Here is a 56,813-nt window from a genome sequence, read left to right as displayed (position 1 = left end):
GTCTCGTCCTCGTCGGTGACGACCTGCTCGCTCTTCTCCTCGTTCCACTCCTCCTTCTTCATCACGATGGGCTGGACGATGTGGTCGGAGTACTTGCGCACCAGGCTCTTCAGCTTCCACGACGACAGCAGGTCTTCCTGGCCGTCGCGCAGGTGCAGCGTGATTTCGGTGCCGCGGCCGGGCTTGTCGATGTCCTCCACGGTGTAGGCGCCGGCTTCGTCGCCCGCCATCGAACACTGCCACTTCACCCCGGCCGACGCCGGCAGGCCGGCGCGGCGGGTCAGCACGGTAACGCGGTCGGCCACCAGGAAGGCGGAGTAGAAGCCGACGCCGAACTGGCCGATGAGGTTGGCGTCCTTCTTCTGGTCGCCGGTGAGCTTGCCGAAGAATTCCTTGGTGCCCGACTTGGCGATGGTGCCGAGGTGGGAGATCGCCTCGTCGCGGCTCATGCCGATGCCGTTGTCGGCGATGGTGATGGTCTTGGCGTCCTTGTCGAAGGCGATGCGGATCTTGAGATCACCTTCGCCCTCGAACAGCGCGGCGTTGTCGAGCGCTTCGAAACGCAGCTTGTCGCAGGCGTCCGACGCGTTCGAGACCAGTTCGCGCAGGAAGATCTCGCGGTTGGAATAGAGCGAGTGGATCATCAGGTGAAGCAGTTGCTTCACCTCGGCCTGGAAGTTGAGGGTCTGGGCTGCGGCTTGCGCTTCGGACATGGGATGCGGCTCCGTGTTTTTGAAATCGACGCCCACCCATGTGGGGATGCCGCCGCCGATTTCAAGCCCCCGCGCCGCCGCGGCTTACCGGTAGCGGATGTCCACCACCTCAATCTCGCGCGGCCCGGCCGGGCTCATGAAGCGCACCGTCTCGCCCAGTTTCACCTTCAGCAGCGCGCGCGCCAGCGGCGAGATCCAGCTGATCCGCCCCTCCGAGGCATTGGCCTCGTCCACGCCGACGATCTGCCAGGTCTGCTCGTCCTCGCCGTCGGCATCGGTGATCGTCACCGTGGCGCCGAAGAAGACCTGGTCCACGTTCTCCTGGCGTTCCGGGTCGACCACTTCGGCGCTCTCGATGCGCTTGATCAGGAAGCGGATGCGGCGGTCGATCTCGCGCAGCCGCTTCTTGCCGTAGATGTAGTCGCCGTTCTCCGAGCGGTCGCCGTTGCCGGCCGCCCACGCCACGGTCTCCACCAGCTTGGGGCGATCCACCCGCACCAACTGGTCGAGTTCGACGCGCAGCGCGTCGTAGCCGCGCCGCGTCATGTAGTTCTTGCTGCCCGGCGGCAGCCGCAACGACGGCGACAGCTCCTCGTCGTCGTCCTGCCCCTCGCCTTCCTTCACGAATGCCTTGTTCACCTGCGTCTCCGCACTCTCGATGCTCCAATTATGGCAAGACTGCAGCCGCCTCGCGCCGCACACTCGATAAGCCATGCCGGTGAAGTTGTCATTCGGCGGACCGGCGCATACCATTGCGGGCACCCGACTCACCCCGGCAAGGACTTGCCGCCCCGCCGAGCCCGCCCTCGATGAACGACGACGCTTTCGATGAAGTGACCAGCCTGCACGCCCGGCTCGAGGCGTTGCGCGGCGAGCATCGCGACCTTGACGATGCGATCGCGCGCCTCGGCGCCGCGCCCGCGGACGACGAACTGCTGCTGCGGCGCCTGAAGAAGCGCAAGCTCGCAATCAAAGACCGCATCACCGTCATCGAACGCCTGATCGAGCCCGACGAACTCGCCTGAGTGCCGCCGCGCGGCCTCTCCAACCCCGGGCGCCGTCAGCCCCTTCCCTTGGCAGAACCATGACCCAATCCGATCTCTTCGGCCGGGAAACGCTCGCCCTGCACGCCGGCCAGTCGCCCGACCCGGTGCACGGCTCGCGCGCCACGCCGATCCACTTCACCACCAGCTACGTCTTCAGCGATGCCGACCAGGCTGCCGCGCTGTTCAATCTCGAACGCCCCGGCCACGTCTATTCGCGCATTTCCAACCCCACCACCGCCGTGCTGGAAGAACGCGTCGCAGCGCTCGAAGGCGGGGTCGGAGCGATCGCGGTGGCCAGCGGTCAGGCCGCACTGCACCTGGCGATCACCACGCTGATGGGCGCCGGCGGCCACATCGTCGCCTCGCGCGCGCTTTACGGCGGCTCGCACAACCTGCTCGGCTACACCCTGCCGCGCTTCGGCATCCACACCACCTTCGTCGATCCGCACGATCTCGACGCCTGGCGCGCCGCCATCCGGCCGGAGACGCGGCTGTTCTTTGGCGAATCGGTCGGCAACCCCGGCCTGGACGTGTTCGACATCCCGGCCGTGTCGGCCCTCGCCCATCAGCACAGGCTGCCGCTGCTGGTGGACGCCACGCTGGTGAGCCCGCTGCTGCAGCGCCCGCTCGACCTCGGCGCGGACCTGGTGATGCACTCGGCCACCAAGTACCTCGGCGGCCACGGCGTTGCCGTCGGCGGCGTCATCGTCGATGGCGGCCGCTTCGACTGGGAGGCCTCGGGCCTCTTCCCGACGCTCACCGAACCCTACGACGGCTTTCACGGCATGGACTTCGCCGAGGAATCGCCGGTCGCGGCCTTCCTGCTGCGTGCACGCCGCGAAGGCCTGCGCGACTTCGGCGCCTGCCTGTCGCCGATGAACGCCTTCCAGATACTGCAGGGCCTGGAAACCCTGCCGCTGCGCATGCGCGCCCACGTCGCCAATGCGCGCGCGGTGGCCGAACACCTCGCCGCCCATCCGCTGGTGGAAAAGGTCGCCTATCCCGGCCTGCCCGGCCACCGCGACCATGCGCTCGCAGCCCGCCTGCTGCCCGACGGCTGTGGCGCGGTGATGTCCTTCGACCTCAAGGGCGGACGCGAAGGCGGCCGCGCCTTCATCGGCGCGCTGCGGCTCTTTTCGCATCTGGCCAATGTCGGCGACGCCAAATCGCTGGTGATCCATCCAGCCAGCACCACCCACTTCCGCATGTCCGCCGCCGATCTCGCCGCGGCCGGCATCGGCGAAGGCACGGTGCGGCTGTCGGTCGGTATCGAAAACACCGCCGACCTGATCGCCGATCTCGACCGCGGCCTCGCCGCGGTGGCGCGCCTGTTCAAGGAGTGAGCGATGGACATCGTCGTCAATGAACAGCCCACCCGCGTCTATACCGGCGGTCGCAGTTTCGACCGCGAACTGCCCACCGTGGTGCTGATCCACGGCGCCGGCCATGACCACAGCGTGTGGAACACCCAGGCCCGCACTCTCGCCCACCACGGCTTCGGGGTGCTCGCGCCCGACCTCCCGGGACACGGCGCCTCGGGCGGCGCGCCGCTGGCCGGCATCGACGCCCTCGCCGACTGGATCCTCGCCCTGCTCGACACCTGCGGCGTGGTCCATGCCAGCCTGGTCGGCCACAGCATGGGGTCGCTGATCGCGCTCGCCGCGGCGGCCCGCGCGCCGGAACGCGTGGGCAGCCTGGTGCTCGTCGGCAGCGTCGTACCGATGCCGGTTGCGCCGCCCCTGCTGCAGGCGGCCACCGCCGCACGCGACCAGGCCCACCGCATGATCAACCAGTGGTCGTTCAGCCCCACCGGCCAGCTCGGCCAGGCCGCCAGCCCCGGCACCTGGCAGACCGGGCTCAACCGCCGGCTGATGGAACGCCAGGCCCCCGGCGTGCTTGCCACCGATCTCGCCGCCTGCAACGACTGGACTGGCGGGCAGGAAGCGGCGGGCGCGGTGCGCTGCCCGACCCTGCTGATATGCGGCGAGCGTGACCAGATGACGCCGCCGCGTTCGGTAAAACCCTTACGCGATGCGCTGGTCAACGTGCCCCGTGGTGCGCGTATGATCACCCTGTCCGGCGCGGGCCACGCGATCATGGCCGAAGCGCCCGGCGCCATCAGCGACGCGCTACGGGGATTCTTCCAACACAAATAAACACCACGAAGGGCAGGTTTTTCGGTGCCGCGCCTTGGCGGCCCGCCCTCCTCCAGCCTGCCCGCCCCGTTCCGCTGCGCGACACGAACCAGGAGAGAGACATGTCGCAGCCGAACGATGCTCCGCTTGCCAAGGACGACGAGGGACTGCCCTTTCCGGATGTCCGCGACGTTCCCGCCACTTCGCCGCTGCGCTGGCTCGCGCGCGGCTTCTCCGACCTCCGGGCGTGCCCGATCCCCAGCCTGTTCTACGGCTTCTGCTTTGCCGGCATGGGGCTGCTGATCACCTTCGTGTTCGAGCACGCCTACGAATACACCTCGGCGCTTACCTCCGGCTTCCTGCTGCTCGGCCCTTTCCTTGCGATGGGCCTGTATGAAATCTCGCGCCGGCACGAGCGCGCAGAAGGCTGTGCACTCGGCCCGACGCTGACGGTGTGGCGGCGCAACGCGGGCAACATCGGCCTCTTCGCGGTCGTGCTCGGCATTGTCTTCCTGATCTGGGCACGTGCCTCGCTGGTGGTCTTCGCGCTGTTCTACACCAATGAGATGCCCAACCTGTCCGGCTTCCTGGAGCAGGTGCTGAAGATGGAGAACCTCGAGTTCCTCGCCGTGTACTTCGGCGTCGGCCTGCTGTTCGCCGGCATCGTGTTCGCGGTCAGCGTGGTGTCGATTCCGCTGATGCTGGACCGCAACCAGGACGCGATCACCGCGATGCTGGCGAGCGTGGCCGCGCTCGCGCGCAATCCGGCCGCGATGCTGGTGTGGGCGCTGGTCATCGTTTGCGTCACCGTGCTCGGCTTCCTCACCTTCCACGTCGGGTTGGTGGTGCTGATGCCGCTGATCGGGCACGCCACCTGGCACGCCTACCGCGACCTTGTCGGCCCGCTGCCGTCACAAGGCTGACGGCGCGCAGACTCAGGCGGAGAGTTCGAGCAGCACCGGCTGGTGGTCGGACGCCGCGGTCTCCGTCACGATCTGCAGCGATCGCACGCGTGGGACCAACCCTTCGCTGGCGAACATGAAATCGCAGCAGTAGGGCCGGTCGGGCCACTCGGCACCGTGCAGACCGACCGAGGGCGGATGCGGCGCCGCGCCATGCAGCACGGTCCGGCAATCACGAAAGGCCGCACCCGCCACCGCGGCATCGGCACACAGCGCCGCGTGTTCGACCGAGCCCGGCTCGCAGTTGAAATCGCCGCACAGCACAGCCGCGGCCGGCCGCGCCCGGGCCGCAAACGCAGGATTGCCCTCCTTGCCCGCCGGGGGCAACAGCGCGGCTGCGGCAACATCGTGCTGCAGGGTTCGCAGCGCCTGGACCTGCGCCGCCCGCTGGCGCGGCGAGTAGTACTCCAGGTGCGTAGTCATCACCCGCAGATCGCCGAACGGCGCCTGCACGACAGCCTCAACACAGACCCGCTGCATGCTCGGCCGCCCCGGGTCCGGCGGCGCGGGCAGCAGATGGCGGAATACCGCGCCCAGCGGCAGGCGCGAGAGCAGCAGGTTGCCAAAGCGTGCCCGCCCGCCCCCGGCGCCGGGAACGTCCACTGCCGCGCCAAACACCGCCTCGTAACCGGGGAAGGCTTCCGCCAGTTGTCGCGGCTCGTCCCCGACCTCGCCGCCCGGCAGCCCGGGAAAATGCTCCGCCACCTCCTGCAGGCAGATCACGTCCAGTTCGCCGAGCGCACGCAAGGCCTCGATCGTGCGCGCGAGGCGGACAACGCCGTCGGCCCCCCGTCCCCACTGTATGTTCCAGCTGACGATCCGCATCCTGCCCTCCCCCGTCTTGGCTTCCGATCGTAGCAATTGGCGCGCCGTCACGCCCGTTCGGCGCGATAATCGCGGCATTCCGGCCCCTCCGCCCCCTTGCCTCCGTCAGCCGATGTCCGCCAAGCACGCCCCTCACCACCACGGCACCGCTTACACGCGCGCTGCTGGCCCCGCCCGTTGCGGCCATGACCACGACCACGACCACGGCCACGGCCACGGCCACGAACATCACGCTGCCCCCGGGCACGACGATGGGCCCGCGCCGGCGGCGTCGCATGGACACGAGCACGCGCACGGCCACCATCACCACCACACCGCCAGCCGCTGGCTGCCGCTCGCTCTCGCGCTGACCCTCGGCTTTGCCGCCGTGGAGGCGCTTGCGGGCCTGTGGTCGGGCTCGCTCGCGCTGCTCGGCGATGCCGGCCACATGGTGACCGACGCAATGGCGCTCGGCCTGGCCGCGCTCGCAGCCCGGATTGCGCTGCGCCCGGCCAGCACCCGCCATTCCTTCGGCCTGCCCCGGGTCGAGGCGCTCGCTGCGCTCGCCAACAGCCTCTTCATGCTTGCGCTGGTCGCCGCACTGCTGTGGCAGGCGGCCGCCCGGCTGGCTGCGCCGCGCGACATTTCCGGTGAAACGGTCACGCTGGTCGCCCTCGCCGGGCTGGCGCTCAATCTCGCGGTGGCATGGCTGCTGACGCGGGGCGAAGGCGACCTCAACACCCGCGGTGCCCTGCTGCATGTACTGGGCGACCTGCTCGGCTCGGTCGCCGCGCTCGCCTCGGGGCTCGTCATCCAGTTCACCGGCTGGGTCACCATCGACCCGCTGCTGACGATGCTGATCTGCGGGCTCATCCTGGCCTCCACGCTGTCGCTGCTCAAGCAGGTGGTGCATACACTGCTCGAAGGCGTGCCGGATCACCTTTCCCTGCCCGAGGTCGGCCAGGCAATGGCCCAGGTCGAGGGCGTGCGCTCGGTGCACGATCTGCACATCTGGAGCCTGGATTCGCGCCAGGCCGCGCTGTCCGCGCACGTGGTGCTGGGCGACAGCAGCACCTGGCCCGCGGTGCTCGCGCGCCAGCAGCGCCTGTTGTCGGAACGCTTCGGCATCGGCCACGTGACGCTGCAACCGGAGTTGCCGGCAACGGTACCGCTGGTTTTCTCGCCGCGTAATTCCACGCCACCGTCCGATCGACCATAATCCGGTCAACTACACGGGATTCTTCACCATGCATTCCGCCCTGGAACTGGTCAGCCACGTCGAGGCGCTCACCTCCCTGCCCTCGGTGTACCACCGCATCCGCGAGCAGCTCGATTCGCCGGACGGCTCGGTGATCGAGGTCGCCCGTCTGGTGTCGGCGGACCCCGCGCTCACCGCGCGCCTGCTGCGCTTGGTCAACAGCGCGCTGTACGGCTACGGCGGCCAGGTAGACACCGTCGGCCGCGCCGTGCAGATCCTCGGCCTGCAGCAGGTGCACGACCTGGTGCTGGCGATGTCGATCAGTTCGGTGTTCGCCGGTATCCGGCCGGAGCATATGGACATGTCGCGGTTCTGGCGCGGCAGCGTGATGTGCGGCCTGGCCGCGCGCAACATCGGCCGCGGTTGCGGGCAGCCCACCGCGGACCGCTTGTTCGTGATCGGCCTGCTCGCCGACCTGGGACACCTGGTGATGTATCAGACGGTGCCCACGCTCGCGCTTGAAGCCGAACGCCGCGCCGACGCCGGGCACGAGCCGCTGCACGAGGCCGAGCGCCGTATCGTCGGCTGCGACTATGCGGAACTCGGCGCCACGCTGATGGCGCACTGGCGGCTTCCGCCCTGCTTTGCAGAGGTGATCGGGGCCCAGATCCTGCCGCGGCTGGGTGGCGAATACGCCTTCGACGCCGCCATCGTGCACGTCGCCAGCAACATCGTGCTGGCCGACCGCAAGGGCGAACCCAGCGACGCCGCCGCAGCGCGGATCGACCCCACGGTGTGGGCGCAGCTGGAGATGTCGCCCGACAGCCTGAGCCGGGTCCGCGAGGACGCCGAACTCAACCTCGCCGCCTACGTCGCCGCCTTCTTCCCCAACCTGCGGATCGCCTGAGCTCCCGAACTAGGAGGGCTGCGGCAGTTGCACCCGTAGCAGGCGCCGCCACGCCGCCAGCGAGGGCGCCGACAGCAAGGTCGCCAGCAGTTCCCACGTCAACGGCAGGGCCGCTTCGGCCAGGGGCGAAAGACTGTCGCCCAGGCCGAACTGCTCGCCCCGCACGCGCAGCAGGAAAGCCGGCGGCGCATGCCCCTCCAGCTGTTCCAGCACGGCCAGCACCGCGGCCGGCGCAAGCGCATGGCTGAACGCCGGCGTGGCCCGCGCGGGCTCGAGTTCGCTTAACTCGTAAGGCGTATGCAGACCATGGGCCGCATCGATGAACAGCACGAGCCCGGCCCCGGAGATGTCGAGCGCGTGCTCCACCTGGAGCTGGAATTCGAGCTGCGCCCGCACGCCGGGGAAGCCCGCCTTCACGACGCGGTCGAGCAGCAGCGGGCCGAGCGCGTCGTCGCCACGCGCGTCGTTGCCCACCGCGATCACGACAAGCTGCATGCTCATTTCTCCCGTTGCCGCGCCTTTGCCGGCGGCATCAATCCCGCAGCACCCGCTCGATCAGTGCGCCGTCGGCTCCCACCAGCGCAAGCTCCAGCGGCATCCTGCCCAGCGCGTGGGTCGCGCAGGACAGACAGGGGTCGAAGGCGCGGATTGCCACCTCGATGCTGTTCAGCGCCGCCTCGGTCAAGGTCTGCTTCGACACCGTCTGGCGCGCCACCGCCCGCACCGCGGCGTTCATCGCCTCGTTGTTGTGGGTCGTCGACACGATCAGGTTGCACATCGTCACCAGGTCGTCCTCGCCCACGCGGTAGTGGTGGATCAGCGTACCGCGCGGTGCCTCGATGACGCCGACGCCCTCGCTTGCCCGCGGCCCCGCGGCGGTCAGCGGCCCCGCCAACAGCGCGGGGTCCTCCAGCAGGTCGCGGATCAGCTCGGCGGCGTGCAGCATTTCGATCATGCGTGCCCAGTGGTAGGCGAGCGGCGCATGCAGCGGGCGCCCGCCACCGTAATCGAGGAACGCGCGACGTTCGGACTCGGCCAGCGGGGTGGGAATGAAATCGCAGTTCTGCACCCGCGCCAGCGGCCCGACCTTGTACCAGCCCTGCTCCGGCCCGCGCTCCGCGAGGTAGGGAAACTTCATGTAGCTCCAGGGCTTCACCGCCTCGCGCAGCACGCGGTGATAGTCGCGATCGGCCACGCCGTCGCGGACGATCTGCCCGTCGGCATCACGGAAGCGCAGCGTGCCGTCGTAGAACTCGAGCCCGCCGCCCTCCCCCACCAGGCTCATGAAGCCCGACGCCACGGTGCCGAAGCTGTCGTAGAACGCGGCGTCGGCGTCGTGCAGCCGGCGCACCAGTTCCACTGCGCCGCGGCACCACGTCAGCACCTCGTCGATGCCCGCCAACAGCAGCGCATGGTCGGCCGGCGCGAGATGGCGGTTCATGCCGCCCGGCACCGCGCCGGTGCCGTGGATGCGCTTGCCGGCCGTGGCGCGGATGACCTCCTGCCCGAACTTGCGCAGCATTACGCCTTGCCGCGCGATCTCCGGGTAAGCGGCGGCGACCGCGAGGATGTTGCGCCGCGCGGGTTCGGCGTCGAAGCCGAACAGCAGGTCGGGCGAAGCCAGATGGAAGAAGTGGAGCGCGTGCGACTGCAGGATCTGCCCGTAGTGCATCAGCCGGCGCAGGCGGTCGGCGCTGGCCGGCACCGGGGCGGCACCCACCACGTGGTCGAGCGCCTTGCACGCGGCAAGGTGATGGCTGACCGGGCAGATGCCGCACAGGCGCTGCACGATGACCGGCACTTCCCAGTACGGCCGCCCCTGCACGAAGACCTCGAAGCCACGGAACTCGACGATGTGCAGGCGCGCCTCGCACACCTCGCCGTCTGCATCGAGCAGCAGCGTGACCTTGCCATGGCCTTCCACGCGCGACACCGGGTCGATCGCGACCCGGCGCAGGCCGTCCTGCTGCACTGTCGGTTGAAGGTGTTCGCTCATCGCCGGCTCAGTCGAAATGCATCAATGCGTAGGGCAGCCGCGGGGTGCGGCCGGCCACGAGGTCGGACAGGAATTTCCAGATCGCATCGCCCGAGGGCGGGCAGCCCGGCAGGAAGTAGTCGACCCGCACCACTTCGTGGATCGGTCTCACCTTGTCCAGCAGCAGCGGCAGTTCGGGGTCGTCCGGCACGCCGGCGCCGTCCAGCCCCTCGCGGTAGCAATACACCTCCTGCAGGCAGGCGCCCACGTCGAGGTGGTTGCGCTGCGCCGGCAGCCCGCCGTTGATCGCGCACGCGCCCACCGCCACCAGCGTCTTGCAGTTGCGGCGGAACTCTCGCAGCACATGGACGTTTTCGGCATTGCACACGCCGCCTTCGATCAGGCCGATGTCGCACGGGCCGCAGTGCTTGATGTCGGTGAGCGGGGAGCGGTCGAACTCGACCTTGGCCGCCAGTTCGAAGATCCGCTCGTCGATGTCGAGCAGCGACATGTGGCAGCCGAAGCAGCCCGCCAGCGACGCGGTGGCGATGCGCAAGCGGGCCGGTTCGGGCCGCTTCTCCTGCGCGGACGGCTCGGTCATGTGTCGCGCTCCATGGCATGCACGTGGATCGGCTCAGCGTCGTAGGTCCGTTCGCCGATCGGCACCGCGAACCCGACGCGCTTCTTGAGGATCACGCCGACCGGGCAGATGTTGGCGGCAAGGTCGTCGGCAGCCAGCGTGGTGTCGGCCAGCCGGCCGGTTTCGGCATTGACGACCAGGTGCTTGCCCAACCCGCGGCCGCCGAGCGCAAACACGTTCTTGCCGTCGACCTCGCGGCTGGCCCGCACGCACAACTCGCAGAAAATGCAACGGTTGAAATCGAGCAGCACGTCGGGGTGCGAGGCATCGACCGGGCGATCCGGATAGAAATGGGGGAAGCGCGGCGTGGTCATCTCGAGATCGTAGGCCAGTGCCTGCAACTGGCAGTTGCCGCTCTTCTCGCACCCGGGACAGAAGTGGTTGCCCTCCACGAACAGCATCTGCAGCAGCGCGCGGCGCTCGGCATTGATCTCCGGCGTATCGCTTTCGACCTCCATGCCCTCGCGTGCCGGAAACGCGCACGAGGACACATGCCGCCCGCCCACCTTCACGGTGCACAGCTTGCAGGAACCGTGCGGCGGAAAGTCCGGGTGCCAGCACAGATGCGGGATGTAGTGGCCGGCGGCGCGCGCCGCCTGCAGGATGGTCTGGCCCTCGTCGAAGGGCACAGGACGGCCGTCGAACAGGAACTGGCGTTTCATGATGCGTCTCCGGTTGCGCGGGCGGCGAGGTGGGCAGCCGCATCGTTGCGGCCGCTGACGCGGCGCGCCGGCGCCAAGGCCTGATCGAGATCGAAGGCCGGCTCGAAGTCCGCCGTCTGCATCCGGCGCTCGTAGAAGGGGCGGAACTTCAACAGCGTATCGAGCACCGGGTTAGGTGCCGAGGCGCCGAGGCCGCAATGGCTTGCGTTCTTCAGCAGGCGGTCGATCCACTCGATGTCGGCGAGATCGCCCCGGCTGCCGTGCCCGCTGGCGAACTTGTCCATCGCGGCCTTCAGCAACCCCGTCCCCACGCGGCACGGCGTGCAGAAGCCGCAGCTTTCGTGGGCGAAGAAGGCGACGAAGTTGCGCGCGACCTCGAACAGATCGCGCCCGGAGTCGAACACCATGAATGCGCCCGCGGTGGGAACGTCCTCGAACGCGATACGGCGCTGGAACTCGTACGCGGCCAGCGTGATGCCCGCCGCGCCGCCCACCTGCACCGCCTGGGTATCGGAGGCGCCGCAGTCTTCGAGCACGCGCTCCACGGTGACGCCGAAGGGGTACTCGTAGATGCCGGGCGCGGCACAATCGCCGGAGATGGACAGCAGTTTGGTGCCGGTGGATTGCGCGGTGCCGGTGGCGGCAAAGGCCGCCCCGCCGCCACAGGCGATGAGACAGGTCTTGGCCAGGGTTTCCACGTTGTTCACCACGGTGGGACGGCCGAGATAGCCGTGGGTGACCGGGAATGGCGGGCGGATGCGCGGGGTGCCGCGCTTGCCCTCCAGCGACTCGAGCAGGGCCGTCTCCTCGCCACAGATATAGGCGCCCGCGCCGAGGTGGATGGCGATGTCGAAGTCGAACCCCGCCTCGCCCAGGATGTTGCGCCCGAGCAGTCCGGCGGCACGGCGCTGCGTCAGCGTGGCGTTGAGGGCATCGAGCAGGTAGCGGTACTCGCCACGCAGATAAAGCAGGCCGAGCTGGGCGCCGGTTGCCCAGGCGGCCAGCGTCATGCCTTCGAACACCGCATCGGCCATGCGCGTGAGCAGCAGCCTGTCCTTGAAGGTGCCGGGCTCGCCTTCGTCCGCATTGCACACGACGACCTTCTGCGGCCCGGCGGCATCGCGGCAGGCGGTCCATTTGACCGCGGTGGTGAAACCCGCCCCGCCGCGTCCGCGCAGAGTGGAGCGTTGCATCTCGTCCAGCCACCCGGACCGCCCCATCCTCAGCGCCGCCGCGAGCGCGTCGCCCGCGGCCAGCCGGGTGCCGAGCAAGGCGTCGGTGCGACGGACGTTGTCGTCCACCGTGAAGAACGCAGCCGGCCACTGTTCGAGCGGCACCTCGCGGCGCACCAGTTCGGCGATCTCGTTGATGCGGGCATGGGTCAGGCGCGTGACTGGCCGCCCGTTCACCAGCGCGGCCGGCCCCTGGTCGCCCATGCCGATGCACGATGTCGGCGCCACCCCGACCAGGCCATCCTCGGACACGCGGCCGGGCTCGACCCACAACTTGCCGCACAGTGCATGCATCAACTCCGCCGAGCCCTGCATGCGCTCGATGACGTTGTCGGCAAACAGGATGCGGTAACGCCCCGCCGGAGAGGTATGGAGAAAGCTGTAAAAGCCGGCGACGCCCTCCACATGGGCGCGGGGTAGGTCGAGCGCCGCGGCGACCTCGGTCAAGGCGGAGGGCGCGAGATAACCGAGCCGGTCCTGCACCGCAATCAGCACCTGCAACAGCGACGACGGCGCGGCGCCGTGGCGCTGCACGGCGGCGGCCACACCGGCGTGTACATCTGTGGGTTGCATGGCGCTGTCCCTTGCTAGCAGAGCGTCACCATTATAGGTGCGCTAATCCATGTGCATCTGCAACACGGTCGGGCCGCGAGCCGCATGCGGGCGTCCCCATAACGATGAAACCGCTTGCACAGCGCGCTGCAAGCTCGCGGATTTTCAGGGTTTTCAGGTCAAAAACCCCTTGCGCCACGCTACTACATCTAGTGGTGCATTTTTGTCTTGCGCACAAGCGAAAACCTTATATATTTGATTTTTATGATTTTTTATTTATTTGGAAAATCACCCGTTAGCGGCTATCCTTCCACGGCTTAACAACACTAAGGGAAGCCATGAGCACGACGACCCAGAGCCCGGCCAAACGCGACGCCACCACCCTCCTGCCGCAAGAAATCTCGGGCGAAGTCCTGCTCGAAAAATACGCCAAAGGCGACGAACAAAGCGTCACCGAAGTGCGCCGCCGGGTCGCCCGGGCGCTCGCCGCGAGAGAACCCGAAGAGAAGCGCGCCCACTGGGAAGCCAAGTTCCTGGAGGCGCAGGAGAAAGGCTTCGTGCCCGCGGGCCGCATCAACAGCGCTGCCGGCACCTCGCTTGCCGCGACCCTGATCAACTGCTTCGTCCAGCCCGTCGGCGACTCGGTCACCGAGGCGGTCGATGGCCGCCCCGGCATCTATACCGCGCTCGCGCAAGCGGCCGAAACCATGCGCCGCGGTGGCGGCGTCGGCTACGACTTCTCCTCCATCCGTCCGAAGGGCGCGATGGTGCGCGGCACCGCCTCCAATGCGTCGGGCCCGGTGTCCTACATGCGGGTGTTCGACCGTTCCTGCGAAACCGTGGAATCCGCCGGCGCCCGCCGCGGCGCGCAAATGGGCGTGCTGCGCTGCGACCACCCGGACATCGAGGAATTCATCCACGCCAAGGACCACGGCGACCTCACCAACTTCAACATCTCGGTGGGCGTCACCGACGACTTCATGCGCGCGGTCGAATCCGATGGCGACATCGAGCTGACGCACAAGTCCGAGCCTTCCGACGAGCTGAAGGCGGCCGGTGCCTACCAGCGCGATGACGGCCGCTGGGTGTACCGCAAGGTGCCGGCACGCGCGCTGTGGGACCAGGTGATGCGCTCGACCTACGACCACGCCGAACCGGGCATCCTGTTCCTGGACCGCATGAACCAGGACAACAACCTGTACTACTGCGAAACCATCGAGGCGACCAACCCGTGCGCCGAGCAGCCGCTGCCGCCCTATGGCTGCTGCTGCCTCGGCTCGGTCAACCTGACGCCCTTCGTCAAGAATCCGTTCACCGACAAGGCCGAGTTCGACTACGCGGCGTTCGGCAAGGTGGTCGACGTCTCGATCCGCATGCTCGACAATGTGCTCGACGCGACCCACTGGCCGCTCGAACAGCAGCAGCGCGAGGCGGACTCCAAGCGCCGCGTCGGCCTCGGCTTCACGGGTCTGGGCGATGCGCTGATCATGCTCGGCAAGCGTTACGACAGCGACGAAGCGCGCGAGGAAGCACGCAAGATTTCCGAATACATGCGCAACCGCGCCTACCTCGCCTCCACCGAGCTGGCCAAGGAACGCGGCGCCTTCCCGCTGTTCAACGCCGACATGTACCTGTCCGGCGGCAACTTCGCCTCGCGCCTGCCGGCCGAGGTAAAGGACAAGATCCGCAAGCACGGCATCCGCAACTCGCACCTGCTGTCCATCGCGCCGACCGGCACCATCTCGCTGGCCTTCGCCGACAACGCGTCCAACGGCATCGAACCGCCGTTCTCCTACACCTATACCCGCCGCAAGCGCATGGCGGACGGCACGTTCAAGGAGTACGCCGTCGAAGACTACGCATGGCGGCTCTACAAGCACCTCGGCGGCAATGTCGAGCAACTGCCGTCGTACTTCGTCACCGCGCTGGAAATCTCGGCCCAGGCCCACAAGGACATGGTGGCCGCGGTTGCGCCCTACATCGACACCTCGATCTCCAAGACGGTGAACGTCCCCGAGGACTACCCGTACGCGGATTTCGAAGACCTCTACCTGACCGCCTGGAAGGCGGGTCTGAAGGGTCTGGCCACCTACCGCCCCAACTCGGTGCTCGGTTCGGTGCTGTCGGTCGCGCCCACCAGCGAGCAGAAGCAACCGCACGACGTCGAAATTCCCGACGCCAACAAGCGCCTGTCGATCAAGAGCCTGCCGGCGCCGGTGCTCGCGTCGCTGCGCTGGCCGGGCCGCCCGGAACTGCCCGACGGCAACCTGGCGTGGACCTACATGCTCGGCACGCCAGCGGGCGACTTCGCCCTCTTCGTCGGCCAGTTCGGCACCAATGGCGGCACCTTCCCGTTTGAAGTCTGGGTGAACGGTGCCGACCAGCCGCGCGGCCTGGGTGCCGTGGCCAAGACGCTGTCGATGGACATGCGCGCCAACGACCACGGCTGGCTCAAGCTCAAGCTCGATACGCTGGCCCGCACGGTCGGTGAAAAATCCTTCGAGATGCCCTTCCCGCCGCACGGCGAGAAGAAGCTCTTCCCGGGTGTCGTCTCCGCCTTCGCCCAGGTGGTGAACTACCGCTGCGAGAAGCTCGGCGCTTTCGAGAAGGAAGGCCCCACGCCGGTGCTGGACACCCTGTTCAGCCTGGAAGAGCCCAAGACCGGCACCGACGGCACCCTGTCGTGGACGGTGGACATCTACAACCCGGCCACCGGCGAAGACTTCGTGCTCGGCCTGAAGGAAATCACCCTGCCAGCGCAGGACGACTATTCCGCGGGCACCACCCGTCCGTACTCGGTCTGGCTGTCCGGCAACTACCCGCGTGCGCTCGACGGCCTGACCCGCATCCTGTCGCTCGACATGCGCGTGATGGACCCCGCCTGGATCGGCATGAAGCTGCGCAAGCTGCTGAACTACCCGGAGCCGCTGGGCGACTTCATGGCTTTCGTGCCCGGCACGCGTCGCCAGCAGAACTACCCCAGCACCGTCGCCTACATGGCCCAACTGATCATCCACCGCTACGCGATGCTGGGCGTGCTGGACGAAAAGGGCTATCCGAAGCGCGAAATGGGCATCCTCGAAGCGCCGCGCGACGACAGCGAACCGAAGCTGATGCAGGGTGCGCAGTGCAAGGAATGCGGGAACCACACGGTGATCCGCAAGGATGGCTGCGACTTCTGCACCGCCTGCGGTGCCGTCGGCACCTGCGGCTAAGCGCGCACCGGTCGGCGGGGGCGCAGGCCCCCGTGCTGCCGTAAAAGGAAACGCCGGACCTTGGTCCGGCGTTTCTTTTTTCTCAACCCCCGGCGCTCAGCGCAGATGCGGCTCAGCCAGATACAGCGCGGCGATCGTCTTCGCGTCGGTGATACGTCCCTCCAGCACCCCCGCTCTCGCCTCCGCGGGCGAAAGGCCTAGCACCTCAAGAAACTCGCCTTCGTCGAGTGCATTGCCGACCTCGGTCAATCCGGTCGCGAAGAACACCTCGATCCGCTCATCGGAATAGCCGATGCACGGATGGATCTGCCCCAGGTGCAACCACTCTGCCGCCTGGAAGCCGGTTTCCTCGCGCAGTTCGCGCTGGGCGCAGGCAAGGATCGGCTCGCCAGGATCGATCTTGCCGGCCGGCACTTCCAGAAAACTCCGCCGCAACGGATAGCGGAACTGCCTTTCGAACACCAAGCGGCCATCCGCCATCACGGCGACGATCGCCACTGCACCCGGGTGGCGCACGTACTCCCGCATCGACTGCTTGCCGTCCGGCAAGCGGACCTGATCCCGTTTCACCTTCAGCAGCTTGCCGTCGAACACCGGCTCCGTGCTCAACTCGTGCTCGGTAAGCGGATCCTCGATTTGCGCGCTCATCAACAACCTCGTGAATGTAGGAACCGGAAACGACAACGCCGACGACGGAATGATCCGCGTCGGCGTCGTCGGGTAAGGTGTGCCGGGTCAGGGCTGGGTGGATGCCAGCAGCACGAAGGTGCAGAGCGTCATCACACCTTGCGGTGCGAGCCCGATCGCGGCAATCGCCAGGCCATTCGCGGACAGGAACACCCGCAGTTCGGCCGGCGCCTGAATCGGCGTTGCATCGGCCGGTTCATCGAAGTACATGACTTTGACCAGACGCAGGTAGTAGAACGCGCCGATCACCGACATCAGTACCGCGACCACGGCCACCCAGATGTAGCCCGCCGCCACGACCGCCTGCAGTACCGCAAGCTTGGCAAAGAAACCGATGAAGAACGGGATGCCGGCCATCGAGAACATCACGAACATCATCATCGCAGCAAACCACGGACTGCGCTTGTTCAGCCCCTTGAAGTCGTCGATGTTCTCGGCTTCGAAGCCAGCGCGCGACAACAGGATGATCATGCCGAAGGACGCGAGGCTCATGATCACGTAGGAGATGGCGTAGAACATGGCCGCGCTGTAGGCGTCGAGCGCGTAGTGCGGATCACCATCCACCACGCCGGACAGGAGTCCGAGCAGCATGAAACCCATGTGCGAGATGCCCGAGTAGGCCAGCATCCGCTTCAGATTGGTCTGCGCGATCGCGGCGAGGTTGCCCAGCACGATGGACAGCACCGCAACGAACATCAGCATCGTCTGCCACTGCTCGGCGACATCGAACAGGCCCCAGACCAGCAGGCGCACCGCCATCGCGAACGCAGCCAACTTGGGCGCGGTTGCGATGATCAGCGTGACCGCGGTGTTGGCACCGTGATAGACATCGGGGATCCACATGTGGAAGGGCACGACGCCCAGCTTGAAGCAGATGCCCGCCATCAGGAAGACAAGACCGAACAGCAGCACCGTGTCATTGGCGGCCTGGTTGTACACCGACTTGGCAATGCCCGAAATCTCCAGCGTGCCGGTCGCGCCGTAGAGCATCGACATGCCGTAAAGCAGCAGACCCGAAGCGAGCGCACCGAGCACGAAGTACTTCATTGCCGCTTCGGTGCCGCGCGCCGAATCGCGGTCGAATGCGACCAGCGCGTACAGCGACAGCGACATCAGCTCCAGACCGATGTACATCGACAGCAGGTGGTTGGAGGTCACCATGACCATCATGCCCAGCGTCATCAGCAGCGCCAGGACGTAGTACTCGGGCTTGTCGAGCTTGCGATCCGCCAGATAGCTGCGGCCGTAGAGCAGTGCCACCGCCATCGAGAAGTAGATCAGCAGCTTCAGCACATCGCCGAGCAGGTCGCCGATGAACATGTTGCTGAACGTCGTGACCGCCCGCGGATTAGCGGTGTTGTAGGTGATGATCGCGGCGCCGATCAGCGTCACCAGCGTGAGACCGTAGGCGAGACCCCGCGCCACGCTGCGCGCGAAGGTCGTCGCCAGCATGATCACGAGCGCCATCACGGCGACGAAGATCTCCGCCGTCGCGGGGTAGAAGTCGGGGACAACAAAGTTCATCTTCTGGCCAGTCCGGTTAAGTGTCTCGCTGTGGGCTTCAGAGCTTGCTCACGGCCACGTGACGGAGGAGTTCATTGACCGAGGCATGCATCACTTCGGTAAAGGGGAAGGGATACAGACCCATCGCCAACACGCAGGCAGCAAGGATGCCGAGGAAGGCGAACTCCCGGGCATTGATGTCTTCGAGTTCGGCGACGTGCTTGTTGCCGATCGCCCCGAATACCACCCGCTTGTACATCCACAAGGTGTAGGCGGCGCCCAGGATCAGCGTGGTGGCGGCAAGGAACGCGATCCAGAAGTTGTACTGGACGGCACCCAACACCACCATGAACTCACCGACGAAGCCGCTGGTCGCCGGCAGACCGGCGTTCGCCATCGCGAACAGCATGAAGAACGCCGCGAACTTCGGCATCGAATGCACAACACCACCGTAGTCGGCGATCTGGCGCGAGTGCATGCGGTCGTACAGCACGCCGATGCACAGGAACATCGCGCCGGACACGAAGCCGTGGGAGATCATCTGAACCAGCGCGCCCTCGACGGCGAGCGGGTTGAACATGAAGAAGCCCAGCGTCACGAAACCCATGTGCGAGATCGACGAGTAGGCCACCAGCTTCTTCATGTCGGCCTGTACCAGCGCGACGAAACCGATATAGACCACCGCGATCAGCGACAGCGTGATCACCACCGGAGCAAGCTGCTGCGCAGCGTCCGGCAGGATAGGCAGCGAGAAGCGCAGGAAACCGTAGGCCCCCAGCTTCAGGCCGATCGCTGCCAGCACCACCGAACCACCCGTAGGGGCTTCCACGTGCGCGTCGGGCAGCCAGGTATGCACCGGCCACATCGGCACCTTCACCCCGAACGCGATCAGGAAGGCGAAGAAGATGAGCGTCTGCGGCTCGATTGCGAGGGGCAACTGGTGCCAGTCGAGGATGCTGAACGACCCGCCGGCTTCCATGTACAGGTAAAGCAGCGCGATCAGCATCAGCAGCGAGCCGAGCAGCGTGTAGAGGAAGAACTTGATTGCGGCATAGACGCGGTTCGGGCCGCCCCAGATACCGATCACGAGGTAGAGCGGGATCAGCGAGGCTTCAAAGAACACGTAGAACAGGATGCCGTCCAGTGCGGAGAAGATCCCGTTCATCAACCCGGACATGATCAGGAAGGCGGCCATGTATTGCGCGACCTTCTCCTCGATCACCTGCCAGCCCGCGATCACCACCATGATGGTGATGAAGGCATTCAGCAGCACGAACAGCACCGAGATGCCGTCGACGCCGAGGTGGTAGTTGATGTTGAAGCGCGGCACCCAGGGGGCGATTTCGACGAACTGCATCGCAGCCGAACTGACGTCGAAGCCGGTATAGAGCGGAAGGGTTACGACGAAGCCCGCGATCGACGCCAGCAGGGCCAGCACCCGTGCCATCGGAGCATTGCGGTCGGAGCCGGTGGCGAGCACCAGCAGGCCGCCGATTATCGGCACCCAGATCGCGAGACTAAGGTAGGGAATGTCCGTCATCGTTGCTTTCCGTTCTATGCGCCGTCCCTGGCGCGTTCGATCTTGTTGTCTAAAGCCTGGTGGGCGACGTGCTGTTTAGGCGCGGTTGAACCAGAAGGTCAGCAGCACGAACACGCCGATGATCATCGTGAAGGCGTACTGGTACAGATGCCCCGTCTGGAACAGGCGGGAAATCTGCGCCACCCAACCGACCAGCTTGGCGGTGCCGTTGATCGCAACACCGTCGATCAGCGCCTGATCGCCGCCCTTCCACAGCCCCTTGCCGAGCAGGCGAGCCCCGCCGGCAAAGAAGATCTCGTTGAAGCGGTCGAAGTAATACTTGTTCTCGAGCAGGGTATGCAGCGGGCTGAAGGTGCGCTGGATCGCTGCCGGAATGCCGGGCTTGACCATGTAGAAGAACCAGGCCACCGCGACACCGCCCATTGCCAGCCAGAACGGCGCGGTCTGCAGGCCGTGCACCGCCATCGCAACCGAACCGTGGAAATGCTCGGCGAGTTCCTTGATGCCGACGTGGTTCTCACCGACGAAGATCACACCCTTGAACCAGTCGCCGAACAGCATCGGCTGGATCGTGAAGAAACCGATCAGCACCGACGGGATGGCCAGCAGCACCAGCGGCAGCGTCACGACCCAGGGCGACTCGTGCGGCTTCTGGCCCGGCGCGAGGCCGTGATGATGATCGGCCGACGGCTCTTCATCGTCGTGATCGCCGTGGTGGTCGTGATGCGCATGGTCGTTGTGACCAAAACGCTCCTTGCCGTGGAACACCAGGAAATACATGCGGAAGGAGTAGAACGCGGTGACGAACACGCCCGCCATCACGCAGAACAGCGCGTAACCCGACCCCGGGATGGTCGAGGCATGCACTGCCTCGATGATCGAGTCCTTGGAATAGAAGCCGGAGAAGAACGGGAAACCGATCAGCGCCAGCGAGCCGAGCAGCGAGGTAAACCAGGTGATCGGCATGTACTTCCACAGGCCGCCCATGTTGCGCATGTCCTGGTCGTGATGCATGCCGATGATCACCGAGCCGGCACCGAGGAACAGCAGCGCCTTGAAGAACGCGTGGGTCATCAGGTGGAACACCGCGGCCGAGTAGGCGGAGACACCCAGCGCAACGGTCATGTAGCCGAGCTGCGACAGCGTCGAGTAGGCCACGACGCGCTTGATGTCGTTCTGCACGATGCCGAGGAAGCCCATGAACAGCGCGGTGGTGGCGCCGATCACCAGCACGAAGGAGAGCGCGACGTCGGAGAGTTCGAACAGCGGCGACATGCGCGCCACCATGAAGATGCCCGCGGTCACCATGGTCGCCGCGTGGATCAGCGCCGAGATCGGGGTCGGGCCTTCCATGGAATCGGGCAGCCAGACGTGTAGCGGCACCTGGGCCGACTTGCCCATTGCGCCAATGAAGAGGCAGATGCAGATCGCGGTCAGCAGCGGCCAGCCGGTCACCGCCATGTCCATCGCCGACAGTTCCTGCGCCTTGGCGAACACTTCCTGGTAGTTGAGGCTGCCGGTGTAGGCCACGATGAGACCGATACCGAGCAGGAAACCGAAGTCGCCGACGCGGTTGACCAGGAACGCCTTGAGGTTGGCATAGATCGCGGTCGGCCGGTCATACCAGAAGCCGATCAGCAGGTAGGAGACGAGGCCCACAGCTTCCCAGCCGAAGAACAGCTGGAGGAAGTTGTTGGACATCACCAGCATCAGCATCGAGAAGGTAAACAGCGAGATGTAGCTGAAGAAGCGCTGGTATCCCGGGTCGTCATGCATGTAGCCGATCGTGTAGATGTGCACCATCAGCGACACAAAGGTCACCACCAGCATCATCATCACGGTGAGCGCGTCGATCTGGAAGCCGACCTCGAAATTGACCCCGCCGGCGTTCATCCAGGTGTAGATCGTGCCGTTGAAGGTGTTTCCTGCCTGCACGTCCTGGAAGACCAGGACCGAGGCCGCAAACGCCACGGCGACGCCCAGGATGGTGGCGACGTGCGCACCCGTGCGACCGATGAGCTTGCCGAAGAGGCCCGCCAGAATGGCGCCGGCCAGCGGGGCCAGCGGCACGAGGAGATAGAGCTTCTGCATGTCCGACATCGTGACGCTTCCTTAACCCTTGAGGCTGTCCAGATCATCCACATGGATGGTCCGCAGATTGCGGAACATCACCACCAGGATGGCGAGGCCGATCGCAGATTCGGCGGCCGCCACGGTCAGGATGAAGAAAACGAAAACCTGTCCGGCGATATCGCCGAGATAGTGCGAGAACGCGATGAAGTTCAGATTCACCGCAAGCAGCATCAGCTCGATGGCCATCAGCAATACGATCAGGTTCTTCCGGTTGAGGAAGATCCCGACCACGCTGATCGCGAACAGGACCGCGCCCAGGATGAGATAGTGGGAAAGCGAAAGCATCTGTGACTCCCTGATCGCACCGGTCCAACGTCCGGTGCGTTTCTTGTTCGCGCGTGTTATTCCGTCTCGGCCGGCATCTTCACCAGTTCGACCCGACCTTCGCGCTTCACCGCAACCTGGTCCGACGGCTGGACATACTTATTGCCTTTACGCTTGCGCAGCGTCAGCGAAACCGCTGCCACCATCGCGACCACCAGCACCAGCGAAGCCAGTTCGAACGGGTAGACGTAATCGGTGTAGAGCACCCGGCCGAGTTCAGCGGTGTTGCTGTAGTCAGCCGCAGCGGCCGGGGGTGCCGGCATCGAGTCGAGGTCGAAGTAGCGGCCACCCAGGACCATCGCCATCTCGACCACCATCAGGATGCCGATCAATGCGCCGACCGGGAGGTAATTCCAGAAGCCCTGGCGGATGCGGTCGAGGTTGATGTCGAGCATCATGACCACGAACAGGAACAGCACCATGACCGCGCCGACATACACCATCACCAGCGTGATCGCGAGAAACTCCGCCTGCAGCAGCAGCCAGATGCCGCCCGCCGTGAAGAAGGACAACACCAGGAACAACGCCGCATGTACCGGGTTGCGCGCGGTGATGACGCGCAATCCGGCAAACACCAGGATCGCGGCCAGAAAGTAGAAGACAGCCGTCTTGAATTCCATGTTCAGTATCCACGGCGCCAGCGGGCGCCCTCCCCTTTAGCGGAATTTCGCCTCTTGTTCGCGGTCGGCGGCGATCTGCTGCTCGTGGCGGTCGCCGACTGCGAGCAGCATCTGCTTCGTGTAGTACAGATCGCCGCGCTGCTCACCGTGATACTCGAACACGCGGGTTTCAACGACCGCATCCACCGGGCAGGCTTCCTCGCAGAAGCCACAGAAGATGCACTTGGTCAGGTCGATATCGTAGCGGCTGGTCCGGCGCGAACCGTCTTCACGCTGCTCCGACTCGATCGTGATTGCCATCGCCGGACAGATCGCTTCGCACAGCTTGCAGGCGATGCAGCGCTCCTCGCCGTTGGGATAGCGGCGCAGCGCATGCAGTCCGCGAAAGCGCGCACTCTGCGGCGTCTTCTCTTCCGGGAACTGAACGGTGATCTTGCGCGCGAAGAAATGGCGACCCGTCAGGGCCATGCCCTTCACGAGTTCCTTCAGGAACAGACTACCGATGTAATCCTTGGCACCCATGTTCAGCCTCTTACTTCCAGATCGACAGCGGCGACATCAACCACACCGCGACCACGACCACCCAGACCAGGGTGACCGGAATGAACACCTTCCAGCCCAACCGCATGATGTGGTCGTAGCGGAAACGCGGGAACGTCGCACGCGCCCACAGGAAGATGAAAAGAATGCTCGCGGTCTTCAGCGCCAGCCAGTGGAATCCATCCGGCAGGAACCCGACCGGAGACAGCCAGCCGCCGAGGAACAGCACCGAGGTCAGGATCGAAACCAGGATCATGTTCGCGTACTCGGCGAGGAAGAACAGCGCGAACGCCATCCCCGAGTATTCGACCATGTGGCCCGCGACGATCTCGGCCTCGCCTTCCACCACGTCGAACGGTGCGCGATTGGTCTCGGCGATGCCGGAAATCAGATACACCACAAACATCGGCAGCAGCGGCAACCAGTTCCACGACAGGAAGGACAGACCCATGTCGTGGAAGCGACCGCTGCCTTGCGAGTTCACGATCTCGGACAGGTTCAGGCTCGACGAAATCAGCAGCACGCAGATCAGCGCGAAACCCATCGACACCTCGTACGACACCATCTGCGCGGCAGCGCGCATCGCACCGATGAACGGGTACTTGGAGTTGGACGCCCAGCCGGCGACGATCACGCCATAGACCTCCATCGAGGTCACGGCCAGCAGGAACAGCAGGCCGGCGTTGACGTTGGCGAGCACCAGACCGTCATCGAAGGGCACCACCGCCCACGCCACGAGCGACGGCGCCAGCGCGAGAATAGGACCGACGATGAAGAGTCCCTTGCTTGCGCTGCTCGGGAAGATGATTTCCTTGAGCAGCAACTTCACGCCGTCTGCGATCGGTTGCAACAGCCCGAAGGGGCCGACGCGATTGGGGCCGATACGGACCTGCATGTAGCCGATGACTTTGCGCTCGGCGAGCGTCAGGTAGGCAACGCAGCCCATCAGCGGCGCAACGATCGCGACGATCTTCAGCAGCGTCCAGACCACCGGCCACGACGGACCGAACAAATCGGCGACGGGTTGGAGGAAACCTTCCATCAGACGCGCTCCAGGGTGATCGTGCCACTCAGCGGCCCCAGGGCCGCCGTCGTCACATGGGCCGCTGCAACGCGGACGCAGCCCGCGGCAACGGCGTTATCAACGACCGCGGTGAGTTCCACCGCTGCTCCATCCTGCTTGACCCGCACAAGCGCCCCGTCGGCGATGCCCGCTGCGGCAAAGGTTTCCGCATTGGCGCGCGCTTGCGGTGCCGCCGCGTCCTTCGCACGTTGCAGGGGCGCCGAGCGGCGAACCAGCGGATCGGCGAAGTAGATGGGCACGTCGGCAACGCGCTCCAGCCCGCCGGCCGCGTCCCCGGAGGACACGATCGGCCCGGTCAGCAGATTCGACAAGCGCTCGGATACGTCTCCGGCCAGCGCCTCGCTCCGGACGGCTTCGGCGTCCTCGAAAGCGAAACCGTCGAGTTCGAGCAGGTTGCCGAGCACGCGCAGCACCTTCCAGCCCGGACGCGTTTCGCCGAGCGGCTTTGCCACCGCATTGAAGCTCTGCACACGGCCTTCGCAATTGACGAAGGCGCCGGACGTTTCCGAGAACGGCGACACCGGCAGCATCACGTCCGCGACGTCGCGCAGGCTGCCACTGTCGAAGGCCGACAGCGCGACAACCAGTTCCGCACCCTTCATCGCCGCGACGGTGGCCGCGCCGTGGGCAAAATCGAAATCGGGTTCCGCACCGAACACAAGGTATGCCTTGCGCGGGGATTCGATCATCTGCCGTGCATTCAAACCGTCTCCGGTCGGGACGGCGCCGGCCAGATAGCCGCCCACGCTGTTGGCAGCTTCGCCGATGAAACCGACGCGGCCTTCGGTCAAGCGCGCAATCTCCAGCGCCGCCGCATGGAGTTCCGCGCCACGCGCATCCTGCGCCGCGAGATTGCCCAGCCAGATCGCGACCTTGCGACCGCTGGCCAGACTCTCCGCGATGGCGCGCGCCTCGGCCGAAATCTCGACCGCGCCGGTCGACTCGCCCTTGGCAGCGGCGAGCGCAGCAGCGATCCCCTGGAGCACGCCGACCATGCCGGAAGGCGCAACCAGCGCGCGATGACGTACCGGGATCAGCCACTCCTCGGCATTCGGGCCGACGGCGGAAACATGGAGACCGCGCTTGGCTGCCTGACGCACGCGCTGCGCGAGCAGCGGTGCATCCTTGCGCAGGAAGCTGCCGACGACGAGCAGGCGGTTGAGGTCGGAGACCTCCGCGACCCGCATCCCCAACCAGGGCGCCCCGGCGCGAACCGCATCAGCGCGGAAATCCCAATGACGGAGTCGGAAATCCACGTTGTTGGAACCGAGGCCTCGCATCACCTTTTGCCCCAGGTACAGCTCTTCCAGGGTTGCGTGCGGGGACAGCAACGCCCCCACCGCGGCAGGACCGTGGCCCTTGACCACCGACCGCACGCCGTTGGCGGCAAATTCAAGTGCGGTCTGCCAGTCCACCGTCTTCCATTCGCCACCCTGCTTCACCATGGGCGCGAGCAGACGCTGGTCGCTGTTCAGCGCGTCGTACGAGAATCGATCCTTGTCCGACAGCCAGCACTCGTTGAGTTCTTCGTTCTCCAGCGGCAACACGCGCTTGACCACGTCGTGCTTGGTCTGGACGATGAGGTTGGAACCCAGCGAATCGTGCGGGCTTACCGACTTGCGGCGCGAGAGTTCCCAGGTGCGCGCCGCGAAGCGGAATGGCTTGGAGGTCAGCGCGCCAACCGGGCACAGATCGATGATGTTGCCGGACAGTTCGGTGTCGATCGTCTTCTCGACGAAGGGCATGATCTCGGCGTGCTCGCCCCGGAAGGCCTGCCCGAGTTCCATCTCGCCGGCGATTTCGGTGGTGAAGCGCACGCAGCGGGTGCAGTTGATGCACCGGGTCATGTCGGTGGACACCAGCGAGCCGAGGTTCTTGTTGAACACGACGCGCTTTTCTTCCTGGTAGCGCGACTCGCTGCCACCGTAGCCCACTGCAAGATCCTGCAACTGACACTCGCCGCCCTGATCGCAGATCGGGCAATCCAGCGGGTGGTTGATCAGCAGGAACTCCATCACGCCCTTCTGGGCCTTCACCGCCTGCTCGGAATGGGTCCACACCTTCATGCCGTTGGTGACCGGCGTTGCACAGGCCGGCAGCGGCTTGGGTGCCTTCTCGACCTGGACGAGGCACATCCGGCAGTTAGCCGCGATGGAGAGCTTCTTGTGGTAGCAGAAGTGCGGGATATAGACGCCGGCGCGGGCGGCGGCGTCCATTACCGTGCTGCCGTCAGCGACCTGCAGCTGCTTACCGTCGATTTCGATCTCTAGCATGAGGGGCTCACGTAGATTTGGCTACCCGCGTACTGGACTTCGGGCGAAACCAGGCATTTCTTGTTTTCGATGTGGTATTCGAACTCAGCACCGAAATGCTTGATGAAACTCTGTACCGGCATCGACGCGGCGTCGCCCAGGGCACAGATCGTGCGGCCCATGATGTTGCCGGTCACCGAATTGAGCAGATCGAGGTCGTCCGGACGGCCAAGGCCGTTCTCGATGCGATGAACGACGCGGTACAACCAACCGGTACCCTCGCGGCACGGCGTGCATTGGCCGCAGGACTCTTCGAAATAGAAGTAGGACAGGCGCTCGAGGGCCTTGACCATGCACACGGTTTCGTCCATCACGATGACCGCGCCGGAACCGAGCATCGAGCCGGCCTTGGAGATGGAGTCATAGTCCATCGTGCAGTCCATCATGATGTCGCCCGGCAGCACCGGCGCCGACGAACCGCCGGGAATCACCGCCTTCAGCTTGCGGCCGCCACGCATGCCGCCCGCCATTTCGAGCAGCTCGGAGAACGGCGTGCCGAGGTTGATCTCGTAGACGCCAGGACGATTGACGTGGCCCGAGATCGAAAACAGCTTGGTACCGCCGTTATTGGGCTTGCCCAGATTCAGGAAGCCTTCACCGCCCAGGTTGATGATGAAGGGAACCGAGGCGAACGTTTCGGTGTTGTTGATCGTCGTCGGCTTGCCGTAGAGGCCATAGCTCGCAGGGAACGGCGGCTTGAAGCGCGGCTGCCCTTTCTTGCCTTCGATCGACTCCAGCAGCGCGGTTTCTTCGCCACAGATGTAGGCACCGTAGCCGTGGTGCGCAAACAGTTCGAACGAGAACTCGCTACCGAGGATGTTCTGGCCGACCAGCCCGGCCTGACGCGCTTCGTCGAGCGCTTCCTCGAACCGCTGGTACAGTTCGAAGACTTCGCCGTGGATGTAGTTGTAACCGCGCGTGGCCCCCATCGCATAGGCGGCGATGACCATGCCTTCGATCACCGTGTGGGGGTTGTAGCGCAGGATGTCGCGGTCTTTGAAAGTCCCCGGCTCGCCCTCGTCCGAATTACAGGCGAGATACTTGTCGCCCGGGAAGGAGCGCGGCATGAAGCTCCACTTCAGCCCCGTCGGGAAGCCTGCACCGCCGCGGCCGCGCAGGGCGGAAGCCTTGAGTTCCGCGATGATCGTTTCCGGCGGAATCTTCTCCGCGATGATCTTCTTCAGCGCCGAATAGCCGCCACGGCCGATGTAGTCCTGGAGCCGCCAGGTGCGGTCGCCGTCCAGCCCGGCGAGGATCAGTCCGTGCGCGCTCATTTGCTTCCCAGGTCGGCCAGGAGTTGGTCGATTTTCTCAGTCGTCATCCAGCTGCACATCGTGTGGTTGTTGTGCAGCAGAACCGGGGCGTCACCACAGGCGCCCATGCACTCGCCTTCCTTCAGCGTGAACTTGCCATCGGGCGTGGTCTCGTTGAAATCGATACCGAGCTTCTGCTTGATGTATTCGGCCGCATGAACGCCGCCCGACAGCGCACAAGGGAGGTTGGTGCACACGGTAATCTTGTGGCGCCCCACTGGCTGCAGGTCGTACATGTTGTAGAAGCTCGCTACCTCATAGACGGCGATCGCCGGCATCTGGAGGTAGTCCGCGACGAAGGCGATCGTTTCCTTCGAAAGCCAGCCTTTCTCGACTTGAGCGATACGCAGCGCGGACATGGCCGCCGACTGCTTCTGGTCGGGAGGATATTTCGCGATCTCGCGATCGATCTGTTGCAGCGATTCCTGGCTCAGCATGTCGTGCTCGTCTTCCGGATAGCCTGCCGTCTGTTCGTCCTGGGTCGGGCCATGCCCGTATGTTGGTGCGGGTCGTCGCCCTAGCGGTCGATCTCTCCGAACACCACGTCCATGGTCCCGATGATCGCCACCACGTCGGCAATCATGTGGCCACGGGAAATCTCATCCATGGCGGCGAGGTGGGCGAAGCCCGGCGCCCGCAGCTTGAGGCGATAAGGCTTGTTCGCACCATCGGACACCGCATACACGCCAAACTCGCCCTTCGGGTGCTCCACGGCAGCATAGGCTTCGCCCTTGGGTACGTGCATGCCTTCGGTGAAGAGCTTGAAGTGGTGGATCAGCTCTTCCATGTTGGACTTCATCTGCTCGCGCGACGGCGGCGCAACCTTGTGGTTGTCGGTGATGACCGGCCCCGGGTTCTTGCGCAGCCAGTCAATGCACTGGCGGATGATGCGGTTGGACTGACGCATTTCCTCCATCCGGCAGAGGTAACGGTCATAACAGTCACCGTTCTTGCCCACCGGAATGTCGAAGTCGACCTTGTCGTAGACTTCGTACGGCTGCTTCTTGCGCAGATCCCAGGCGATACCGGAACCGCGGATCATCGGACCGGAAAAGCCCCACGCGAGCGCCTGCTCCGGCGTGACAACGCCGATACCGACCGTGCGCTGCTTCCAGATACGGTTGTCGGTCAGCAGGGTTTCGTATTCGTCGCAATACCTGGGAAAGCGCTGCGTGAAGTCGTCGAGGAAGTCCAGCAGCGAACCTTGCCGCGCCGCATTCAGATCCTTGACGACATTGGCGTTCTTGAACTTGTTGGGCTGGTACTGCGGCATCCGGTCCGGAAGGTCGCGATACACCCCGCCCGGACGGTAATAGGCCGCGTGCATGCGCGCACCCGACACCGCCTCGTACGCATCCATGAGATCTTCCCGCTCACGGAACGTGTACAACACCATCGTCATCGCACCGATATCCAGCGCGTGGGTGCCGATGTTCAGCAGATGATTCAAAATGCGGGTGATTTCATCGAACATCACCCGGATGTACTGGGCGCGCAACGGCACCTCGACGCCAAGCAGGCGCTCGATGGCCATGCAGTAGGCGTGCTCGTTGCACATCATCGAGACGTAGTCGAGACGGTCCATGTAAGGCACCGACTGAACCCAGGTTCGCGTCTCGGCAAGCTTCTCGGTACCGCGATGCAACAGGCCGATATGCGGATCGGCGCGCTCGACGACTTCGCCGTCCAGTTCCAGAACCAGGCGCAGCACACCGTGCGCCGACGGATGCTGCGGACCGAAGTTGATCGTGTAGTTGCGAATTTCAGCCATGACCGACATCCCCGTAATTCTCTTCACGCACGATGCGCGGGGTATTCTCGCGAGGCTCGATCGTTACCGGCTGATACACCACGCGCCCCTGCTCCGGGTCATAGCGCATTTCTACGTAGCCCGAGATGGGGAAATCCTTGCGGAACGGATGACCGACGAAACCGTAGTCGGTCAGGATACGACGAAGATCCGGATGGCCTGCGTAGAGAATTCCGTAAAGATCGAACGCCTCGCGTTCAAACCAGTTCGCGCTAGGCCACACTTCGACGAGCGAACCCAGGACCGGAAAGTCATCGTCATCCGCAAACACGCGAAGCCGCAGGCGCCAGTTATTCTTGACGGACAGCAGGTGCGCAACAGAGGCAAATCGCTTGCCTTGCCAGGCACCATTGCCAAAGGCGGAATAGTCGATACCGGAGATATCCATCAGCTGCTCGAAACCGAGCGCAGCCTCGTCTCGCAGCCTGCGGGCAACATCAAGAAAATTTCCGGCGGCGACTTCTATCGTCACCTCACCGCGATCCACCACCAGCGACTCAACAACATCACCGAGGACATCGCGAAGCGTTTGACTCAGGCGTTCAAGCTTGGCACTCATGTCTGGGCATCCGTCAATCAGCGGGCAATCGTGTTGGTCCGCTTGATCTTGTTCTGCAGCTGAATAATGCCGTACAACAATGCCTCGGCCGTCGGCGGACAGCCAGGCACATAGACATCAACGGGAACAATCCGGTCGCAGCCGCGCACGACCGAGTAGGAATAGTGGTAATAGCCGCCACCATTCGCACAGGACCCCATGGAGATAACCCAGCGCGGCTCGGCCATCTGGTCGTACACCTTGCGCAGCGCCGGAGCCATCTTGTTGCACAGCGTGCCGGCGACGATCATCAAATCGGATTGCCGCGGGCTGGGGCGGAACACCACACCGAAACGGTCCAGATCGTAGCGGGAACAACCCGCGTGAATCATTTCAACCGCACAACAGGCCAACCCGAAGGTCATCGGCCACAACGAGCCGGTTCGCGTCCAATTGATGACCGCATCGAGCGAAGTAGTGACAAACCCTTCGCGAAAGACGCCCTCAATGCTCATTGCATTACTCCCAGTCGAGTGCGCCGTTTTTCCACTCGACGATGTAACCGATGACCAGAATAGCCAGGAAGACCATCACCGAACCGAAAACAAACCACGCAAGCTCGCCGGCGGCAATGAAGTCCTGAAAGACCGTCGCCCACGGAAAGAGAAAAGCGATTTCGAGGTCGAACAGGATGAAGAGAATTGCGATGAGATAGTAGCGGACGTCGAATTTCATTCGGGCATCTTCAAATGCCTCGAATCCGCACTCATAGGGAGACAGCTTTTGACTATCGGGGCGGTGGGGAGCAATTACTCGACCCAGAACCACGGGAACTACACCAATTCCGAGCCCAACGAGAATGAACATCAGGACGGGAAAGTAGTTTTCCAGCATGACTCATCGACCCCCAATCGAGAAGGGCGACTTGTTCGTCGCCATTATTGTTTTGGCTGCTATTGCATGGAAACGCCCGCAATAGCGGGCGTCATCCGAATCTGGTGCCGACGGTGAGACTCGAACTCACACGGCTTTCGCCACTACCCCCTCAAGATAGCGTGTCTACCAATTTCACCACGTCGGCTTGGATTTCGTTACAGCCAAAGAATTATACGATGCTTTCCGCAGTGCGCAAAGCGATTTTCCGCATTATTTCGGAATCTCCTGGGCCTTGGAAGCATCGCCAGGCGTGGCCGGCGCAACCGTTCCAGTCCCCTCCGCCGGCGCGCTCGGCACCGCCCGCTCCATCACACTGGAGGGGGCGCTGGTCTTGTTGCTGGCGAGATAGCTAAGGCTGAGACTGGTGACGAAAAAGACCGTGGCGAGCACCGCGGTGGTCCTGCTGAGGAAATTGGCCGAACCCGAGGAACCGAACAGACTTCCGGACGCGCCGCTCCCAAAAGCGGCCCCCATGTCGGCACCTTTGCCGTGCTGCACCAGCACGAGACCGATGACACCGAGCCCTACGACGACGTGCACCGTCAGGACCACCGAAAACAGAATGTCGCTCATCACAACCCTTGAAAGTAGCGTTTTGGTTTGAAAAACCGCCCGTCAGGCGGCGCGGCAGATGGCAACGAAGTCGCTACCGACCAGCGAAGCCCCGCCGATCAGGCCGCCATCGACGTCGTCCGTGGAGAACAGCACCGCCGCATTCTCGGGCTTGACACTGCCGCCATAAAGGATGCGTACAGCCGAAGCGTCGCAGCGGGCCGAAAACCATGCGCGGATGAAACCGTGCGTCTGCGCGACCTGCTCCGGCGTAGCCGAGCGCCCGGTGCCAATGGCCCACACCGGCTCGTAAGCGACCACCAACGTTGGCAGCGCCTCGTCCCCTACGCAATCGGCAACGGCTTGCAGTTGACGGCGGATGACCGCTTCGACTTCCCCAAGCTCGCGCTCCGCCAGCGTTTCACCCACGCAGACGATGGGCGTGAGCCCGGCGGCAAGCGCAGAGGCCGCCTTGCGGCCGACGACCTGGTCGGAATCTCCAAACAACGCGCGGCGTTCGGAGTGACCGACGATGACATACCGGCAGCCGAACTCGACGAGCATCGCGGCGGAAACTTCGCCGGTATAGGCGCCCTGCTCATACTCGCTGACGTCCTGGGCACCCAGTTCGATCAACGAACCGGCAACAAGCGCCTGCGCCTGGGCCAGATACGGATACGGCACACAAACGACGCAGTGCATCTCGGCGCGCCGCAACTCGTCGATCAGCGCTGCGTTCTTCGCCAGGCTGCCGTTGAGCTTCCAGTTGCCTGCTATCAGTTTCGTGGTCACGCGTTGGCTGCCCGGTAAATCGCGAGATTATAGGCTTGCGTTGGGGAGCAGGCAAACGGCGACAGCCCGGCCAAGGCCGTACCGACCCTGCCGGGCTGCCGCGGGAACATCGCTCAGCCGAAGCGGCCCGTGATGTAGTCCTCGGTTTCCTTCTTCTTGGGCTTCAGGAAGACTTCGTCGGTCACGCCGAACTCGACCATCTCGCCCAGATACATGTAGGCGGTGTAGTCGGAGATCCGCGCGGCCTGCTGCATGTTGTGAGTCACGATGACGATGGTGAACTCTTTCTTGAGTTCATCGACCAGTTCCTCGATCCGGGAGGTTGAAATCGGATCGAGCGCCGACGTCGGCTCATCGAGCAGGATGACTTCGGGCTTGACGGCGATTCCCCGCGCAATGCACAGGCGCTGCTGCTGACCGCCGGAGAGGCTCATGCCACTTTGTTTGAGCTTGTCCTTCACCTCGTCCCACAGCGCGGCCTTGCGGAGCGCCCATTCGACGCGCTCGTCCATCTGCGCGACGTTGAGCTTCTCATGGAGGCGCACACCGAACGCAATGTTGTCGTAGATGGACATCGGGAACGGCGTGGGCTTCTGGAAAACCATCCCGATCTTGGCACGAAGCACGCTGACGTCGACATCGCGGTCGAGCAGATTGCGTCCGTCGAAGAGCAATTGGCCCTCGGCGCGCTGCTCCGGATAGAGGTCGTACATACGGTTGATCGTCCGCAGCAACGTCGATTTACCGCAACCGGACGGACCGATGAAGGCCGTAACCTTGTGCCGGGCCATCTTGAAGTTGACGTTCCGAAGCGCGTGGAACTTGCCGTAGTAGAAGTTGAAGTCTTTGAATTCGATCTGGGCGTCGGTGATTTCCATGGTGGTCCCGAAATCTCAGCTCGGCGAGAGCCTTAGTTGATCTTTTCAGCCCGCAGGAAAACCCGCGCGACGATGTTCAGGATGAGCACACCGATGGTGATCAGGAAGACGCCTGCCCAGGCGAGCTCCTGCCAATTGGTGAAGGGACTCATCGCGAACTTGAAGATGGTGACCGGCAGATTGGCCATCGGCTCGTTCATGTTCAGGCTCCAGAACTGATTCGATAGCGCGGTGAACAACAGGGGCGCGGTTTCGCCGGCGATGCGGGCCACCGCAAGCAATACGCCGGTGACAACCCCGGCGCGCGCTGCACGCAAGGTCACCTTGGAGATCACCACGCTCTTCGGTGCGCCAAGCGCGAAAGCCGCTTCGCGCAGCGTGTTCGGAATCAGCTGCAGCATGTTCTCGGTGGTGCGGACGACTACCGGCAGCACGATCAGCGCGAGCGCAATGACACCCGACCACCCCGAGAACTTGCCGGTATTCGCGACGACCACGGCGTAGACGAACAGGCCGATGACGATCGACGGTGCCGACAGCAGCAGATCGTTGATGAAACGCGTCGCCTTGCCCAAGGGGGTGTAGCGGCCGTACTCGGCCAGATACACGCCGGCGAGGATGCCGATCGGCGTACCCAGCAGCGTCGCGAGCCCGACCATCACCACGCTACCCATGATTGCGTTGGCAAGCCCGCCCGCCTGGTCGCCGGGAGGCGGCGTCATCTCGGTAAACAGGCTGGCAGACAGGCCCGCGATGCCGAGATCGAACACCGTGACAAGAATCCAGGCGAGCCAGAACAGCCCGAAGGCCATCGCGGACATCGACAGGGTCAACGCAATCCGGTTGACGAGCTTTCTTCTGGTTAGGAGATTCATGGTGATCACTCAGCTCTTTGCACCTTCGCCCTGCGCCAACCGAAGCAGCAGAAGTTTCGACACCACCAGCACGATGAGCGTGATCGCGAAAAGGATCAGGCCGAGTTCCATCAGCGCAGCGGTGTGAAGACCGGGATCTGCTTCCGCAAACTCGTTGGCGAGCGCAGATGTGATGCTGTTGCCGGGATCGAACAGCGAAGCGGAATTGAGGAAGTTCGTGTTGCCGATGACGAAGGTGACCGCCATGGTTTCACCCAGCGCACGCCCCAGACCCAGCATCACCCCGCCGATAACGCCAGTCTTCGTGTAGGGGAGAACCACCCGCCACATCACCTCCCAGGTGGTGCAACCGACCCCGTACGCGGATTCCTTGAGCATGGCCGGCGTCACTTCGAAGACGTCCCGCATCACCGAAGCGATGTACGGAATGATCATGATGGCAAGGATGATCCCGGCCGACAGCAGACCGATGCCCAGCGGCGGCCCCATGAAGAGCTTCCCGACGATCGGCAAGGGACCGAGCACCGACTGCAGCGCGGGTTGGACGTACTTGGCGAAGATCGGCGCGAAAACCAGCAGGCCCCACATCCCGTAGACGATGCTGGGAATGGCGGCGAGCAGCTCGATGGCCGTCCCCAGCGGACGACGCAACCACAGCGGCGACAACTCGGTCAGGAACAGCGCAATCCCGAAGCTGACCGGCACAGCGATCAGCAGCGCGATCCCGGAACTCACGAGCGTGCCGTAGATCGGGATCAGCGCGCCGAAGCGCTCCATCGGCGGATTCCATTCGGAGGAGAACAGAAAGCCGATACCGAATGCTTCGAGGCTGGGCCACGAGGCATAGGTCAGCGCGACGATGATCCCCGCCAGCAGGGCGAGGGTCAGAACGGCGAAGAAGCGTGCCGACAGGGCAAATACGCCATCGCCGAACTTCGTTGCCGAAGAGGTCTTGAATTGGGTGGGCCGCATGCTCGCTCCGCTGGACACCGCCGCCGGAACACCGCCCGCCGAAATATTCAGGCCAAAGGCCTCTTCGGCCTCTGGCTTCTGGACAGGGAGAACCACGTCGCGCGCTCGCTTACTCAGCGAAGACCGGTTTGCCCGAGGCGTCCTTCATCTGACCCCACGAGGTGCGGATCAGCTTCACGGTCGGCGCCGGCAGCGGAACATAATCAAGTTCGGCCGCCATATTGCCACCATTCTTGAACGCCCATTCGAAGAACTTCAGCACTTCCGCGGCCTGCTGCGGCTTGTCCTGCTGCTGATGCATCAGGATGAAAGTTGCTGCAGTGATCGGCCAGGACGCCTTGGCGGGCTGCTCGGTCAGGATTTCGTAGAAGTTCGACTTGGTCCAGTCCGCACCCGCGGCGGCGGCGGCAAACGAGTCATCCGTGGGCGAAACGAACTCACCGGCCTTGTTCTGCAGCAGCGTGTAAGCCAGCTTGTTCTGCTTGGCGTAGGCGTACTCCACGTAGCCGATGGCACCCGGGAGACGCTGCACGAAGGCGGAAACGCCCTCGTTACCCTTGCCACCCAGCCCAACCGGCCACTGCACGGCGGAGCCTTCGCCGATCTTTTCCTTCCACTCCGGCGAAACCTTGGAGAGGTAGTTGGTGAAGACGAAAGTGGTGCCGGAGCCGTCAGCGCGGCGAACCACGCCGATCGCCTGGTCCGGCAGCGTCAGGCCGGGATTGAGCGCGGCGATCGCCTTGTCGTTCCAGTTGACGATCTTGCCTTGATAGATGTCGGCCAGCAGCTGGCCCGTGAGCTTCATCTCGCCGGCCTTGATGCCGGGCAGGTTCACCACCGGCACCACGCCGCCGATCACGGTCGGAAACTGCTGCAGACCGCCCTTCGCCAGCTCTTCGCCCTTGAGCGGCATGTCCGAAGCACCGAAGTCCACGGTCTTCGCATTGATCTGACGAATACCGCCGCCCGAGCCGATCGACTGATAGTTGACCTTGTTTCCGGTGGCCTTCTGGTAGGCATCCGCCCACTTCGCGTAGATCGGAGCGGGGAAGGACGCGCCGGCACCGGTGATTTCAGCGGCCTGCACGCCGCTCGCGGCCAACAGCACGGACGACGCGAGGACGGCCAACTTCTTCGAGAAACGGATCATGACAACCTCTTGTAGGGAAGCGAGCGGGCACGATAGCAAGGCTTTGTTACGGTCACGTTTCATGTCTTCTTAGCTTAAGAAACGTCCGCCGCCAATTCCCCCAATGGGCCGCCTACCCCGCCACAGCCAGCTCCACCGCACCCGCAATGCCCCGTGCCAGGCTTTCCACCAGTTGCTCATCCCGGCCTTCCACCATCACCCGCAACAACGGTTCCGTACCCGATGGCCTCAACAGCACGCGGCCGGTGTCGCCCAGCGTGCGCTCGGCGTCGGCAGCGGTCTGCGCGATTCGTGCGTCGGCCTTCCAGTCGAAGCCGGCGGGCAAGCGCACGTTGATCAGCCGCTGCGGGTAGAACACGAGATCCTTGCACGCCTCGGACAGTGACATCTCCCTGTGCTTGAGCGCCGCGAGCACCTGCAGTGCGGATATGATCCCGTCGCCCGTCGTGTGGCAGTCGAGACAGATGATGTGGCCCGAATTCTCCCCGCCGATCTTCCACCCGCGCTCGTGGAGCATCTCGAGCACATAGCGGTCCCCCACTTTGGCACGGGCGAACGCAACACCGCGACGTTCAAGCGCATGCTCGAAGCCGAGATTGCTCATCAGCGTTCCAACCACGCCATCCAGCCGACCTTCCGCAGCGCGCGCGCTTGCGATGACGTACAACAGCTTGTCGCCATCGTAGATTTCGCCCTGGCGGTCCACCATGATCAGGCGGTCTCCGTCCCCATCAAGCGCGATGCCGAGATCGGCGCCGTGCGACAGGACCGCCTGGCGCAGATTCTCCGGACGTGTTGCTCCCACACCGTCGTTGATGTTGAGCCCGTTCGGGTCCACCCCCACCGATATGACTTCCGCGCCCAGTTCGTGGAAGACGTTGGGGGCAATGTGATAGGCCGCACCGTGTGCGCAATCGAGCGCAATGCGCAGGCCGCGCAGATCGAGTTCGTTGGGAAAACTGCTCTTGCAGAATTCGATATAACGACCTGCGGCGTCGCCAATCCGACGCGCACGCCCGAGCCGCGCCGATTCGGCACATCCCATGGGCTCGCCGATGCGCTCTTCGATTTCGGCTTCCACGGCGTCGGGCAGCTTGGCCCCACCCGCGGAAAAGAACTTGATCCCGTTATCGTAGAACGGGTTGTGCGAGGCGGAGATCACCACGCCCGCCTGAAGACGAAGGGCACGTGTGAGATAGGCCACCGCCGGCGTCGGAATCGGGCCGGCAAGCAGGACATCCACGCCGGCAGCAGCGAATCCCGCCTGCAAAGCCGCCTCCAGCATGTAGCCTGACACGCGGGTGTCTTTGCCGATCAGGATTGCCGGCCGTTCGCCTGCCGGCAGGTGTTCGCGCGCGACCAGCGTCACACCCGCAGCATAGCCGAGGCGCATCACGAACTCGGGCGTGATGGGCAACTCGCCAACCCGTCCACGGACCCCGTCGGTCCCGAAGTACTTCCGCGCCATGCCGCCCCCAATCCGCTTTTTTAGAAGCGCGGATTATGACATTGCTTGCCACACCGCGAGTGCATCGCGGGTCGGCGCCACATCGTGCACACGAACGATCGCGGCGCCGTGCTGAACCGCCATCAGCGCCGCAGCCACACTGGCCGGACCACGCGCCTCCACCGGCTTGCCGGTGATCGCGCCCAACAGACTCTTGCGCGACAAACCCACCAACAACGGGTAGCCGAGATCACGAAGCACCCCGAGTCCGCGAACCAGGGCCAGGTTGTGCTCGGTGCTCTTGCCGAAACCGAATCCGGGATCCAGCAACACCCGCTCGCGACGGACTCCTGCCCGCAGGAGCACTTCCGTTCGCTGAACCAGAAAGGCGCCGACCTCATCGACGACATTGGCGTACTGGGGCGCCTGCTGCATCGTCCGCGGTTCGCCCTGCATGTGCATCACGCAGAGCCCCGCTGTGCCGGCCGCCACAGCCTCGACCGCGCCTTCCGCCCGGAATCCGTTGACGTCGTTGATCAGGTCCGCACCTGCAGCAAGCGCGGCGCGCATCACCGAAGGCTTCAGCGTGTCCACCGATAGCGGCACACCGCAGCCCTGCAAGGCCTCGATAAGCGGTACCAGCCGGTCGATCTCCTGCTGCTCGGGTACCGGATCACTGCCCGGACGGGTGGACTCCGCGCCGAGGTCGAGGATATCCGCCCCTTCGGCCAGGGCGCGCTCCGCCTTATTCAAGGCCCCGTCCAGATTTCCTCTCAAGCCATCACCCGAGAATGAATCATCGGTCACGTTGATGATGGCCATGATGCGTGGCTGCGTCAGATCGAGTTCAAACCGACCGCATACGAAATTCGGCATTTTTCCCTGCAAAAGAAAAGGCCGGTTTTCACCGGCCCGGAAGAAGACTGTGCTCCCGCTGTCAGGCTGCAGGAGCAGCCGCCGTCGGCGCGGCCCCGGGAGAGTCGTCACGCGAGCGGGGTAGTGGCGGGCTGGCCGGCTTCGGTGCCCGCGGCGGGCGCCCAGCCATGATGTCGCTGACCTGCTCGGCATCAATGGTTTCCCACTCCAGCAGCGCCCGCGTCATCGCTTCGACCTTGTCGCTGTTCTCCTCGATCAGCCGGCGCGCCAGCGCATACTGCTGATCGACGATACGCCGGATTTCAGCATCCACCTTCTGCATTGTGGCTTCGGACACGTTCCGGTGCGTCGTCACCTGACGACCCAGAAAAATCTCGCCCTCTTCCTCGCCGTACACCATGGGCCCCAAAGTGTCCGACATACCCCATTGCGTCACCATCCGGCGCGCAAGGTCGGTGGCCCGCTGGAAGTCGTTCGACGCTCCAGTGGTCATCTGTTTCATGAAGATCTCTTCGGCGATACGCCCGCCGAACAGGACGGTAATCGTCTGCAGCAGACGCTCGCGATCCTGGCTATAGCGGTCTTCCGTCGGCAACTGCATCGTTACGCCCAGCGCCCGGCCGCGCGGGATGATCGTTACCTTGTGCACCGGGTCGGTACGGTCGAGCAGCTTCGCGACCACGGCGTGGCCGGACTCATGGTAGGCAGTATTGCGGCGCTCCTCTTCGGGCATGACCACCGAACGCCGTTCGGCGCCCATCATGATCTTGTCCTTGGCGCGCTCGAAGTCCTCCATGTCCACCAGGCGCTTGTTACTGCGCGCGGCAAACAGGGCAGCTTCGTTAACAAGGTTGGCAAGGTCCGCACCCGCAAAACCCGGCGTGCCCCGCGCCAGCACCTGCGGATCGACGTCCGGCGCGATCGGCACCTTGCGCATATGCACCTTGAGGATCTGCTCGCGGCCGCGGATGTCCGGCAGGGAAACAACCACCTGGCGGTCAAACCGGCCCGGACGCAGCAAGGCCGGGTCGAGAACGTCCGGACGGTTGGTCGCGGCAATCACGATCACGCCGGTCTGACCTTCGAAACCATCCATCTCGACCAGCAACTGGTTCAGCGTCTGTTCGCGCTCATCGTTGCCGCCACCCATGCCGGCCCCACGTTGGCGACCCACGGCATCGATTTCGTCGATGAAGATGATGCACGGTGCGTGCTTCTTGGCCTGTTCGAACATGTCGCGAACGCGGGCGGCGCCCACGCCAACGAACATTTCGACGAAGTCGGAACCGGAAATCGAGAAGAACGGCACCTTGGCCTCACCCGCGATCGCCTTGGCGAGCAAGGTCTTGCCGGTGCCGGGGGAGCCCACCATCAACACGCCCTTGGGAATGCGGCCGCCCAGCTTCTGGAACTTGGACGGGTCGCGCAGGAATTCGACCAGTTCGGCGACTTCCTCCTTGGCCTCATCGCAGCCGGCAACGTCGGCAAACGTCACGGAGTTCGCCGATTCGTCAAGCATGCGGGCCTTGCTCTTGCCGAAGGAAAACGCCCCACCCTTACCACCGCCCTGCATCTGGCGCATGAAGAAAATCCACACGCCGATCAGCAGCAGCATCGGGAACCAGGAAACAAAGATGCTGGTGAGGAAAGACTGCTCTTCTTCCGGCTTTGCCGCACTCACCGCCACCCCGAAGCGCATCAGGTCGGACACCATCCACAAATCCTGGTTACCCGGGGTATAGATCGTGAGCGACCGCCCTTCCTGCGTGGTCGCCTTGACCACGCGGCCATCGACGACCACCTTCGAAATACGCCCGGCCTTGGCCTCTTCCATGAATTGGGAATATTCCATGGTATTGGGCGCAGCCTGGCGCGCATTGAACTGGTTGAATACGGTCATCAGCACCACGCCGATGACCATCCAGATCGCGAGATTCTTGAAGAGATTGTTCAACGTCTTACCCCGAAAGCCCCAATAGGGCGTGCGTTCGATGGACCCATTCTAGAGGGGATCGTTCCCACCCGCAAACCAATGGGAACGATTGTCAAACCCTATTAAGCACGCGGAAATCAGCGCAAACCGACGCCTAGCAGATAGACCTCCGCACTGCGGTCCCGCGACGCCTTCGGCTTGCGAACCTGAACCGAAAGGAACACTTCGTCCATGGCCTTGCGGAATCCCATGAAGCCTTCCCCCTGAAACACCTTCACCAGGAACTGACCGCCGGGCTTGAGATGTCGCCGGGCGAAATCCAGCGCGAGTTCGCACAAGTAAATGGAGCGCGCCTGATCGACCGTTGCCACACCGGACAAGTTGGGGGCCATGTCTGAAAGCACAAGGTCTACCGCCGCACCGGCGAGGCGAGATTCGAGTTCCGCCAGAACCGCGTCCTCGGTGAAATCGCCCTGGAGGAAATCCACGCCGGGGACCGGGTCCATCGGGAGAATGTCCAGCGCAAGCACTCGCCCATCGGAACCGACACGCTGGCGCGCCACCTGACACCACGACCCCGGCGCAGCGCCAAGGTCGACAACGACGCGCCCTGGTCTCAACAGCCGGTCCCGCTCGTCGATCTCCATCAACTTGTACGCGGCGCGCGCACGGTATCCCTCGGCATTCGCGCGTTGCACGTAGGTGTCGTTCAGATGCTCGTGCATCCACGCCTTGCTGGTCTTGTTCCGCTTCATTTGCCTAAGAGAGTAGAATCCCCGCCCCACGGAGAAAAAATCGATGATCCAGCTCACGCCCGCCCGGCGCCGCGAACTGCGCGCCAGCGCCCACCACCTCAATCCGGTTGTCACGGTAGCCGGCAATGGCCTTGCGCCCGCCGTCGTTGCAGAACTCGAGCGCGCACTTCAAGCGCACGAACTGATCAAGGTCCGCGTCCAGGGCACCGAACGCGACCAACGCGAAGCCTTGATGGTGGAATTGTGCGACAAGCTCGGTGCGGCCGCCGTCCAGCATATCGGAAACATCCTCGTCGTCTGGCGCGAACGCCGCGAGGAGGAGCGTTCCAGGACGGCAGGCGAGGCCACCAAGCGGGCACCCCGAGCCGCGACGGCCAAGTCTGCGGCTGCCTTCGCGGCGTCTGCCCGGCGCGCCGCCCTTTCGAAAGCCGCCGCGGAAAAACGCCGCGCCCCAAGTCGCACACCCGGCGGAAGAACGCTGGGCGGCTTGGGTCGAAATCGCTGACGGTAGACGGCGTCTTCCGACGCGCCGGCCTCACCGGAGCTGCGAGGCCGGCAGCCGGCGCCACAGCAGCACCAGCACCACGCCACCGAGGCTCTGCATCAGGTACAGCACGCCCGACACCGCATGGAGCCGGGCAAACGAATCGCGCTGCACGCCCGAAAGAACGTCCCCACCGGCTTCAAGCTTGAGCGCCGCCATCCGCGGTTGCAGAGCAAAGTGCTGCGCGGCCGCCATCAACAGCAGCAGCGATACAAGCACGGCAACCCGCCTGGCCGCGCCCCGACAGCGGTGCGCAACACCCAGAAAGATCAGCAGATAGCCGCCGATGGCCAGCCCGCCCCACCCCAACAGGTGAAACAGGCGCCCCGCCACTTCACCCGCCAGCATCCGGTCTGGCAAGGATGCAAACAATACCGGCGCGACCAGGTAGCCGATCGCCCACATCGCGCCGACCCACAGGACGATCAGGACAGTAGCAACATCGGCCGCGACCGTCCTCATCACCTGCTGCCTCAGATGTAGCGGACGTCGATGATCTCGTACTCGCGGATGCCGCCCGGCGCCTGCACCTCGGCAATATCACCCGCGTACTTGCCGATCAACGCGCGGGCAATCGGCGAGCTGACGGAGATCTTGAACTCCTTGATGTCCGCCTCGTCCTCGCCGACGATCTGGTAGGTCACGACCTGGCCCGAGTCCATGTCCTCCAGTTCGACGGTGGCACCGAAAACGCACCGACCGTCGGCATCGAGCAAGGTCGGGTCGATGATCTGCGCGTTCGCGAGCTTGCCCTCCACCTCCGCGATCCGGCCCTCGATGAAGCCCTGGCGCTCCTTCGCGGCGTCGTATTCGGCGTTCTCAGAGAGGTCGCCGTGCGAACGGGCTTCCGCGATCGCGGCGATCACGTTAGGACGATCGACGGTCTTCAGTCGATGCAGTTCCAGACGCAACTTCTCGGCGCCGGCAATGGTCAGTGGGGTCTTGTTCATGCGATCTGCTTCAGTTCGTTGTGCAGATCCTGCACCGCATACACTTCAAGCCCGGAAAGGTGGCGCATGCCCATGCAGGCGGCGCGGGCACCCTCGATGGTGGTATAGACGGTAACCTTGGCCGCGAGCGCCGAGGTGCGGATCGAGCGGGAGTCGTTGATCGCCTGGCGCTTTTCCTCAACGGTATTGATGACCAGCGCAATCTCGTTGTTCTTGATCATGTCGACCACGTGCGGGCGGCCTTCGTTGACCTTGTTCACCGCGGTCACCGGCAGACCGGCGGCCTCCAGCGCAGCGCCGGTACCCTTGGTGGCCACCAAGCTGAACCCGAGTTCGTGCAGTTCGCGCGCGACTTCCACGGCGGCCGGACGGTCGGTCGGCTTCACGCTGATGAACGCGGCGCCGGAAGTCGGCAACCGGATGCTCGCCGCGAGCTGGCTCTTGACGAAGGCTTCGGCAAAGCTGCGGCCCACGCCCATGACCTCGCCGGTGGACTTCATCTCGGGCCCGAGGATGGTATCGACCCCCGGGAACTTCACGAACGGGAACACCGCTTCCTTCACCGAGTAATACGGCGGAATGACCTCACCCGTCACCCCCTGGCTCGCAAGGCTCTGGCCCGCCATGCAGCGCGCGGCAATCTTGGCCAGCGGCAGCGAGCAGGCCTTGGAAACGAACGGCACGGTACGCGAAGCGCGCGGATTGACTTCCAGCACGTAGACCACGGCGTTGTCGCCTTCACCCTGGATGGCGAACTGGACGTTCATCAGGCCGACGACATTGAGCGCACGCGCCATCGCTTCGGTCTGACGGCGCAGTTCGTCCTGCAGCTTGGCCGACAGCGTGTAGGGCGGCAGCGAGCAGGCGGAGTCGCCCGAATGGACGCCGGCCTGTTCGATGTGCTCCATGATGCCGCCGATGATGACCTGCTCGCCGTCGGACAGCGCATCGACGTCGACTTCGGTGGCGTCGTTGAGGAAGCGGTCGAGCAGCACCGGCGACTCGTTGGAGACCTTCACCGCCTCGCGCATGTAGCGCTCGAGGTCCTTCTGTTCATGGACGATTTCCATCGCCCGGCCGCCCAGCACGTAGGACGGACGCACCACCAGCGGATAGCCGATTTCGGCCGCCAGGCGCACCGCCGCTTCCGGCGTGCGCGCGGTGCGGTTGGGCGGCTGCTTGAGGCCGAGGTCGTTGAGCAGCTTCTGGAAGCGCTCGCGGTCTTCTGCGGCGTCGATCATGTCCGGGCTGGTGCCGATGATGGGCACGCCGTTGTCCTGCAGCGCCTGGGCGCGCTTGAGCGGGGTCTGACCACCGAACTGCACGATCACGCCGACCGGCTTTTCGATGTGCACGATCTCGAGGATGTCCTCGAGCGTGATCGGCTCGAAGTAGAGGCGGTCCGAGGTGTCGTAGTCGGTGGATACGGTTTCCGGGTTGCAGTTGACCATGATGGTCTCGTACCCGTCCTCGCGCAGGGCGAGCGCCGCATGCACGCAGCAGTAGTCGAACTCGATGCCCTGGCCAATGCGGTTCGGACCGCCGCCGAGCACCATGATCTTCTTCTTGTCGGTCGGGCGCGCCTCGCACTCTTCCTCGTAGGAGGAGTACATGTAGGCGGTGGACGTGGCGAACTCGGCCGCGCAGGTATCGACACGCTTGAACACCGGGCGCACGCCGAGCGAGTGGCGCTGCAGGCGCACCGCGGTTTCGTCGGTGCCGAGCAACTTGGCGATGCGGCGGTCGGAGAACCCTTTCTTCTTCAGGTCGCGCAGTTCGGCGGCCTGCATCGCTTTCAGCGAACGGCCGGCCAGCGACTTCTCGGTGAGAACGATGTCTTCGATCTGGGCGAGGAACCAGGGGTCGATCTTGGTCAGGTTGTGCACCTGCTCTTGCGTCATGCCTTCACGGAAGGCCTGACCCACGTACCAGATGCGCTGGGCGCCCGGGTTGGCCAGTTCGTGCTCGAGGTCCTCACGGTCGGCTTCGACCTCGTCCAGTCCGTAGACACCGACTTCCAGCCCGCGCAGCGCCTTCTGGAAGGACTCCTGGAAGGTACGACCCATGGCCATGACCTCACCCACCGACTTCATCTGGGTGGTCAGGCGATCGTTCGCCGCCGGGAACTTCTCGAATGCGAAGCGCGGAATCTTGGTGACGACGTAGTCGATCGACGGCTCGAAGGACGCCGGAGTCGCGCCGCCGGTGATGTCGTTCTTCAGCTCGTCCAGCGTGTAGCCGACCGCCAGCTTGGCGGCGACCTTGGCGATCGGGAAGCCGGTGGCCTTGGAGGCCAGCGCGGAGGAGCGCGACACGCGCGGGTTCATCTCGATGACGATCATCCGACCGTCCTTCGGATTGATCGCGAACTGCACGTTGGAACCGCCGGTATCCACGCCGATCTCGCGCAGCACCGCGATCGAGGCGTTGCGCAGGATCTGGTATTCCTTGTCGGTCAGCGTCTGGGCCGGGGCAACGGTGATGGAGTCGCCGGTGTGCACGCCCATCGGATCGAGGTTCTCGATCGAGCAGACGATGATGCAGTTGTCGGCGCGGTCGCGCACGACCTCCATTTCGTACTCTTTCCAGCCGAGCAGCGACTCTTCGATCAACAGTTCGTTGGTCGGGCTCGCCTCCAGCCCACGCTTGCAGATGTCATGGAACTCTTCCATGTTGTAGGCGATGCCGCCGCCAGTGCCGCCCAGCGTGAAGCTCGGGCGGATGATCACCGGAAAGCCGATGCCGCCTTGCACCTGCAGCGCTTCTTCGAGGCTGTGGGCAATGCCGGAGCGCGCCGAACCGAGACCGATCTTGGTCATCGCGTCCTTGAACTTCAGGCGATCCTCGGCCTTGTCGATCGCCTCGCCCGAGGCACCGATCAACTCGACGCCGTACTTTTCCAGCACGCCGTGGCGTGCCAGATCGAGCGCACAGTTGAGCGCGGTCTGGCCGCCCATGGTCGGGAGCACGGCGTCCGGGCGCTCCTTCTCGATGATGCGCTCGACCACCTGCCAGGTGATCGGCTCGATATAGGTCACATCCGCCGTTTCCGGGTCGGTCATGATCGTCGCCGGGTTCGAATTGACCAGGACGACCTTGTAGCCTTCCTCGCGCAGGGCCTTGCAGGCCTGGGCGCCGGAATAATCAAACTCGCACGCCTGACCGATGACGATCGGGCCAGCGCCGATGATCAGGATGCTCTTAATGTCGGTACGTTTCGGCATTGCCTTGCCTCTGTAAATCTGGGACGGCGGGCCGCGCCCGCCGGGGGATGCAGTGTTACTTGGCCGCTTCCATCAAGCCGATGAAGCGGTCGAACAGGTAGGCGACGTCGTGCGGGCCGGGGCTCGCCTCCGGGTGCCCCTGGAAGGAGAAGGCCGGCACGTCGGTACGGGCGATACCCTGGTTGGAGCCGTCGAACAGCGACACGTGGGTGACGCGCAGATTGGACGGCAGGTTGGCGACATCGACCGCGAAACCGTGGTTCTGACTGGTGATCAGGACCTGACCGCTATCGACGTCCTTCACCGGATGGTTGGCACCGTGGTGCCCCGCCTTCATCTTGACGGTACGTCCGCCCGAGGCAAGCGCCAGCAACTGGTGGCCGAGACAGATGCCGAAGGTGGGCACGCGTGCGGCGAGGATTTCGCGGATCGCCTCGATCGCGTAATCGCAGGGCTCCGGATCGCCAGGACCGTTGGACAGGAAGACGCCGTCCGGCTTCAGCCCGAGCACGACGCTGGCCGGCGTCTGGGCGGGCACCACCGTCAGACGGCAACCGCGCTGCGCCAGCATGCGCAGGATGTTGCGCTTGACGCCGAAATCGTAGGCCACGACATGGAAACGCGGCTCGGTTTGGGCCACATAGCCTTCACCAAGCACCCACTCGCCTTCCTGCCAGGGATAAGCCTCCTTGGCACTGACGACCTTTGCGAGGTCCATGCCGGCCAGCCCGGGGAAGGCGCGCGCCTCGGCCACCGCCGCTTCGGCATTGAGCTGCGCGCCGTCGGCCGCCGTGACGATGCAACCGGCCTGCGCACCCTTCTCGCGCAGGATGCGCGTGAGCTTGCGGGTATCGAGACCGGCAATCGCTACGACGTTCTCGGCCTTGAGGTAGGCGTCGAGGCGCTGATCCATGCGGAAGTTGGACGGCAGGATGGGAAGGTCGCGAATGACCAGCCCGGCCGCGTGCACACGGTCAGCCTCGACGTCCTCGCGATTGACGCCGGTGTTGCCGATGTGCGGATAGGTAAGCGTCACGATCTGGCGGCAATAGCTCGGGTCGGTCAGGATTTCCTGGTAGCCCGACATGGAGGTATTGAAAACAACTTCGCCAACCGTGCTGCCTACCGCTCCGATACCCTTGCCGTAGAAGACGGTCCCGTCGGCAAGCGCAAGAAGGGCGGGCGGGAAAGCAGTCACGACAAACTCCTGAGTTCAGCCGAAAAAACAGGGGCACAAGCCGCCGCCCCCATATGTGAAAAAACGGGACGAGCCCGAAGGGCCAATCCCGCTATCAAATGCTTGAGATTATAACGAATTTCGGCCTCGGCGGCAATGCGCGGACAGACGGCGCGGCACCCACAGCGGGCGACAGGCGCAAAAAAGCCCCGGCGGCCGTACTGGCCTCGGGGCTTGAGGAATTCTGGTGGACCGAAGGAGGATCGAACTCCCGACCTCTGCATTGCGAACGCAGCGCTCTCCCAGCTGAGCTATCGGCCCGAAAGAGCGAGCATTATAGGCAAGAGTCCGACGATTGGGAAGTGCCCGCCGCGCATTTTTTCTCAGGTCTCGTCCTGTTCCAGACCCGCCCCCACCGCCGCACGGCCCAACCTGTCGCGCACCGCGTCCCATGCCGTCTCCAGCGGCACTGCCTCAACCAGGATGAGATCCAGCGCCGCCGCGTCGAGATCACGCAGGTTTGCGTAGAGCGCGTGCGCGTAACCTTCGACGTCTGTGGGCGCCATCCGCACGGTGACGCCGCGCGGAAACGATGCCCCCGCGCGCACAAGCACACCGGTGCGGACACCGGCGGCCAGTTGCCGGCCCGCCTCGTCGGCAAGGGCAGCGGGCTCGACCAGGCGCATCGGCGTACGCGGTGCGTAGTGTGCGGCAAGCGCACCCGCCACCCGCGGCGCCTGCGCTCCGCCCGCCCCCTCGCTTTCGGCGCGTCCCAGCGGACGCTGGCCGATCACCGCCGCAATCGCGTCGGCGGAAATCGCACCCGGTCGCAGGATCACCGGCCCGCAGGTGTCGAGTCGGGAAAGATCGAGAATGGTGGATTCGATGCCGACCTCGCACGCGCCGCCGTCGATCACCATCGCAACCGCATCACCCAACTCTTCGGCCACATGAGCCGCGGTCGTGGGGCTGATGCGCCCGAAGCGATTGGCACTGGGTGCCGCGAGCCCGGACCCGAAGGCTGCAAGCAACGCCAGCGCGGCCGGATGGGCGGGCACCCGCACGCCCACCGTATCCTGACCACCAGTGACTTCGTCGGGAACGAGCGGCTGGCGCTTGAGGATGAGCGTCAGCGGGCCAGGCCAGAAGGCGCGGCCGAGCGCAACGGCTTCAACCGGAACGTCGGCCGCCCACTGCGACAGCTGATCGAGCGCGGGCAGGTGCACGATCAGTGGATGATCTGCTGGCCGTCCCTTCGCCGCAAAAATCCTGCGCACCGCGACAGGATTGCGCGCGTCAGCCGCCAGCCCATACACGGTTTCGGTCGGCAGGCCGACAAGTTCGCCTGCGCGCAGCGCCTCCGCAGCACTCTGGATGTTGTCTTCCTGCGCCGGCACGACGCCGAGCGGACTCATTCGTCAGTCACCCCGATCGCGCCGCGAGCACGCAAGGCCTGCGCCAGCACGGCCGCCTGATCCTCGCCCACCACCGTGAAATGCCCCATCTTGCGCCCCGGGCGGGCGTGGTGCTTGCCGTACAGATGGAGCCTCAGGCCCGGCACGTCGGCGAGCACTCGCCAGTCCGGTTCACGGTAGGCACCTGTGGCGTGCCCGTCGGCGTACCACAGCTCGCCCAGCAGATTCACCATCGCCGCGGCGGAGTGCTGACGCGGCACGCCAAGCGGAAGCCCGCACAGCGCGCGCACCTGTTGGTCGTACTGGCTGACGTCGCAGGCGTCGATGGTGTGATGGCCGCTGTTGTGCGGCCGCGGCGCCATCTCATTGACGTAGAGGACGCCCTCGCAGACAAAGAACTCCACCCCCAGCGTTCCGACATAGTCGAGGTGCTCCGCGATTCGCGCCGCGACCACCTGCGCTTCGTCGCGCAGGCCGGCCGGGGCCGATTGCGCGGGCGCAATCGTCACATCCAGGATGCCGCGGCGGTGACGATTCTCGGCGGCCGGGAAACACCGCACCGCGCCCGCCTCGTCGCGCGCCAGCACGACCGAAAGCTCGAAGTCGAGCCGGAGCAGCTTTTCCAGCACGCAGGGCTCGCCCTTGAACTGATGAAAGGCCGCCAGGGCCTCATCCACGTCGGCGACCCGCGCCTGCCCCTTGCCGTCGTAGCCGAAGCGCGCCACTTTAAGCACTGCAGGAAAGAGCGCAGCGTCGGCCGCGCGCAAATCCTCATCGCTGCGGATGGCGGCATATGGGCCGTGCGGCAATCCGTTGCCGGCCAGAAAACCCTTTTCCTCGATGCGGTTCTGACACACCGCGACGGCAGCTGCCCCGGGTCGCACCGGGACGAACTTCGCCAGATAGTCCAGCGTCGCGGCGGGCACGTTCTCGAACTCGGTGGTCACCGCGGCGCACTCCGCCGCCACGCGGTCGAGCGCGGCATAGTCGTCATAGGCGGCGACGAGATGGAAATCGGCGATACGCCCGGCGGGACTGTGGGGGTCAGGGTCGAGCACCCAGACCTTGTACCCCATCTCGTGTGCCGCGGAGACGAAGAAGCGGCCGAGCTGGCCTCCCCCCAACATGCCCAGCGTGGCGGGCGGCAGGATGGGCGCGGACAGGGCGGATTCGGACATGCGAGCCTCGGAACAATCGGTCGGCGAAAAGGAGATGGACGGAAGATGGACGGCGCCGGAAGCACGGCGGGGCGATGACATCCGGCATGCCCTTCCCCGGCTGCGGCGAGGAGCAACTACGCGACCCTCAGACGGGCGGCGGCAACTCCATCGCCAGCACGGTGTCGGTCTGCACCTGGCGGAAGCGGTCAAGCCGCTCTGCCAGTTCCGGATTTCCGGTTGCGAGCAGTGCCACCGCGAAGAGGCCGGCGTTTGCCGCCCCCGCTTCACCGATGGCAAAGGTGGCAACCGGCACGCCCTTCGGCATCTGCACGATGGAGAGCAGCGAATCCTGCCCGGACAGCGCGCGCGACTGGACCGGAACGCCCAGCACCGGCAGCGTGGTCTTCGCCGCCACCATGCCGGGCAGATGTGCCGCACCGCCAGCACCCGCGATGATGGCCTTGAGGCCGCGGCCACGCGCGCCGGCTGCGTACTCGAACATCAGGTCCGGGGTACGGTGCGCCGACACGACCCGCGCCTCGTAAGGCACGCCGAAGTCGGCGAGGATCTTGGCGGCCGCCTGCATGGTGGGCCAGTCGGAGTTCGAGCCCATGATGATTCCGACGACGGGCGCGGCGGACGTCTGCTGTTCGCTCATGGCCACCTCACTTGCCCGCAGCGCGGGCGCTGCGCTCGGCCGAAATCACGGTGTTTTCGAGCAGCATGGTGATGGTCATCGGCCCCACCCCGCCCGGCACTGGCGTAATCAGCCCGGCCACCTCGCTGGCAGACGCGAAATCCACATCCCCGCAGAGCTTGCCCGCTTCCGGTCCGTCGGTGATGCGGTTGATGCCGACGTCGATCACCGTCGCACCCGGCTTGAGCATGTCGCCGGTGACGAAGCGCGGCTTGCCGATGGCGGCAACCACGATGTCGGCGCGGCCGGTATGGAAGCGCAGGTCGCGCGTCCTGGAGTGGCACACGGTGACGGTAGCACCGGCGTTGGTCAGCAGCATGGCCATCGGCTTGCCGACGATGTTGGAGCGGCCGATCACCACCGCCTCCGCGCCGGCAAGCGGAACGCCCTCCGCTTCCAGCATTTTCATGACGCCGTGGGGAGTACAGGGCAGAAAGGCTTCCTGGTTCTGCGACAGGCGGCCGACATTCTCGGCATGAAAGCCGTCGACATCCTTGGCGACGCTGATCGCCTCCAACACCGCCGCCTCGTCGAACTGCGGCGGCAGCGGCAGTTGCACGAGGATGCCATGCACCGACGGATCCGCGTTGAGCGCGGCCAGCTTCTCCATGACGACCGCGGGATCGACGTCCTGCGGATAGTCGAAGCGCAGCGAGCGGATGCCGGCCTTCTCGCACGCAGCGACCTTGTTGCGCACATAGACCGCCGATGCCGGATTTTCGCCGACGAGTAGAACCGCGAGGCACGGCTGGGTGCCGCGATCCGTGAGCGCCGCCGCACGCGCGGCAATTTCGCCACGCACGCGCGCCGCCAGGGCGTTGCCATCGATAATGCGAGCGCTCATAGGGAGTGCCTCGAAAAAAGCTCGCAATTTTATCGCACTATCAGGGCGTTGCGTGCGTTGTCTCGCCGTGCCTCAGCGGGGGCCTCAGCGGACCGAGGCCGCGGGCTCGACGGTCACCACGTGCTGGACAAGCTCGGCCAGCGAATGAGCCCCCATCTTTTCCATCACCCGCGCGCGATGGACCTCGACGGTCTTGATGCTGATGCCCAGCACATCGGCGATCTGCTTGTTGAGCTTGCCGGCGATGATGAGATCGAGCACCTCGCGCTCGCGCTGGGTCAGATGCTCCAGCCGGCGTGCGGTATCGGCCTCCTGACGGCGTTTGTCGCGGCTGGCCCGCTCCTGCTGCAGGCAGTGCTCGATGAGGGCGAGCATCTCGCGGTCGGCAAAGGGCTTTTCGATGAAGTCGGCGGCGCCCTTCTTCAGCGCCGCCACCGCCATCGGAACATCGCCATGGCCGGTGATGAAGATCACCGGGAGCGTGCAGCGCCGCCGCCCCAGCTCCTCGAACAGTTCCAGTCCGCTCATGCCCGGCATGCGCACGTCGAGCACCAGGCAGCCGGCCAGGCCCTCGTGCCAAGCGTGCAGGAAGGCTTCGGCGGAGTCGAAAGCGACAACCTTGTAGCCGCTGGATTCCAGCATCCACACCAGGGAATCGCGCAAGGCATCGTCGTCATCGACGATGAAGATTTCCTGATCAGGCGCGACGGGCAATACGCTCACTGGCGGCCTCCGTGGGCAGGGTGAAGGAAAATATGGTACCGCCTTCGGGGTTGCCGTCGACAACCAGACGACCATCGTGGAACTCGATGATCGACCGGCAGATGTTGAGCCCCATGCCCATGCCCTCCGCCTTGGTCGTGTAGAACGGAGTGAACAGCCGCTGCCGGTCTTCTTCGCCGATGCCATGGCCGCGGTCGATCACCGCCACCTCTACCGCGTGCGGACCGAAGGCGCGCGCACGCACGACCAGTTCGCGCTCCTCCGGCAAGGTGTCGGCCATCGCATCGAGGCCGTTGCGGACCAGATTGAGCACCACCTGCTCGATCATGATCCGGTCGGCATACACCGCGGGCAGATCGGGATCCACCGCAGCGACAATGCGGATACCGACCCGACGTGCATCGATGTCCGCAAAACCCAGGGCGTCGTCCAGCACCTCGCCGATCTGCACCGCGCTGCGGCGGGGTTCGCTCTTCTTCACGAACTCGCGGATGCGGCGAATGATCTTGCCGGCGCGCTCGGCCTGAAAGCTCGCCTTCTGCATCGCACCCAGAATGTCCTCCTGCTTCCAGTTGTCACCCTGCATGCGGGTGACGCAGCCGGCGCAGTAGTTGGCGATGGCCGACAGCGGCTGATTGAGTTCGTGGGCGAGCGTCGAGGCCATCTCGCCCATGGTGATCAGGCGCGCGGTGCGCTGCAGCCGTTCTTCCTGCTGGCGCGAAACCTCGGCGGTCTGCTTGCGGTCGGTGATGTCGGTGGCGATGCCCATCCGCACGACGCGGCCATCCACCCAGCGCGTGGCGTGTTCGCGGACGTGGTACCAGCGTCCTGACAAGGGGTGCTGGAGTTCGCCATCGAAGAGTTCGCGCGGAAGATCGCCCACCGTCAGCCCGCGCGGATCGACCCGGTAGTCGCCGCGCTCGGGCTGCGGCACGGCAACGCCGCGCACGGTGCGGCCGACGGTGTCGAAACCGTGGATGGTCTTGAATGCGCGGTTGGCGAAGAGGATTTCGTCGGTGCGTGCGTCGGCGACGAAGACCGCCGCGTCCAGCCCGTCCAGAACGGCTTCGAAGCGCTCGTGCGTCGCCTCCAGGGCGGCGCGCACCCGCTTCGGCTCGGTGATGTCGGTGACTGAAGCCATCCAGCCGGTCTGGCGACCTTCGAGATCGATCAGCGGAGAAAGGTAGAAGCGCGCGTCCAGGCGTTCGCCATTCTTGCGCCGGATGCGCATCTCGAAGCCGCTGGGCGGCGCCCGCCCGGCCAGCGTCAGCTCCAGGTTGCGCCGGCAGAACTCCAGGTCCTCCGACGGCCAGTACGGGAAAGGCTCGCTGGCGCCCACCAGTTCCTTCTCGCTGAAACCCACCATGCGGCAGAACGCGGAGTTCACATAGATGATGCGGCCGCTGAGGTCGATGGCGCGCAGGCCGGTGAGCACCGACTCCTCCATCGCCTTGCGGAAGGCGGATTCGGCCCGCAGCGCTTCTTCCGCGGCCTTGCGCCCGGTGATGTCGTGCGCCACCGCGTACACCAGCTTTTCCTCGCGCACCGGGTTGATGCTCCACATCAACCACTTGTAGTTACCATCGGCGCAGCGGCAGCGGTTTTCGAACTTGACCGGCTCGCCGCCCGCCAGCCGGCGCATCTGCTCCAGCGTCGAGGCGATGTCGTCACGGTGCACTATCTCCAGCAGAGGCAGGCCGGGCAAGGTCTCCGGGGCATAGCCGAGGATGTGCTCGAAGGCCGGGTTGCAGCGGCGGAACGCGCCGTCGAAACCCACCACGCACAGCATGTCGAGCGACAGATTGAACAGCCGGTCGCGCTCCTTTTCCACCTGCACGCGCCGCAGCACATGGCCGCGCAGCATCCACAGGCTCCAGAGCACGATGACCGACAAGCCCACGATCAGCACCGCGGGCAAGGCCTGGGGCACCGCGCCGTGGGCCTTGAAGGCCGTCGCCCGCAGCGTGAGGCCGTTGCCGGGCGGGTCGAGCGGAATCTGGAAAGACAGCGTCTCGTCGGTGTCGCGCACCGCGGAATTCACCGCCAGCGTGTCGCCGCGGCCGTTCTCCAGCGCAAGCCGGTACTTCTCGGCGAACCAGCCGGGCACCAGATAACGCACCATGCCTTCGATGGAATAGACGCCCACCACGGCACCACGGAAGCCGCGACCGTGACGCACCGGCACATACACCTCCAGCACCATCCCGCCGCGCGGATTGCGATAAGCCTCGCCATAGACCGCGCGCCCGAAGTCGCGCGCACGGTTGAAGGCAAGTGCCTGGGGCGGCGTCAACGCATCCCCGGCCAGCCAGTCGGTGGTATCGAACGGAGCGGACCAGCGCACGATCTCGTCCGCGCCCACCCAGGTGATATTGACCAGTTCGCCACTGTTGGCGATGTGCTGGTTGGCGCGAACCTGAAAGGCATCGGGGTCCAGCGTCTCGTTGGCCAGATCGCGCGCGAGCTGGGCAAGGAACTCCTCCGTGCCCTGCATGTGCAGCCGCATCGTCTGCTCCGCCCACTGCACGTCGCGCGCAACAGCGCTGCGCTGGCTCTCTTCTTCGCGGGTCTGCAGCAGCCACACCAGCGCGAGCATCGACAATGCGAACACCACCACCGCCGCATACGGCGCCGTCCAGTACCAGCGAAGGGGCGCCTGCAGCGCAGTGGATTTCTCGGAATGGGGCATGGACGAGGGATAGGGCGGCGGCGGCGGCGAAGGAGGAAAACCGCATTGTGTCATTGTTGCGGCGCGCGGCCGGCCCAGACATTCGGTATAACCCTAGCAGCCCTGTCATGCTTGGGGTTTTCGCCAATTCAGGCCAGCCCGGACCACCCCCTAGAGTATTACGCCATGTTCCCCGCCCGCGTCCTGCGCCACGTCCTCGCCGCGCTCGCTCTTGCCCTGTTCGCCCATGCCGCCGGCGCCACCCGCCCCGACTCGATCCGGATCGGCCTCTCGGGGCCGTTTACCGGCGGATCGAGCCCGATGGGCATTTCGATGCGGGAGGGCGCGCGTATCGCCGCGGCCGAAATCAACGCCCATGGCGGCGTACTGGGACGGCCGCTCGAACTCGTCGAGCGCGACGACGAGGCGCGCAACGAGCGCGGCACCCTGATCGCGGTGGAACTGCTCCAGCGCGAACACGTGGTCGCCGTACTCGGCATCGTCAACACCGGCGTCGCGCTCGCCAGCCAGCACCACTACCAGGAAGCGCGGGTGCCGATGATCACGGCGGTGGCCACCGGCTCCATCGTTACGCGCCAGTTCCTGCCGCCTGAACACTCGGACAACTTCATCTTCCGCGTTTCGGCCAGCGACAGCCTCCAGGCGGCGATGATCGTCGAGGACGCTGTCGTGCGCCGCCGCTTCAACCGCCTGGCAATCTTCCACGACGCGACCAACTATGGCCTGCTCGGCCGGCTCGACCTGCAGAACGCGCTGGAACGCCGCGGCCTGCGCCCGGTGGCGGTCGAACGCTTCCAGCTCCGCCAGATCGACATGACCGAGCAGCTCGCGCGCGCGCGCAATGCCGGCGCGCAGGCCATCCTCACCTATGGCATCGGCCCGGAACTCGCCCAGATCGCCAATGGCATGGCGCGGATGGGGTGGTCGGTGCCGATCATCGGCAGCTGGACGCTGGCGATGTCGAACTTCATCGACAACGCCGGCCCCAACGCCGAAGGCGCGCGGATGCCGCAGACCTTCATCCAGGAGGCCACCAGTCCACGCCAGCGGGCCTTCCTCGACAACTGGCGACGCATGACCGGCACCGAGCGAATTCCGGTGCCGCCGGCGGCCGCTCAGGGGTATGATGCGATGCTGTTGCTGGCGGCAGCGATCCGCCAGGCAGGAACGACAGACGGAGACAGAATCCGGGACGCGCTGGAGAATCTGCGCAACCCGGTCGAGGGCGTGATCATGACCTATGATCGTCCTTTCTCGCGCGACTCCCACGAAACGTTTACCGCACCGCAACAGCTGTTCATGGGCGAGGTGCGCAACGGTCAGGTGGTATTCGCCTACGACGAGGACCGCCGCAGGGCGGCGCGGCCATGACCGCGCCCGGCCCGCGCCCCACCTGCTCGTGGGGACCGGGTCGGCTCCTGTTTCCGCAACGCCCGGACAGCCCGCTTTTTCCTGATCGGCCGGGGGACCTCTCCCTCCCTCCCTCACCCCCGGCCGATTTTTTTCCCTTGCCTTTCCCCCTTGCTGCGGCTTCGCGGCAACCGCGGCGTTGTGCCCTGCACCATGCCTACGTCATTCACTCACCTGCGCGCTACCCGCCTTCGGCCGACTTTCGTGCTGCGGAAAGAGCGCCTCCGTTCGTTGCACATCGCAAAACTTCGTTTTATAGTTTGAAAAGATGACCGGCCGATACCGCGGATCGGTCACGCGCGTTCCCGAGAAACCTCCCGCCATACCGGGCGGGATCCACCAACCGCACGTCATGAGGAGACAAACCAT

At 64.9% G+C, this 56,813-nt stretch carries 53 protein-coding genes and 2 tRNA genes (2 of these 55 only partly in view); 10 read left to right on the top strand and 45 right to left on the bottom strand.

Going from position 1 to position 56,813, the window contains the following annotated elements; genetic code table 11:
- Positions 1-713, bottom strand: the beginning of a protein-coding gene (gene htpG, locus dqs_RS07605; RefSeq protein ID WP_065340098.1) for a molecular chaperone HtpG. Its footprint begins 1,219 nt before the window's first position; 713 of the gene's 1,932 nt are visible here — the first part of the coding sequence; it begins with the start codon at positions 711-713; its stop codon lies beyond the left edge, outside the window.
- An 84-nt stretch (positions 714-797) separates the two neighbouring features.
- Complete coding sequence (gene greB / locus dqs_RS07600) at positions 798-1,352, bottom strand: transcription elongation factor GreB (RefSeq protein ID WP_065340097.1); 555 nt, start codon at positions 1,350-1,352, stop codon at positions 798-800.
- Between the two features lie 170 nt (positions 1,353-1,522).
- On the opposite strand from greB, the gene dqs_RS07595 reads away from it, so the two are divergent.
- The 4 genes from dqs_RS07595 (at position 1,523) to dqs_RS07580 (ending at position 4,817) form a co-directional block, all read left to right on the top strand.
- Complete coding sequence (locus dqs_RS07595) at positions 1,523-1,738, top strand: YdcH family protein (protein WP_011765156.1); 216 nt, start codon at positions 1,523-1,525, stop codon at positions 1,736-1,738.
- 59 nt (positions 1,739-1,797) lie between these two features.
- Positions 1,798-3,102 (top strand): O-acetylhomoserine aminocarboxypropyltransferase, encoded by a 1,305-nt coding sequence (locus dqs_RS07590; protein WP_065340096.1) that lies wholly within the window; start codon positions 1,798-1,800, stop codon positions 3,100-3,102.
- Between the two features lie 3 nt (positions 3,103-3,105).
- A complete protein-coding gene (locus tag dqs_RS07585; protein WP_065340095.1) occupies positions 3,106-3,915 on the top strand; it encodes an alpha/beta fold hydrolase in 810 nt (269 codons plus the stop codon).
- A 101-nt stretch (positions 3,916-4,016) separates the two neighbouring features.
- Positions 4,017-4,817: a DUF2189 domain-containing protein gene (locus tag dqs_RS07580; RefSeq protein ID WP_011765153.1), complete on the top strand. Its 801-nt coding sequence runs from the start codon at positions 4,017-4,019 to the stop codon at positions 4,815-4,817.
- Positions 4,818-4,829: 12 nt separating this feature from the next.
- On the opposite strand, the gene dqs_RS07575 is transcribed toward dqs_RS07580, so the two are convergent.
- Positions 4,830-5,681, bottom strand: coding sequence for an endonuclease/exonuclease/phosphatase family protein (locus dqs_RS07575; protein ID WP_065340094.1), 852 nt, complete (start codon positions 5,679-5,681; stop codon positions 4,830-4,832).
- A gap of 112 nt (positions 5,682-5,793) precedes the next feature.
- Here dqs_RS07575 and dqs_RS07570 point away from each other — a divergent pair, with 112 nt between their 5' ends.
- On the top strand, positions 5,794-6,879 hold the full coding sequence (locus dqs_RS07570; RefSeq protein WP_236778739.1) for a cation diffusion facilitator family transporter: 1,086 nt from the start codon (positions 5,794-5,796) through the stop codon (positions 6,877-6,879).
- A gap of 28 nt (positions 6,880-6,907) precedes the next feature.
- Positions 6,908-7,765 carry an HDOD domain-containing protein gene (locus tag dqs_RS07565; protein ID WP_011765150.1) on the top strand — a complete coding sequence of 286 codons (858 nt, stop codon included), beginning with the start codon at positions 6,908-6,910 and terminating at the stop codon, positions 7,763-7,765.
- 9 nt (positions 7,766-7,774) lie between these two features.
- On the opposite strand, the gene dqs_RS07560 is transcribed toward dqs_RS07565, so the two are convergent.
- From dqs_RS07560 to dqs_RS07540, 5 genes are read right to left on the bottom strand one after another with little or no spacing between them, the layout of a single operon-like run.
- Entirely contained in the window at positions 7,775-8,260 is a 486-nt protein-coding gene (locus tag dqs_RS07560) for a hydrogenase maturation protease (RefSeq protein ID WP_221405627.1), read from the bottom strand.
- 37 nt (positions 8,261-8,297) lie between these two features.
- The gene (locus tag dqs_RS07555; protein ID WP_011765148.1) at positions 8,298-9,761 is read right to left on the bottom strand and encodes a Ni/Fe hydrogenase subunit alpha; all 1,464 of its coding nucleotides are present in this window, start codon (positions 9,759-9,761) and stop codon (positions 8,298-8,300) included.
- Positions 9,762-9,768: 7 nt separating this feature from the next.
- A complete protein-coding gene (locus tag dqs_RS07550; protein ID WP_011765147.1) occupies positions 9,769-10,341 on the bottom strand; it encodes an NADH-quinone oxidoreductase subunit B family protein in 573 nt (190 codons plus the stop codon).
- Positions 10,338-11,042, bottom strand: coding sequence for a 2Fe-2S iron-sulfur cluster-binding protein (locus dqs_RS07545; RefSeq protein WP_011765146.1), 705 nt, complete (start codon positions 11,040-11,042; stop codon positions 10,338-10,340). Before dqs_RS07545 ends, dqs_RS07550 begins: the two co-directional genes overlap by 4 nt.
- Positions 11,039-12,847, bottom strand: a complete 1,809-nt coding sequence (locus dqs_RS07540; protein ID WP_065340091.1) for an NAD(P)H-dependent oxidoreductase subunit E — start codon at positions 12,845-12,847, stop codon at positions 11,039-11,041. Before dqs_RS07540 ends, dqs_RS07545 begins: the two co-directional genes overlap by 4 nt.
- 317 nt (positions 12,848-13,164) lie before the next feature.
- Here dqs_RS07540 and dqs_RS07535 point away from each other — a divergent pair, with 317 nt between their 5' ends.
- Positions 13,165-16,041, top strand: coding sequence for an adenosylcobalamin-dependent ribonucleoside-diphosphate reductase (locus dqs_RS07535; protein ID WP_011765144.1), 2,877 nt, complete (start codon positions 13,165-13,167; stop codon positions 16,039-16,041).
- 96 nt (positions 16,042-16,137) lie between these two features.
- On the opposite strand, the gene dqs_RS07530 is transcribed toward dqs_RS07535, so the two are convergent.
- The 26 genes from dqs_RS07530 to rlmE form a co-directional block, all read right to left on the bottom strand.
- On the bottom strand, positions 16,138-16,689 hold the full coding sequence (locus dqs_RS07530) for an NUDIX domain-containing protein (RefSeq protein WP_065340090.1): 552 nt from the start codon (positions 16,687-16,689) through the stop codon (positions 16,138-16,140).
- 87 nt (positions 16,690-16,776) lie between these two features.
- Positions 16,777-18,252, bottom strand: coding sequence for an NADH-quinone oxidoreductase subunit NuoN (gene nuoN / locus dqs_RS07525; RefSeq protein WP_065340089.1), 1,476 nt, complete (start codon positions 18,250-18,252; stop codon positions 16,777-16,779).
- Between the two features lie 37 nt (positions 18,253-18,289).
- The gene (locus dqs_RS07520; RefSeq protein WP_011765141.1) at positions 18,290-19,771 is read right to left on the bottom strand and encodes an NADH-quinone oxidoreductase subunit M; all 1,482 of its coding nucleotides are present in this window, start codon (positions 19,769-19,771) and stop codon (positions 18,290-18,292) included.
- 75 nt (positions 19,772-19,846) lie between these two features.
- A complete protein-coding gene (gene nuoL, locus dqs_RS07515; protein ID WP_065340088.1) occupies positions 19,847-21,871 on the bottom strand; it encodes an NADH-quinone oxidoreductase subunit L in 2,025 nt (674 codons plus the stop codon).
- A 12-nt stretch (positions 21,872-21,883) separates the two neighbouring features.
- Entirely contained in the window at positions 21,884-22,189 is a 306-nt protein-coding gene (gene nuoK / locus dqs_RS07510) for an NADH-quinone oxidoreductase subunit NuoK (RefSeq protein WP_011765139.1), read from the bottom strand.
- Positions 22,190-22,245: 56 nt separating this feature from the next.
- Positions 22,246-22,848 carry an NADH-quinone oxidoreductase subunit J gene (locus dqs_RS07505; protein WP_065340087.1) on the bottom strand — a complete coding sequence of 201 codons (603 nt, stop codon included), beginning with the start codon at positions 22,846-22,848 and terminating at the stop codon, positions 22,246-22,248.
- A 36-nt stretch (positions 22,849-22,884) separates the two neighbouring features.
- Positions 22,885-23,370, bottom strand: a complete 486-nt coding sequence (gene nuoI / locus dqs_RS07500) for an NADH-quinone oxidoreductase subunit NuoI (protein ID WP_011765137.1) — start codon at positions 23,368-23,370, stop codon at positions 22,885-22,887.
- Between the two features lie 10 nt (positions 23,371-23,380).
- A complete protein-coding gene (gene nuoH, locus dqs_RS07495) occupies positions 23,381-24,430 on the bottom strand; it encodes an NADH-quinone oxidoreductase subunit NuoH (RefSeq protein WP_011765136.1) in 1,050 nt (349 codons plus the stop codon).
- A complete protein-coding gene (gene nuoG / locus dqs_RS07490) occupies positions 24,430-26,745 on the bottom strand; it encodes an NADH-quinone oxidoreductase subunit NuoG (protein WP_065340086.1) in 2,316 nt (771 codons plus the stop codon). The genes nuoH and nuoG overlap by 1 nt, the downstream gene beginning before the upstream one ends.
- On the bottom strand, positions 26,739-28,058 hold the full coding sequence (gene nuoF, locus dqs_RS07485) for an NADH-quinone oxidoreductase subunit NuoF (RefSeq protein ID WP_011765134.1): 1,320 nt from the start codon (positions 28,056-28,058) through the stop codon (positions 26,739-26,741). The genes nuoG and nuoF overlap by 7 nt, the downstream gene beginning before the upstream one ends.
- A complete protein-coding gene (gene nuoE / locus dqs_RS07480) occupies positions 28,055-28,534 on the bottom strand; it encodes an NADH-quinone oxidoreductase subunit NuoE (protein WP_011765133.1) in 480 nt (159 codons plus the stop codon). The genes nuoF and nuoE overlap by 4 nt, the downstream gene beginning before the upstream one ends.
- Positions 28,535-28,614: 80 nt before the next feature.
- Positions 28,615-29,868, bottom strand: coding sequence for an NADH-quinone oxidoreductase subunit D (locus dqs_RS07475; protein WP_011765132.1), 1,254 nt, complete (start codon positions 29,866-29,868; stop codon positions 28,615-28,617).
- Complete coding sequence (locus tag dqs_RS07470; protein WP_011765131.1) at positions 29,861-30,466, bottom strand: NADH-quinone oxidoreductase subunit C; 606 nt, start codon at positions 30,464-30,466, stop codon at positions 29,861-29,863. The genes dqs_RS07475 and dqs_RS07470 overlap by 8 nt, the downstream gene beginning before the upstream one ends.
- Positions 30,467-30,483: 17 nt before the next feature.
- The gene (locus dqs_RS07465) at positions 30,484-30,960 is read right to left on the bottom strand and encodes a NuoB/complex I 20 kDa subunit family protein (RefSeq protein WP_011765130.1); all 477 of its coding nucleotides are present in this window, start codon (positions 30,958-30,960) and stop codon (positions 30,484-30,486) included.
- Positions 30,961-30,964: 4 nt separating this feature from the next.
- Positions 30,965-31,339, bottom strand: a complete 375-nt coding sequence (ndhC, locus tag dqs_RS07460) for an NADH-quinone oxidoreductase subunit A (protein WP_011765129.1) — start codon at positions 31,337-31,339, stop codon at positions 30,965-30,967.
- Between the two features lie 102 nt (positions 31,340-31,441).
- Positions 31,442-31,526: transfer RNA gene (locus dqs_RS07455), tRNA-Leu, on the bottom strand.
- A 65-nt stretch (positions 31,527-31,591) separates the two neighbouring features.
- On the bottom strand, positions 31,592-31,954 hold the full coding sequence (gene secG / locus dqs_RS07450) for a preprotein translocase subunit SecG (RefSeq protein WP_065340085.1): 363 nt from the start codon (positions 31,952-31,954) through the stop codon (positions 31,592-31,594).
- A 42-nt stretch (positions 31,955-31,996) separates the two neighbouring features.
- Entirely contained in the window at positions 31,997-32,725 is a 729-nt protein-coding gene (gene tpiA / locus dqs_RS07445; RefSeq protein ID WP_065340084.1) for a triose-phosphate isomerase, read from the bottom strand.
- Positions 32,726-32,838: 113 nt separating this feature from the next.
- Positions 32,839-33,603 carry a phosphate ABC transporter ATP-binding protein PstB gene (gene pstB / locus dqs_RS07440; RefSeq protein ID WP_011765126.1) on the bottom strand — a complete coding sequence of 255 codons (765 nt, stop codon included), beginning with the start codon at positions 33,601-33,603 and terminating at the stop codon, positions 32,839-32,841.
- 32 nt (positions 33,604-33,635) lie between these two features.
- On the bottom strand, positions 33,636-34,478 hold the full coding sequence (gene pstA, locus dqs_RS07435) for a phosphate ABC transporter permease PstA (protein ID WP_050976183.1): 843 nt from the start codon (positions 34,476-34,478) through the stop codon (positions 33,636-33,638).
- Between the two features lie 9 nt (positions 34,479-34,487).
- Complete coding sequence (pstC, locus tag dqs_RS07430) at positions 34,488-35,546, bottom strand: phosphate ABC transporter permease PstC (RefSeq protein ID WP_232502229.1); 1,059 nt, start codon at positions 35,544-35,546, stop codon at positions 34,488-34,490.
- A 13-nt stretch (positions 35,547-35,559) separates the two neighbouring features.
- Positions 35,560-36,663 carry a phosphate ABC transporter substrate-binding protein PstS gene (gene pstS / locus dqs_RS07425; RefSeq protein ID WP_232502228.1) on the bottom strand — a complete coding sequence of 368 codons (1,104 nt, stop codon included), beginning with the start codon at positions 36,661-36,663 and terminating at the stop codon, positions 35,560-35,562.
- A 49-nt stretch (positions 36,664-36,712) separates the two neighbouring features.
- A complete protein-coding gene (gene glmM / locus dqs_RS07420) occupies positions 36,713-38,068 on the bottom strand; it encodes a phosphoglucosamine mutase (RefSeq protein WP_065340083.1) in 1,356 nt (451 codons plus the stop codon).
- A gap of 33 nt (positions 38,069-38,101) precedes the next feature.
- The gene (gene folP / locus dqs_RS07415) at positions 38,102-38,923 is read right to left on the bottom strand and encodes a dihydropteroate synthase (protein ID WP_065340082.1); all 822 of its coding nucleotides are present in this window, start codon (positions 38,921-38,923) and stop codon (positions 38,102-38,104) included.
- 61 nt (positions 38,924-38,984) lie between these two features.
- Positions 38,985-40,877 (bottom strand): ATP-dependent zinc metalloprotease FtsH, encoded by a 1,893-nt coding sequence (gene ftsH / locus dqs_RS07410; RefSeq protein WP_011765120.1) that lies wholly within the window; start codon positions 40,875-40,877, stop codon positions 38,985-38,987.
- 116 nt (positions 40,878-40,993) lie between these two features.
- Positions 40,994-41,611 carry a 23S rRNA (uridine(2552)-2'-O)-methyltransferase RlmE gene (rlmE, locus tag dqs_RS07405; RefSeq protein ID WP_065340081.1) on the bottom strand — a complete coding sequence of 206 codons (618 nt, stop codon included), beginning with the start codon at positions 41,609-41,611 and terminating at the stop codon, positions 40,994-40,996.
- A gap of 43 nt (positions 41,612-41,654) precedes the next feature.
- Between rlmE and dqs_RS20470 the strand changes: the two genes are divergently transcribed.
- Positions 41,655-42,116 (top strand): YhbY family RNA-binding protein, encoded by a 462-nt coding sequence (locus tag dqs_RS20470; RefSeq protein ID WP_011765118.1) that lies wholly within the window; start codon positions 41,655-41,657, stop codon positions 42,114-42,116.
- A 30-nt stretch (positions 42,117-42,146) separates the two neighbouring features.
- Here dqs_RS20470 and dqs_RS07395 read toward each other — a convergent pair whose 3' ends face one another.
- The 11 genes from dqs_RS07395 to dqs_RS07345 form a co-directional block, all read right to left on the bottom strand.
- Positions 42,147-42,617 carry a DUF4149 domain-containing protein gene (locus dqs_RS07395; RefSeq protein WP_065340080.1) on the bottom strand — a complete coding sequence of 157 codons (471 nt, stop codon included), beginning with the start codon at positions 42,615-42,617 and terminating at the stop codon, positions 42,147-42,149.
- A gap of 11 nt (positions 42,618-42,628) precedes the next feature.
- A complete protein-coding gene (gene greA, locus dqs_RS07390; RefSeq protein WP_011765116.1) occupies positions 42,629-43,105 on the bottom strand; it encodes a transcription elongation factor GreA in 477 nt (158 codons plus the stop codon).
- Positions 43,102-46,329, bottom strand: coding sequence for a carbamoyl-phosphate synthase large subunit (gene carB / locus dqs_RS07385; RefSeq protein ID WP_011765115.1), 3,228 nt, complete (start codon positions 46,327-46,329; stop codon positions 43,102-43,104). Before carB ends, greA begins: the two co-directional genes overlap by 4 nt.
- A gap of 55 nt (positions 46,330-46,384) precedes the next feature.
- Positions 46,385-47,527: a glutamine-hydrolyzing carbamoyl-phosphate synthase small subunit gene (gene carA / locus dqs_RS07380; RefSeq protein ID WP_065340079.1), complete on the bottom strand. Its 1,143-nt coding sequence runs from the start codon at positions 47,525-47,527 to the stop codon at positions 46,385-46,387.
- Between the two features lie 224 nt (positions 47,528-47,751).
- Positions 47,752-47,827 (bottom strand) — tRNA-Ala (locus dqs_RS07375).
- 62 nt (positions 47,828-47,889) lie between these two features.
- A complete protein-coding gene (locus dqs_RS07370) occupies positions 47,890-48,921 on the bottom strand; it encodes an L-threonylcarbamoyladenylate synthase (protein WP_065340078.1) in 1,032 nt (343 codons plus the stop codon).
- Positions 48,918-50,099 (bottom strand): 5-(carboxyamino)imidazole ribonucleotide synthase, encoded by a 1,182-nt coding sequence (locus dqs_RS07365; RefSeq protein ID WP_065340077.1) that lies wholly within the window; start codon positions 50,097-50,099, stop codon positions 48,918-48,920. The genes dqs_RS07370 and dqs_RS07365 overlap by 4 nt, the downstream gene beginning before the upstream one ends.
- A gap of 127 nt (positions 50,100-50,226) precedes the next feature.
- Positions 50,227-50,739: a 5-(carboxyamino)imidazole ribonucleotide mutase gene (purE, locus tag dqs_RS07360; protein ID WP_011765111.1), complete on the bottom strand. Its 513-nt coding sequence runs from the start codon at positions 50,737-50,739 to the stop codon at positions 50,227-50,229.
- Positions 50,740-50,746: 7 nt separating this feature from the next.
- Positions 50,747-51,622: a bifunctional methylenetetrahydrofolate dehydrogenase/methenyltetrahydrofolate cyclohydrolase FolD gene (gene folD / locus dqs_RS07355; protein ID WP_065340076.1), complete on the bottom strand. Its 876-nt coding sequence runs from the start codon at positions 51,620-51,622 to the stop codon at positions 50,747-50,749.
- Positions 51,623-51,706: 84 nt separating this feature from the next.
- Complete coding sequence (locus dqs_RS07350; RefSeq protein WP_011765109.1) at positions 51,707-52,345, bottom strand: response regulator transcription factor; 639 nt, start codon at positions 52,343-52,345, stop codon at positions 51,707-51,709.
- A complete protein-coding gene (locus dqs_RS07345; protein WP_011765108.1) occupies positions 52,320-55,034 on the bottom strand; it encodes a PAS domain-containing sensor histidine kinase in 2,715 nt (904 codons plus the stop codon). The genes dqs_RS07350 and dqs_RS07345 overlap by 26 nt, the downstream gene beginning before the upstream one ends.
- Before the next feature lie 165 nt (positions 55,035-55,199).
- Here dqs_RS07345 and dqs_RS07340 point away from each other — a divergent pair, with 165 nt between their 5' ends.
- On the top strand, positions 55,200-56,405 hold the full coding sequence (locus dqs_RS07340) for an ABC transporter substrate-binding protein (RefSeq protein ID WP_011765107.1): 1,206 nt from the start codon (positions 55,200-55,202) through the stop codon (positions 56,403-56,405).
- Between the two features lie 406 nt (positions 56,406-56,811).
- On the top strand, positions 56,812-56,813 hold a 2-nt sliver of the coding sequence (gene aceE / locus dqs_RS07335; RefSeq protein WP_011765106.1) for a pyruvate dehydrogenase (acetyl-transferring), homodimeric type. The gene runs 2,680 nt beyond the window's last position; only 2 of the gene's 2,682 nt are visible here; only part of the start codon is in view: it crosses the right edge, with 2 bases visible at positions 56,812-56,813; its stop codon lies beyond the right edge, outside the window.

This window comes from Azoarcus olearius, from assembly GCF_001682385.1.
Taxonomy (GTDB): Bacteria; Pseudomonadota; Gammaproteobacteria; order Burkholderiales; family Rhodocyclaceae; genus Azoarcus; species Azoarcus olearius.
Note: the sequence above shows the minus strand (reverse complement) of the source record. Positions and strands in the feature narration are given on the sequence as shown.

What these genes read in the sequence shown, in the direction of transcription:
- dqs_RS07545 (WP_011765146.1), bottom strand. Translation starts at nt 11,042, where the DNA reads ATGAAACGCCAGTTCCTGTTCGACGGCCGTCCTGTGCCCTTCGACGAG.
- pstS (WP_232502228.1), bottom strand. Translation starts at nt 36,663, where the DNA reads ATGAAACGTGACCGTAACAAAGCCTTGCTATCGTGCCCGCTCGCTTCC.
- dqs_RS07595 (WP_011765156.1), top strand. Translation starts at nt 1,523, where the DNA reads ATGAACGACGACGCTTTCGATGAAGTGACCAGCCTGCACGCCCGGCTC.
- dqs_RS07540 (WP_065340091.1), bottom strand. Translation starts at nt 12,847, where the DNA reads ATGCAACCCACAGATGTACACGCCGGTGTGGCCGCCGCCGTGCAGCGC.
- nuoN (WP_065340089.1), bottom strand. Translation starts at nt 18,252, where the DNA reads ATGAACTTTGTTGTCCCCGACTTCTACCCCGCGACGGCGGAGATCTTC.
- dqs_RS07345 (WP_011765108.1), bottom strand. Translation starts at nt 55,034, where the DNA reads ATGCCCCATTCCGAGAAATCCACTGCGCTGCAGGCGCCCCTTCGCTGG.
- nuoG (WP_065340086.1), bottom strand. Translation starts at nt 26,745, where the DNA reads ATGCTAGAGATCGAAATCGACGGTAAGCAGCTGCAGGTCGCTGACGGC.
- dqs_RS07505 (WP_065340087.1), bottom strand. Translation starts at nt 22,848, where the DNA reads ATGGAATTCAAGACGGCTGTCTTCTACTTTCTGGCCGCGATCCTGGTG.
- dqs_RS20470 (WP_011765118.1), top strand. Translation starts at nt 41,655, where the DNA reads ATGATCCAGCTCACGCCCGCCCGGCGCCGCGAACTGCGCGCCAGCGCC.
- pstA (WP_050976183.1), bottom strand. Translation starts at nt 34,478, where the DNA reads ATGAATCTCCTAACCAGAAGAAAGCTCGTCAACCGGATTGCGTTGACC.
- dqs_RS07470 (WP_011765131.1), bottom strand. Translation starts at nt 30,466, where the DNA reads ATGAGTGCCAAGCTTGAACGCCTGAGTCAAACGCTTCGCGATGTCCTC.
- dqs_RS07395 (WP_065340080.1), bottom strand. Translation starts at nt 42,617, where the DNA reads ATGAGGACGGTCGCGGCCGATGTTGCTACTGTCCTGATCGTCCTGTGG.
- greA (WP_011765116.1), bottom strand. Translation starts at nt 43,105, where the DNA reads ATGAACAAGACCCCACTGACCATTGCCGGCGCCGAGAAGTTGCGTCTG.
- carB (WP_011765115.1), bottom strand. Translation starts at nt 46,329, where the DNA reads ATGCCGAAACGTACCGACATTAAGAGCATCCTGATCATCGGCGCTGGC.
- dqs_RS07580 (WP_011765153.1), top strand. Translation starts at nt 4,017, where the DNA reads ATGTCGCAGCCGAACGATGCTCCGCTTGCCAAGGACGACGAGGGACTG.
- nuoI (WP_011765137.1), bottom strand. Translation starts at nt 23,370, where the DNA reads ATGGGTGCCAAGGATTACATCGGTAGTCTGTTCCTGAAGGAACTCGTG.
- dqs_RS07590 (WP_065340096.1), top strand. Translation starts at nt 1,798, where the DNA reads ATGACCCAATCCGATCTCTTCGGCCGGGAAACGCTCGCCCTGCACGCC.
- dqs_RS07520 (WP_011765141.1), bottom strand. Translation starts at nt 19,771, where the DNA reads ATGACGGACATTCCCTACCTTAGTCTCGCGATCTGGGTGCCGATAATC.
- dqs_RS07575 (WP_065340094.1), bottom strand. Translation starts at nt 5,681, where the DNA reads ATGCGGATCGTCAGCTGGAACATACAGTGGGGACGGGGGGCCGACGGC.
- dqs_RS07530 (WP_065340090.1), bottom strand. Translation starts at nt 16,689, where the DNA reads ATGAGCGCGCAAATCGAGGATCCGCTTACCGAGCACGAGTTGAGCACG.
- nuoK (WP_011765139.1), bottom strand. Translation starts at nt 22,189, where the DNA reads ATGCTTTCGCTTTCCCACTATCTCATCCTGGGCGCGGTCCTGTTCGCG.
- dqs_RS07565 (WP_011765150.1), top strand. Translation starts at nt 6,908, where the DNA reads ATGCATTCCGCCCTGGAACTGGTCAGCCACGTCGAGGCGCTCACCTCC.
- dqs_RS07365 (WP_065340077.1), bottom strand. Translation starts at nt 50,099, where the DNA reads ATGTCCGAATCCGCCCTGTCCGCGCCCATCCTGCCGCCCGCCACGCTG.
- dqs_RS07560 (WP_221405627.1), bottom strand. Translation starts at nt 8,260, where the DNA reads ATGCAGCTTGTCGTGATCGCGGTGGGCAACGACGCGCGTGGCGACGAC.
- folP (WP_065340082.1), bottom strand. Translation starts at nt 38,923, where the DNA reads ATGCCGAATTTCGTATGCGGTCGGTTTGAACTCGATCTGACGCAGCCA.
- secG (WP_065340085.1), bottom strand. Translation starts at nt 31,954, where the DNA reads ATGAGCGACATTCTGTTTTCGGTGGTCCTGACGGTGCACGTCGTCGTA.
- nuoH (WP_011765136.1), bottom strand. Translation starts at nt 24,430, where the DNA reads ATGGAAGGTTTCCTCCAACCCGTCGCCGATTTGTTCGGTCCGTCGTGG.
- folD (WP_065340076.1), bottom strand. Translation starts at nt 51,622, where the DNA reads ATGAGCGCTCGCATTATCGATGGCAACGCCCTGGCGGCGCGCGTGCGT.
- dqs_RS07555 (WP_011765148.1), bottom strand. Translation starts at nt 9,761, where the DNA reads ATGAGCGAACACCTTCAACCGACAGTGCAGCAGGACGGCCTGCGCCGG.
- dqs_RS07570 (WP_236778739.1), top strand. Translation starts at nt 5,794, where the DNA reads ATGTCCGCCAAGCACGCCCCTCACCACCACGGCACCGCTTACACGCGC.
- dqs_RS07535 (WP_011765144.1), top strand. Translation starts at nt 13,165, where the DNA reads ATGAGCACGACGACCCAGAGCCCGGCCAAACGCGACGCCACCACCCTC.
- dqs_RS07585 (WP_065340095.1), top strand. Translation starts at nt 3,106, where the DNA reads ATGGACATCGTCGTCAATGAACAGCCCACCCGCGTCTATACCGGCGGT.
- dqs_RS07370 (WP_065340078.1), bottom strand. Translation starts at nt 48,921, where the DNA reads ATGAGTCCGCTCGGCGTCGTGCCGGCGCAGGAAGACAACATCCAGAGT.
- glmM (WP_065340083.1), bottom strand. Translation starts at nt 38,068, where the DNA reads ATGGCGCGGAAGTACTTCGGGACCGACGGGGTCCGTGGACGGGTTGGC.
- rlmE (WP_065340081.1), bottom strand. Translation starts at nt 41,611, where the DNA reads ATGAAGCGGAACAAGACCAGCAAGGCGTGGATGCACGAGCATCTGAAC.
- purE (WP_011765111.1), bottom strand. Translation starts at nt 50,739, where the DNA reads ATGAGCGAACAGCAGACGTCCGCCGCGCCCGTCGTCGGAATCATCATG.
- dqs_RS07465 (WP_011765130.1), bottom strand. Translation starts at nt 30,960, where the DNA reads ATGAGCATTGAGGGCGTCTTTCGCGAAGGGTTTGTCACTACTTCGCTC.
- ndhC (WP_011765129.1), bottom strand. Translation starts at nt 31,339, where the DNA reads ATGCTGGAAAACTACTTTCCCGTCCTGATGTTCATTCTCGTTGGGCTC.
- dqs_RS07475 (WP_011765132.1), bottom strand. Translation starts at nt 29,868, where the DNA reads ATGGCTGAAATTCGCAACTACACGATCAACTTCGGTCCGCAGCATCCG.
- nuoF (WP_011765134.1), bottom strand. Translation starts at nt 28,058, where the DNA reads ATGAGCGCGCACGGACTGATCCTCGCCGGGCTGGACGGCGACCGCACC.
- nuoE (WP_011765133.1), bottom strand. Translation starts at nt 28,534, where the DNA reads ATGCTGAGCCAGGAATCGCTGCAACAGATCGATCGCGAGATCGCGAAA.
- nuoL (WP_065340088.1), bottom strand. Translation starts at nt 21,871, where the DNA reads ATGTCGGACATGCAGAAGCTCTATCTCCTCGTGCCGCTGGCCCCGCTG.
- dqs_RS07550 (WP_011765147.1), bottom strand. Translation starts at nt 10,341, where the DNA reads ATGACCGAGCCGTCCGCGCAGGAGAAGCGGCCCGAACCGGCCCGCTTG.
- dqs_RS07340 (WP_011765107.1), top strand. Translation starts at nt 55,200, where the DNA reads ATGTTCCCCGCCCGCGTCCTGCGCCACGTCCTCGCCGCGCTCGCTCTT.
- pstB (WP_011765126.1), bottom strand. Translation starts at nt 33,603, where the DNA reads ATGGAAATCACCGACGCCCAGATCGAATTCAAAGACTTCAACTTCTAC.